At 50.9% G+C, this 56,801-nt stretch carries 60 protein-coding genes (1 of these 60 running past the window's edge); 43 read left to right on the top strand and 17 right to left on the bottom strand.

All coding sequences use genetic code 11. From position 1 onward, the window contains the following. From gltB to AC6CHQ_RS12825, 10 genes are all read left to right on the top strand, one after another. Nucleotides 1–849 carry the end of a glutamate synthase large subunit gene (gltB, locus tag AC6CHQ_RS12870; protein ID WP_498081686.1) on the top strand. The gene continues 3,636 nt to the left of window position 1, outside the view, so 849 of the gene's 4,485 nt are visible here — the last part of the coding sequence; its start codon lies off the left edge, out of view; its stop codon occupies nt 847–849. 17 nt (nt 850–866) lie between these two features. Next, nucleotides 867–2,336 (top strand): glutamate synthase subunit beta, encoded by a 1,470-nt coding sequence (locus AC6CHQ_RS12865; RefSeq protein WP_498081685.1) that lies wholly within the window; start codon nt 867–869, stop codon nt 2,334–2,336. 19 nt (nt 2,337–2,355) lie between these two features. Continuing rightward, on the top strand, nt 2,356–3,597 hold the full coding sequence (locus tag AC6CHQ_RS12860; RefSeq protein WP_498081684.1) for an LL-diaminopimelate aminotransferase: 1,242 nt from the start codon (nt 2,356–2,358) through the stop codon (nt 3,595–3,597). Nucleotides 3,598–3,610: 13 nt separating this feature from the next. Further along, on the top strand, nt 3,611–4,474 hold the full coding sequence (dapF, locus tag AC6CHQ_RS12855; RefSeq protein ID WP_498081683.1) for a diaminopimelate epimerase: 864 nt from the start codon (nt 3,611–3,613) through the stop codon (nt 4,472–4,474). Between the two features lie 33 nt (nt 4,475–4,507). Beyond that, on the top strand, nt 4,508–5,833 hold the full coding sequence (gene glnA / locus AC6CHQ_RS12850; protein WP_498081682.1) for a type I glutamate--ammonia ligase: 1,326 nt from the start codon (nt 4,508–4,510) through the stop codon (nt 5,831–5,833). A 43-nt stretch (nt 5,834–5,876) separates the two neighbouring features. After that, the gene (gene asnB, locus AC6CHQ_RS12845; RefSeq protein ID WP_498081681.1) at nt 5,877–7,724 is read left to right on the top strand and encodes an asparagine synthase (glutamine-hydrolyzing); all 1,848 of its coding nucleotides are present in this window, start codon (nt 5,877–5,879) and stop codon (nt 7,722–7,724) included. Nucleotides 7,725–7,782: 58 nt separating this feature from the next. Further along, nucleotides 7,783–9,084, top strand: a complete 1,302-nt coding sequence (locus tag AC6CHQ_RS12840) for an ammonium transporter (protein ID WP_498081680.1) — start codon at nt 7,783–7,785, stop codon at nt 9,082–9,084. Nucleotides 9,085–9,160: 76 nt separating this feature from the next. After that, entirely contained in the window at nt 9,161–10,237 is a 1,077-nt protein-coding gene (locus AC6CHQ_RS12835; RefSeq protein ID WP_498081679.1) for a carbamoyl phosphate synthase small subunit, read from the top strand. A gap of 318 nt (nt 10,238–10,555) precedes the next feature. Continuing rightward, a complete protein-coding gene (locus tag AC6CHQ_RS12830) occupies nt 10,556–10,990 on the top strand; it encodes a helix-turn-helix domain-containing protein (protein ID WP_092051718.1) in 435 nt (144 codons plus the stop codon). A gap of 1 nt (nt 10,991) precedes the next feature. Next, nucleotides 10,992–12,176 carry a macrolide family glycosyltransferase gene (locus tag AC6CHQ_RS12825; RefSeq protein ID WP_498081678.1) on the top strand — a complete coding sequence of 395 codons (1,185 nt, stop codon included), beginning with the start codon at nt 10,992–10,994 and terminating at the stop codon, nt 12,174–12,176. A 47-nt stretch (nt 12,177–12,223) separates the two neighbouring features. On the opposite strand, the gene AC6CHQ_RS12820 is transcribed toward AC6CHQ_RS12825, so the two are convergent. Continuing rightward, on the bottom strand, nt 12,224–12,646 hold the full coding sequence (locus AC6CHQ_RS12820) for a VOC family protein (protein WP_498081677.1): 423 nt from the start codon (nt 12,644–12,646) through the stop codon (nt 12,224–12,226). A gap of 170 nt (nt 12,647–12,816) precedes the next feature. Between AC6CHQ_RS12820 and AC6CHQ_RS12815 the strand changes: the two genes are divergently transcribed. Both AC6CHQ_RS12815 and AC6CHQ_RS12810 read left to right on the top strand, forming a co-directional pair. Then, the gene (locus AC6CHQ_RS12815) at nt 12,817–13,362 is read left to right on the top strand and encodes an NADPH-dependent FMN reductase (RefSeq protein WP_498081676.1); all 546 of its coding nucleotides are present in this window, start codon (nt 12,817–12,819) and stop codon (nt 13,360–13,362) included. A 114-nt stretch (nt 13,363–13,476) separates the two neighbouring features. After that, on the top strand, nt 13,477–14,373 hold the full coding sequence (locus AC6CHQ_RS12810; RefSeq protein WP_498081675.1) for a PhzF family phenazine biosynthesis protein: 897 nt from the start codon (nt 13,477–13,479) through the stop codon (nt 14,371–14,373). Between the two features lie 69 nt (nt 14,374–14,442). Here AC6CHQ_RS12810 and AC6CHQ_RS12805 read toward each other — a convergent pair whose 3' ends face one another. Continuing rightward, nucleotides 14,443–15,570: a trans-sulfuration enzyme family protein gene (locus AC6CHQ_RS12805; protein ID WP_498081674.1), complete on the bottom strand. Its 1,128-nt coding sequence runs from the start codon at nt 15,568–15,570 to the stop codon at nt 14,443–14,445. Nucleotides 15,571–15,764: 194 nt separating this feature from the next. Between AC6CHQ_RS12805 and AC6CHQ_RS12800 the strand changes: the two genes are divergently transcribed. The 7 genes from AC6CHQ_RS12800 (at nt 15,765) to AC6CHQ_RS12770 (ending at nt 22,832) form a co-directional block, all read left to right on the top strand. Next, nucleotides 15,765–16,493 carry a serine/threonine protein kinase gene (locus tag AC6CHQ_RS12800; RefSeq protein WP_498081673.1) on the top strand — a complete coding sequence of 243 codons (729 nt, stop codon included), beginning with the start codon at nt 15,765–15,767 and terminating at the stop codon, nt 16,491–16,493. 378 nt (nt 16,494–16,871) lie between these two features. Next, nucleotides 16,872–17,825: an alpha/beta hydrolase family protein gene (locus AC6CHQ_RS12795; RefSeq protein WP_498081672.1), complete on the top strand. Its 954-nt coding sequence runs from the start codon at nt 16,872–16,874 to the stop codon at nt 17,823–17,825. Between the two features lie 95 nt (nt 17,826–17,920). Next, nucleotides 17,921–18,880: an ABC transporter ATP-binding protein gene (locus tag AC6CHQ_RS12790; RefSeq protein ID WP_498081701.1), complete on the top strand. Its 960-nt coding sequence runs from the start codon at nt 17,921–17,923 to the stop codon at nt 18,878–18,880. After that, nucleotides 18,873–20,393: an osmoprotectant update ABC transporter permease/substrate-binding subunit OpuFB gene (gene opuFB, locus AC6CHQ_RS12785; RefSeq protein ID WP_498081671.1), complete on the top strand. Its 1,521-nt coding sequence runs from the start codon at nt 18,873–18,875 to the stop codon at nt 20,391–20,393. Before AC6CHQ_RS12790 ends, opuFB begins: the two co-directional genes overlap by 8 nt. A gap of 114 nt (nt 20,394–20,507) precedes the next feature. Next, nucleotides 20,508–20,828, top strand: a complete 321-nt coding sequence (locus tag AC6CHQ_RS12780; protein ID WP_498081670.1) for a hypothetical protein — start codon at nt 20,508–20,510, stop codon at nt 20,826–20,828. A 284-nt stretch (nt 20,829–21,112) separates the two neighbouring features. Further along, nucleotides 21,113–21,763 carry an MOSC domain-containing protein gene (locus tag AC6CHQ_RS12775; RefSeq protein WP_498081669.1) on the top strand — a complete coding sequence of 217 codons (651 nt, stop codon included), beginning with the start codon at nt 21,113–21,115 and terminating at the stop codon, nt 21,761–21,763. Between the two features lie 157 nt (nt 21,764–21,920). Continuing rightward, the gene (locus tag AC6CHQ_RS12770) at nt 21,921–22,832 is read left to right on the top strand and encodes a cation diffusion facilitator family transporter (RefSeq protein WP_498081668.1); all 912 of its coding nucleotides are present in this window, start codon (nt 21,921–21,923) and stop codon (nt 22,830–22,832) included. A gap of 181 nt (nt 22,833–23,013) precedes the next feature. Here the strand turns inward: AC6CHQ_RS12770 and AC6CHQ_RS12765 are convergent, their stop codons facing one another. Next, nucleotides 23,014–23,340 (bottom strand): ArsR/SmtB family transcription factor, encoded by a 327-nt coding sequence (locus tag AC6CHQ_RS12765; protein ID WP_498081667.1) that lies wholly within the window; start codon nt 23,338–23,340, stop codon nt 23,014–23,016. A 72-nt stretch (nt 23,341–23,412) separates the two neighbouring features. Further along, the gene (locus AC6CHQ_RS12760; protein ID WP_092051684.1) at nt 23,413–23,664 is read right to left on the bottom strand and encodes a DUF2188 domain-containing protein; all 252 of its coding nucleotides are present in this window, start codon (nt 23,662–23,664) and stop codon (nt 23,413–23,415) included. A 205-nt stretch (nt 23,665–23,869) separates the two neighbouring features. Between AC6CHQ_RS12760 and AC6CHQ_RS12755 the strand changes: the two genes are divergently transcribed. From AC6CHQ_RS12755 to AC6CHQ_RS12740, 4 genes are all read left to right on the top strand, one after another. Beyond that, nucleotides 23,870–24,955, top strand: a complete 1,086-nt coding sequence (locus AC6CHQ_RS12755) for an SDR family oxidoreductase (protein WP_322787452.1) — start codon at nt 23,870–23,872, stop codon at nt 24,953–24,955. Nucleotides 24,956–25,068: 113 nt separating this feature from the next. After that, nucleotides 25,069–25,977, top strand: coding sequence for a homoserine O-acetyltransferase MetA (metA, locus tag AC6CHQ_RS12750; RefSeq protein WP_092051679.1), 909 nt, complete (start codon nt 25,069–25,071; stop codon nt 25,975–25,977). A 14-nt stretch (nt 25,978–25,991) separates the two neighbouring features. After that, nucleotides 25,992–26,420, top strand: coding sequence for a DUF1801 domain-containing protein (locus AC6CHQ_RS12745; protein ID WP_498081666.1), 429 nt, complete (start codon nt 25,992–25,994; stop codon nt 26,418–26,420). A 77-nt stretch (nt 26,421–26,497) separates the two neighbouring features. Then, nucleotides 26,498–27,253: a hypothetical protein gene (locus AC6CHQ_RS12740; protein ID WP_092051675.1), complete on the top strand. Its 756-nt coding sequence runs from the start codon at nt 26,498–26,500 to the stop codon at nt 27,251–27,253. 154 nt (nt 27,254–27,407) lie between these two features. Here AC6CHQ_RS12740 and AC6CHQ_RS12735 read toward each other — a convergent pair whose 3' ends face one another. Beyond that, nucleotides 27,408–28,151 (bottom strand): glycosyltransferase family 2 protein, encoded by a 744-nt coding sequence (locus AC6CHQ_RS12735; RefSeq protein WP_498081665.1) that lies wholly within the window; start codon nt 28,149–28,151, stop codon nt 27,408–27,410. A 149-nt stretch (nt 28,152–28,300) separates the two neighbouring features. On the opposite strand from AC6CHQ_RS12735, the gene AC6CHQ_RS12730 reads away from it, so the two are divergent. The 6 genes from AC6CHQ_RS12730 (at nt 28,301) to AC6CHQ_RS12705 (ending at nt 34,297) form a co-directional block, all read left to right on the top strand. Next, nucleotides 28,301–28,804, top strand: coding sequence for a DUF1648 domain-containing protein (locus tag AC6CHQ_RS12730; protein WP_092051669.1), 504 nt, complete (start codon nt 28,301–28,303; stop codon nt 28,802–28,804). 18 nt (nt 28,805–28,822) lie between these two features. Beyond that, the gene (locus AC6CHQ_RS12725; protein ID WP_092051666.1) at nt 28,823–29,122 is read left to right on the top strand and encodes a TIGR04104 family putative zinc finger protein; all 300 of its coding nucleotides are present in this window, start codon (nt 28,823–28,825) and stop codon (nt 29,120–29,122) included. Continuing rightward, nucleotides 29,116–30,252 (top strand): hypothetical protein, encoded by a 1,137-nt coding sequence (locus tag AC6CHQ_RS12720; RefSeq protein WP_498081664.1) that lies wholly within the window; start codon nt 29,116–29,118, stop codon nt 30,250–30,252. Before AC6CHQ_RS12725 ends, AC6CHQ_RS12720 begins: the two co-directional genes overlap by 7 nt. Before the next feature lie 146 nt (nt 30,253–30,398). After that, nucleotides 30,399–30,995, top strand: a complete 597-nt coding sequence (locus tag AC6CHQ_RS12715) for an anthranilate synthase component II (RefSeq protein WP_498081663.1) — start codon at nt 30,399–30,401, stop codon at nt 30,993–30,995. Then, complete coding sequence (gene pabB / locus AC6CHQ_RS12710) at nt 30,985–32,736, top strand: aminodeoxychorismate synthase component I (RefSeq protein ID WP_498081662.1); 1,752 nt, start codon at nt 30,985–30,987, stop codon at nt 32,734–32,736. Before AC6CHQ_RS12715 ends, pabB begins: the two co-directional genes overlap by 11 nt. 139 nt (nt 32,737–32,875) lie before the next feature. Further along, nucleotides 32,876–34,297 carry a sodium:solute symporter family protein gene (locus AC6CHQ_RS12705; protein WP_092051657.1) on the top strand — a complete coding sequence of 474 codons (1,422 nt, stop codon included), beginning with the start codon at nt 32,876–32,878 and terminating at the stop codon, nt 34,295–34,297. 50 nt (nt 34,298–34,347) lie between these two features. Here AC6CHQ_RS12705 and AC6CHQ_RS12700 read toward each other — a convergent pair whose 3' ends face one another. Further along, nucleotides 34,348–34,824: an S-ribosylhomocysteine lyase gene (locus tag AC6CHQ_RS12700; RefSeq protein WP_092051654.1), complete on the bottom strand. Its 477-nt coding sequence runs from the start codon at nt 34,822–34,824 to the stop codon at nt 34,348–34,350. 173 nt (nt 34,825–34,997) lie between these two features. Between AC6CHQ_RS12700 and AC6CHQ_RS12695 the strand changes: the two genes are divergently transcribed. Then, complete coding sequence (locus AC6CHQ_RS12695) at nt 34,998–36,380, top strand: MATE family efflux transporter (protein ID WP_251238484.1); 1,383 nt, start codon at nt 34,998–35,000, stop codon at nt 36,378–36,380. Between the two features lie 88 nt (nt 36,381–36,468). Here the strand turns inward: AC6CHQ_RS12695 and AC6CHQ_RS12690 are convergent, their stop codons facing one another. The 5 genes from AC6CHQ_RS12690 to proB form a co-directional block, all read right to left on the bottom strand. After that, a complete protein-coding gene (locus tag AC6CHQ_RS12690; protein ID WP_498081661.1) occupies nt 36,469–37,401 on the bottom strand; it encodes an aldo/keto reductase in 933 nt (310 codons plus the stop codon). A 55-nt stretch (nt 37,402–37,456) separates the two neighbouring features. After that, a complete protein-coding gene (locus AC6CHQ_RS12685) occupies nt 37,457–38,212 on the bottom strand; it encodes a cytochrome c oxidase assembly protein (protein WP_251238601.1) in 756 nt (251 codons plus the stop codon). Nucleotides 38,213–38,240: 28 nt separating this feature from the next. Next, complete coding sequence (locus AC6CHQ_RS12680; RefSeq protein ID WP_251238486.1) at nt 38,241–38,726, bottom strand: DUF2243 domain-containing protein; 486 nt, start codon at nt 38,724–38,726, stop codon at nt 38,241–38,243. A gap of 166 nt (nt 38,727–38,892) precedes the next feature. Next, nucleotides 38,893–40,155 carry a glutamate-5-semialdehyde dehydrogenase gene (locus tag AC6CHQ_RS12675; protein WP_498081660.1) on the bottom strand — a complete coding sequence of 421 codons (1,263 nt, stop codon included), beginning with the start codon at nt 40,153–40,155 and terminating at the stop codon, nt 38,893–38,895. Next, nucleotides 40,152–41,276 carry a glutamate 5-kinase gene (proB, locus tag AC6CHQ_RS12670; protein WP_251238488.1) on the bottom strand — a complete coding sequence of 375 codons (1,125 nt, stop codon included), beginning with the start codon at nt 41,274–41,276 and terminating at the stop codon, nt 40,152–40,154. The genes AC6CHQ_RS12675 and proB overlap by 4 nt, the downstream gene beginning before the upstream one ends. Nucleotides 41,277–41,432: 156 nt before the next feature. Here proB and AC6CHQ_RS12665 point away from each other — a divergent pair, with 156 nt between their 5' ends. The 5 genes from AC6CHQ_RS12665 to AC6CHQ_RS12645 all read left to right on the top strand — a co-directional run bounded on the left by AC6CHQ_RS12665 (nt 41,433) and on the right by AC6CHQ_RS12645 (nt 44,570). Continuing rightward, on the top strand, nt 41,433–41,705 hold the full coding sequence (locus AC6CHQ_RS12665) for a hypothetical protein (RefSeq protein ID WP_245744320.1): 273 nt from the start codon (nt 41,433–41,435) through the stop codon (nt 41,703–41,705). A gap of 105 nt (nt 41,706–41,810) precedes the next feature. Beyond that, the gene (locus AC6CHQ_RS12660) at nt 41,811–42,230 is read left to right on the top strand and encodes a MarR family winged helix-turn-helix transcriptional regulator (RefSeq protein ID WP_251238489.1); all 420 of its coding nucleotides are present in this window, start codon (nt 41,811–41,813) and stop codon (nt 42,228–42,230) included. 68 nt (nt 42,231–42,298) lie between these two features. Next, complete coding sequence (locus AC6CHQ_RS12655) at nt 42,299–43,486, top strand: MFS transporter (protein WP_498081659.1); 1,188 nt, start codon at nt 42,299–42,301, stop codon at nt 43,484–43,486. A 274-nt stretch (nt 43,487–43,760) separates the two neighbouring features. Next, complete coding sequence (locus AC6CHQ_RS12650) at nt 43,761–44,171, top strand: carbonic anhydrase (protein ID WP_092051631.1); 411 nt, start codon at nt 43,761–43,763, stop codon at nt 44,169–44,171. Between the two features lie 27 nt (nt 44,172–44,198). Further along, a complete protein-coding gene (locus AC6CHQ_RS12645; protein ID WP_092051629.1) occupies nt 44,199–44,570 on the top strand; it encodes a nuclear transport factor 2 family protein in 372 nt (123 codons plus the stop codon). A gap of 310 nt (nt 44,571–44,880) precedes the next feature. Here the strand turns inward: AC6CHQ_RS12645 and AC6CHQ_RS12640 are convergent, their stop codons facing one another. The 5 genes from AC6CHQ_RS12640 to selD all read right to left on the bottom strand — a co-directional run bounded on the left by AC6CHQ_RS12640 (nt 44,881) and on the right by selD (nt 49,452). After that, nucleotides 44,881–45,297 carry a universal stress protein gene (locus tag AC6CHQ_RS12640; protein ID WP_251238490.1) on the bottom strand — a complete coding sequence of 139 codons (417 nt, stop codon included), beginning with the start codon at nt 45,295–45,297 and terminating at the stop codon, nt 44,881–44,883. A gap of 196 nt (nt 45,298–45,493) precedes the next feature. Continuing rightward, nucleotides 45,494–46,252, bottom strand: coding sequence for an ABC transporter permease (locus AC6CHQ_RS12635; RefSeq protein WP_092051624.1), 759 nt, complete (start codon nt 46,250–46,252; stop codon nt 45,494–45,496). Continuing rightward, nucleotides 46,249–46,947 (bottom strand): ABC transporter ATP-binding protein, encoded by a 699-nt coding sequence (locus AC6CHQ_RS12630; protein ID WP_498081700.1) that lies wholly within the window; start codon nt 46,945–46,947, stop codon nt 46,249–46,251. Before AC6CHQ_RS12630 ends, AC6CHQ_RS12635 begins: the two co-directional genes overlap by 4 nt. A gap of 356 nt (nt 46,948–47,303) precedes the next feature. Further along, nucleotides 47,304–48,386 (bottom strand): tRNA 2-selenouridine(34) synthase MnmH, encoded by a 1,083-nt coding sequence (gene mnmH / locus AC6CHQ_RS12625; protein WP_251238492.1) that lies wholly within the window; start codon nt 48,384–48,386, stop codon nt 47,304–47,306. A 25-nt stretch (nt 48,387–48,411) separates the two neighbouring features. Next, nucleotides 48,412–49,452, bottom strand: coding sequence for a selenide, water dikinase SelD (selD, locus tag AC6CHQ_RS12620; RefSeq protein WP_251238493.1), 1,041 nt, complete (start codon nt 49,450–49,452; stop codon nt 48,412–48,414). A gap of 154 nt (nt 49,453–49,606) precedes the next feature. Between selD and AC6CHQ_RS12615 the strand changes: the two genes are divergently transcribed. The 8 genes from AC6CHQ_RS12615 to AC6CHQ_RS12580 all read left to right on the top strand — a co-directional run bounded on the left by AC6CHQ_RS12615 (nt 49,607) and on the right by AC6CHQ_RS12580 (nt 56,374). After that, nucleotides 49,607–50,329 carry a YebC/PmpR family DNA-binding transcriptional regulator gene (locus AC6CHQ_RS12615; protein WP_251238494.1) on the top strand — a complete coding sequence of 241 codons (723 nt, stop codon included), beginning with the start codon at nt 49,607–49,609 and terminating at the stop codon, nt 50,327–50,329. A gap of 62 nt (nt 50,330–50,391) precedes the next feature. Next, a complete protein-coding gene (locus tag AC6CHQ_RS12610; RefSeq protein WP_092052185.1) occupies nt 50,392–51,168 on the top strand; it encodes an exodeoxyribonuclease III in 777 nt (258 codons plus the stop codon). Nucleotides 51,169–51,253: 85 nt separating this feature from the next. Beyond that, nucleotides 51,254–51,733 (top strand): SRPBCC domain-containing protein, encoded by a 480-nt coding sequence (locus AC6CHQ_RS12605; protein WP_498081658.1) that lies wholly within the window; start codon nt 51,254–51,256, stop codon nt 51,731–51,733. An 11-nt stretch (nt 51,734–51,744) separates the two neighbouring features. After that, nucleotides 51,745–52,194: an NUDIX hydrolase gene (locus AC6CHQ_RS12600; RefSeq protein WP_251238496.1), complete on the top strand. Its 450-nt coding sequence runs from the start codon at nt 51,745–51,747 to the stop codon at nt 52,192–52,194. Nucleotides 52,195–52,385: 191 nt separating this feature from the next. After that, nucleotides 52,386–54,122 carry a carbon starvation CstA family protein gene (locus tag AC6CHQ_RS12595; protein ID WP_251238497.1) on the top strand — a complete coding sequence of 579 codons (1,737 nt, stop codon included), beginning with the start codon at nt 52,386–52,388 and terminating at the stop codon, nt 54,120–54,122. Between the two features lie 39 nt (nt 54,123–54,161). Beyond that, the gene (locus tag AC6CHQ_RS12590) at nt 54,162–54,440 is read left to right on the top strand and encodes a cory-CC-star protein (RefSeq protein WP_177168312.1); all 279 of its coding nucleotides are present in this window, start codon (nt 54,162–54,164) and stop codon (nt 54,438–54,440) included. A gap of 13 nt (nt 54,441–54,453) precedes the next feature. After that, the gene (locus AC6CHQ_RS12585) at nt 54,454–55,410 is read left to right on the top strand and encodes an ArsA family ATPase (RefSeq protein WP_092051602.1); all 957 of its coding nucleotides are present in this window, start codon (nt 54,454–54,456) and stop codon (nt 55,408–55,410) included. Then, nucleotides 55,391–56,374 (top strand): zinc-binding dehydrogenase, encoded by a 984-nt coding sequence (locus AC6CHQ_RS12580; RefSeq protein ID WP_251238498.1) that lies wholly within the window; start codon nt 55,391–55,393, stop codon nt 56,372–56,374. The genes AC6CHQ_RS12585 and AC6CHQ_RS12580 overlap by 20 nt, the downstream gene beginning before the upstream one ends. Before the next feature lie 28 nt (nt 56,375–56,402). Here AC6CHQ_RS12580 and AC6CHQ_RS12575 read toward each other — a convergent pair whose 3' ends face one another. Continuing rightward, nucleotides 56,403–56,693 carry a DUF421 domain-containing protein gene (locus AC6CHQ_RS12575; RefSeq protein ID WP_498081657.1) on the bottom strand — a complete coding sequence of 97 codons (291 nt, stop codon included), beginning with the start codon at nt 56,691–56,693 and terminating at the stop codon, nt 56,403–56,405. Nucleotides 56,694–56,801: the final 108 nt, after the last annotated feature.

Below are 56,801 nucleotides of genomic sequence, written 5' to 3'. Positions count from 1 at the left end.
GTAAAGCAGGACCATCATATTGATCAGACCATGGACAGCAAAGAGTTGTTTCGTGGCTTCCAACAGTTCCTGGAGGAAGGAAAGCCGATTCGTCAGGAGAGGGAAATCAGAAACATCAACCGCTCGGTTGGCACGCTTCTCGGAAGCGAGGTAACCCGGAAATCCGGAGGAAACGGCCTTGCGGAGGAGACTCTCCAATTCCATTTCAAAGGTTCCGCCGGCCAAAGTTTCGGTGCATTTGTGCCGAAGGGAATGACCCTTACCCTGGAAGGCGAATCCAATGATTACGTCGGAAAAGGGCTTTCGGGAGGCAAGGTCGCAATTTATCCTCCAACCGCTTCAAAATTTCAGGCTGAACAGAACGTGATCATTGGGAATGCCGCTTTTTATGGCGCCACTTCCGGCGAAGCCTATATCCGTGGAATTGCAGGCGAGAGGTTCTGTGTCAGGAACAGCGGGGCTCATGTCGTTGTGGAGGGAGCCGGTAATCATGGCTGTGAATACATGACAGGCGGAACTGCCATCATTCTCGGAGAAGTCGGAGATAATTTTGCAGCCGGCATGTCGGGGGGGATTGCTTATATCCTGACGGAGGACAGCGAGGATTTCGCCAACCGTTGCAACCATGAACTGGTGACGCTCGAACAGCCCCGGGATCATGAGGAGATCAAGTTCCTGAAACGGCAGATCGGAAGGCATGCACGATATACGGATAGTCCGGTTGCCAAGTCGATCCTGGATGATTGGAACCGGTACGTCCGGCAGTTTGTAAGGGTGATTCCGACTGAATATAAACGGATTCTTGAAAGTCCCCGGCTAAGTGAGGAACTGCAATATAGTCTGAACTAACACAGGAGGTGAGGCCGTTGGGAAGCGCAACAGGTTTCATGGATTACCGGAGAATCGCCGGCAACTATCGCGACACCGATGAACGAATCAAAGACTGGAGAGAGATTTCCGTTTTGCCGCCTGATCGGATATTGCGTGAACAGGCATCCAGGTGTATGGATTGCGCGGTGCCGTTTTGCCAGAACGGCAGTGAACTGGCAGGGATGACGACTGGCTGTCCGATTTATAACCTGATTCCCGAATGGAATGACCTGGTTTACCGGGGACGGTGGAAAGAGGCTTACGAGCGGCTCAGCCGCACCAACCCGTTTCCGGAGTTTACAGGCCGCGCCTGTCCGGCACCGTGTGAAGGGGGCTGTGTGGCATCGCTTGCCAATGAGCCGGTCATGATCAAGAACATCGAGAGGGCAATCATCGACAAAGCATTTGAAGAAGGATGGGTTCTCCCGAAAGTACCGCTTAAGCGCACAGGAAACAAAGTGGCGGTGATCGGATCGGGACCTGCGGGCCTGACGTGTGCATCTGTCCTGAATCAGCACGGACACCAAGTGACCGTCTATGAACGGGCGGACCGGATCGGGGGCCTGCTCACATACGGGATACCGAAAACGAAAATCGAACAGGAAGTGGTTGACCGCAGGATCAGGCTGATGGAGGAGGAAGGCATCCGATTTGTTACAAACATCGAGATCGGTAAACAGGTTTCGCTTGAGCAATTAAAGGAAGAGCACGATGCCGTTGTCCTCTGTATCGGTGCGACTAGACCACGAAACCTTGAAATTCCCGGAAGAGAATCGGCCGGAATCCACTACGCAATGGATTATCTGCACCTGAATACAAAAAGCTACCTGGACTCCGGCTTTGAGGATCAGGCATACATCTCCGCGGAAAATCAAGACGTCATTGTAATTGGCGGAGGAGACACCGCGACGGATTGTGTGACAACTGCTGTTCGCCAGAACTGCAGAAGCCTGGTCCAATTTGATATCTATCCGATCCGCCCCAAGGCACGCTCGGCCGATAACCCATGGCCGCAGTTCCCGATCATCCATCAGGTCGATACCGGTCAGCAAGATGCCATTTCCAAGTTTGGGAAGGATCCCAGAGAATTTGCCACGACTGCTCTTGAATTCACTTACGATCAGCACAGGCGGGTTTCCGGGGTGAAAAGTGCGGAAATCAAAACCATCATCGGTAAAGGCGGCGAGAAGATCAGGGAAGTGGTTCCGGGCACCGAAAAAGTCTGGCCTGCCCAGCTGGTGCTGCTTGCAATCGGATTCGAAGGAGCCGAGACGGAAAATCTGGGAATTACAACTGATCGGCGATCTAATATCAAAGTGACGGGCACCACCTATCAGACTCAGAAAGAAGGCGTTTTTGCAGCCGGAGATGCCCGGAAAGGAGCCAGCCTGATCGTCTGGGCGATCCAGGAAGGAAAGGAAGCTGCGGAGGAATGCCACAACTACATCACAAGAAAAACATCATGAACGGGACGGGGGAAAGAGAATGGTGAGTGCGGACTTTATCCAGAACCGGTTTGCCGAACGGATCGGGGGTTCCCGTTTCGGGATGGATAATGAGGTTTACAAGTTCGAGAAGATCAAGCGGGCCAAGCGGGAAGCACTGCAGAAAAGTCCGGACAAAGCATTGATCGACCTGGGTGTCGGAGAGCCGGATGCCATGGCGGATGACCGTGTGCTCAGGGAACTGATGATCGAGAGCAGAAAGCTGGAAAACCGGTTTTACGCCGACAATGGGATACCGGAATTCAAACGGGCAGCAGCTGCTTATATGCAAGAAGTGTTCGGAGTGACCGGCCTCGATCCGGAAACGGAGATTAATCATGTGATCGGGACAAAATCTGCCCTGGCCATACTGCCTCAAGTGCTGATCAATCCCGGCGATGTGTCGATTGTCACGACCCCCGGCTATCCGGTCCTCGGCACCCATACCCGATATCTCGGAGGAGAAGTTGTTGAGCTCCCGCTCCTTGAAGAAAACGGTTTTCTGCCGGATCTTCATTCTTTGTCGGAAGAGATATTGAAAAAAGCAAAGCTGCTGTACCTGAACTATCCGAATAACCCGACCGGGGCGGTGGCCGACAGCGCATTTTTTGAAGAGGTTGTCCGTTTTGCAAAAGAGCATGAACTGATCGTTGTGCATGATGCCGCTTATGCCGCATTGGTTTTTGACGGCAATCAGCCGCTCAGCTTCCTGTCAGTTCCGGGGGCGAAAGATGTCGGGGTAGAACTCCATTCGCTTTCCAAGTCGTTCAATATGACCGGATGGCGGATCGGGTTTATCGCGGGAAATCCCAAACTGATCGCTGCCTTTGCGGCGGTAAAGGACAACTGCGATTCAGGCCAGTTCATCCCGATCCAGAAAGCGGCTGCCTATGCACTGGCCCACCCGGAAATCACGATAGGAACGGCTGAAAAGTACTCGAGGAGGCACGACCAATTGTCATCCATCCTGCAGGACAGCGGATTGGACACCATTAAGCCTAAAGGGTCCTTCTTCCTGTATGTAAAAGCACCCGCCGGCGTGGAGAATGGTCCGACGTTCATGAATGCCGAAACATTCAGCCACTACCTGATCCAGGAGCACTCGATTTCAACCGTGCCATGGGACGATTCGGGACCATACGTGCGCTTTTCGGTGACATTCGAAGCCGACGGGCCGGAAGAAGAGCAAATGATTCTTGATGAAATCAGAAACAGGCTTCGATCTTGCAAGTTCGTCTTTTAAGGAGGTGATGAATTTGAAGTTCACCAAAATGCACGGACTCGGCAATAACTATGTGATTTTCAGTCAGTTGGACGATCCCGGCAATGTTCTGGAGGAGGAACGATATCCCGAACTGTCCAGGAAAGTATCAGAAATCAATTACGGGATCGGTTCTGACGGAATCATCCTGATTGGGAATTCGGAGAAGGCAGATTTTATGATGCGAATCTTCAATGAGGACGGTTCGGAAGCCAAAAACTGCGGAAACGGACTGCGCTGTGTGGCAAAGTATGTGTTTGATCATGGATATGCCAGCCGGCGTAATTTCACGATCGAGACACTGGGCGGGATTGTCAGCGTGGAAGTGGAAAAGGGCCGGACAGGTAAGGATCACCTCAGCTTCGTAACAGTGGATATGGGGAAGCCGGGACTGCAAAAGGGATCGATTCCCATGCAGGGGGATCCGGATGCTCGGACCATCGATGAACTCCACACCTTCGGCGAACAATCACTGCGCATCACCTGTATTTCAATGGGAAATCCGCATGCCCTCATCTTCACTGAAGACGTGAAGGCCGCCGAAGTGGAGCGCCTCGGGCCGATCATCGAGCATTCCCGCCTGTTTCCGGAACGGGTGAATGTTGGATGGGTGGAAGTCAAAGGTCCCCGGGAAATCGAGTACCGGGTCTGGGAAAGAGGATCCGGCATCACAATGGCATGCGGCACAGGCGCCTGTGCGGCCGTAGTCGCGGCGTCGCTCAATGGACTGGTTGATCTTTATCAGCCAATCACCGTTCATTTGCCCGGAGGTGATCTGGAGATCGTCTGGAACGAAGAGGGGCACATCAGAAAAAGAGGGGAAGCCGCCTATATCTGCTCAGGGGAACTCATTGCCTGATTCAAACTAAAAAAGAAAAAGGAGCTGGGGGAAATGGATAAACAGCAAGTGATGGAAATGGTGAAGGAAGAGAATGTGCGGTTTATCCGCCTGCAGTTCACGGACCTGTTCGGGACGATCAAAAATGTGGAAATACCGGTCAGCCAGCTCCCGAAAGCACTGGACAACAAAATGATGTTCGACGGCTCCTCGATTGAAGGATTTGTGCGGATCGAAGAATCCGATATGTACCTTTGCCCGGACCTGGACACGTTTGTCATCTTTCCGTGGACGTCCGAAAAAGGGAAGGTTGCCCGTCTGATCTGTGATATCGCCCATCCCGATGGAACGCCTTTTGAAGGGGATCCGCGCGCCAACCTCAAGCGTGTGCTGAAAGAGATGGAAGAACTGGGCTTCACCCACTTTAATCTTGGGCCTGAACCGGAGTTCTTTCTATTCAAACTGGATGCAAACGGGAATCCGACGCTCGAACTCAATGACAGCGGAGGCTATTTCGATCTGGCGCCGACAGATCTGGGGGAAAACTGCCGCCGCGATATCGTACTGGAACTTGAAGAGATGGGCTTCGAAGTGGAGGCATCCCACCATGAAGTGGCCCCCGGCCAGCATGAGATCGACTTCAAGTATCAGTCCGCACTAAAAGCCTGTGATGATATCCAGACATTTAAACTGGTCGTCAAAACGATTGCCAGAAAACACGGTCTCCTGGCGACCTTCATGCCGAAACCGCTGTTCGGCATCAACGGATCCGGCATGCATTGTAACCTTAGTTTGTTCAAAGGGGAAGAAAATGCGTTCTATGACCCGGAAGGTGCGATGGAAATGAGCGATACAGCCCGACACTTTTTGGCGGGAATCCTCAAACACGCTCCAAGTTTCACGGCCATCACGAATCCGACGGTAAATTCCTATAAGCGGCTTGTCCCGGGCTACGAAGCGCCTTGCTATGTGGCTTGGTCCGGAAGAAATCGGAGCCCGCTCATCCGGATTCCGGCATCGCGGGGACTAAGCACCCGTGTCGAAGTCAGAAGCGTAGATCCGTCCGCAAACCCGTATCTGGCGATGGCTGTCCTTCTGTCCGCCGGGCTGGATGGGGTTAAGAATCAACTGCAGGCCCCTGACCCGATCGATCAGAACATCTACGACATGTCCAGAAAGGAGAGAAGCGAAAACGGAATCATCGATCTGCCTTCCACTTTGGCGCACGCGCTGGAACTGCTGAAGGAGGATGAAGTCATCATCAATGGCCTGGGAAGCCACTTGTTTGAACACTTTGTGGAGTCCAAGGAAATCGAATGGGATATGTTCCGCACCCAGATCCACCCTTGGGAGCGGGAACAGTATCTGACTCAATATTGAGCTGCGGCAGCCTGTGAAAACATCTTAGAAAGAGTGAGCACAAATGTGTGGAATAACCGGTTGGGCAGATTGGCAGCAGGATCTCAGGCAACAGGAGCCGGTGATCAAGTCAATGGCGACAACACTTTCAAGACGCGGGCCGGATGCTTTGAACATATGGTGCTCCAAGCACCTTGCCCTCGGTCACACACGGCTGACCGTCGTGGATCCAGACGGCGGCTCACAGCCGATGAGCAAAGAATCACAAGGCCGCACCTATCGGATTGTTTATAACGGTGAGCTCTACAATACGGAAGAGATCAGAAATGAACTGATCGGCAAGGGATATCCGTTCCATTCCCGGTCCGATACGGAAGTGCTGCTGACTGCTTATATCGAGTGGGGCGAGCAGTGCCTGGAGCGGCTGAACGGAATCTTCGCCTTCGGAATATGGGACGAAACGCTGGATCGGCTATTTCTGGCGAGAGACCGGCTGGGCGTTAAACCGTTATTTTACCGGGCCGGTGCCGATTCCCTGATGTTTGCTTCCGAAATCAAAGCAATTCTGAAGCATCCGGAAATCAAAGCACAAGTGGACCGCGACGGATTAAGGGAAGTGTTCGGATTGGGTCCGTCACGCAGCCCGGGAAATGGAATTTTCCGCGGAATCGATGAACTCCCGCCTGCGCATGCCCTGACCTTTGACAGACATGGTATCCGGAAATGGCGATACTGGAATGTGGAAAGCAGGAACCATGACCATGATCTCGCAGAAACACTGGATAGAGTTTCGTTCCTCGTAAAAGATGCCATCCGGCGTCAGCTCATCGCAGATGTTCCGGTGTGTACATTTCTGTCAGGGGGATTGGATTCCAGTATCATCTCAGCCGTAGCAGCCGAACAGTTCCGTTCAGAGGGAAGAGGCAGGCTGAACTCGTATTCCATTGACTATGAACAGAACCTTCATTATTTCAAATCAAGTGTCTTTCAGCCGGATCAGGATGCGCCGTGGATTGAAAAGGTGTCGGACTTCATCGGTACAGACCATCATTCAAAAGTGATTGATCAACAGACACTAGTCAATTGGCTGGATCGGGCGGTACGGGTCAGGGATCTTCCCGGGATGGCTGATGTGGATGCATCTCTCCTATGGTTTTGTGAACAGATCCGGCAGGACCATGTCGTTGCTCTTTCGGGGGAATGCGCTGATGAGATATTCGGAGGGTATCCGTGGTTTCACAGGTCTGACCTCCTACAGGAAAGTCGGTTCCCATGGATGACATCTCAGGAAGAAAGAGAAGGGTTGTTGCTGGAAGATTGGCGGAAAAAGTTATCACTGAAGGAATATATTCAGGATCGCTATGATCGGACAATCGCTGAGGTGCCCGTATTGGATGGAGAGGATCCGACAGAAGCTAGGCGGAGGGAAATGTTTTACTTGAATATGACCTGGTTCATGCCGACCTTGCTGGAGCGAAAAGACCGGATGAGCATGGGAGCGGGGCTTGAAGTCCGTGTACCATTTGCCGATCACCGGATTGTCGAATATGCCTGGAATATTCCATGGGATATGAAAATGCTCGATGGCCGTGAAAAGGGACTGCTGAGAAGAGCGATGGAAGGGATCCTTCCGACAGACATCCTCTATCGGAAAAAGAGTCCGTATCCGAAAACCCATCATCCTGCATACATGAGGCTTGTAAAAGAAAAGCTGCAAGATATTCTTGGGAAGCCTTCTCCGCTATGGGAAATCATTTCAAGAAGGAAGGTTGAAGAAATCCTCAATTCCGACGGTGCCTCCTTCAAGACTCCCTGGTTTGGCCAGTTGATGACTGCGCCGCAGCTGATTGCCCATCTTTCTCAGATCCACACATGGTTCGATCATTACGGCATTGACATTGTAGACAGCTGAACGATGGGGGGTGACAGCCCCCATCGCAATTTAAAAATTGAATACGGGAGGAATGGATATGGCGGACTTGTTTTATCTGAACAGTGTCTGGATCATGCTGGGTGCCATTTTGGTGATCTTCATGCAGGGAGGGTTCATCCTGCTTGAAGCTGGCTCCACCCGCATGAAAAATGCGGGACACATCGCCGGCAAAACGATCTTTTCATTCGGTATCGCTGCACTCGTTTTCTGGGCAGTAGGATATGGATTCATCTTCGGAGACAACGGAAATTTCTTTATAGGGATGAGTGAGTTTTTCTACCCGGGTGATGAAACCGCCGGAAGTTCCTATTCCACCGTTGCATTCTTTGTCTTTCAGATGGCTTTTGCCGGCATCGCACTGACCATCGCGTTCGGAGGATTTGCGGAACGGGCAAAGCTGTCTGTCTACCTCGTCTTTGCAGTCCTGTTCTCCGTGCTGGTCTATCCGGTCATCGCACACTGGATCTGGGGCGGGGGCTGGCTTGCGGAGCACGGCAAACAGGACTTTGCCGGTTCCACGGTTGTTCACCTGACAGGCGCCATGGCAGCCCTGGCTGCCACCATCCTCCTGAAACCGCGGATCGGCAAATACAACAGCGACGGCACGGTCAATAATCTCAGCGGGCACAATCAGGTGTACACGGCTTTGGGAGTACTCATTCTTTTTATCGGATGGTTCGGATTTAATGCGGGGAGCACCCTTGGGGTAGAAGATGGCTTTTTCGCATTCGTCGCCATGAATACGGCGATGGCTGCGGCAGCCGGTGCGGTCAGTGCATTGCTGATTTCCTGGGTGGCTCTGGGGAAATCTGATATCCCGACCATGCTGAACGGTACACTTGCCGGCCTGGTTGCCATCACGGCATCCTGTGCATTTGTTGAAACATGGGCATCCGTCATCATCGGGGCCGTTGCAGGAATCATGGTTTTCTATAGTGTCCGTTTCTTTGAAAAACGTAGGATTGATGACCCGATTTTCGCTCTTTCCGTGCATGGGATCGCCGGGGTATGGGGAACCTTGTCGACCGGTATATTCGCCACACCCGAGCTTGCTGTTGTCGGCCAGGCAGGCCTTCTGTACGGAGGCGGTCTGGAACAACTGGGAGTGCAGGCAATGGGCATTACGGTATCAGCAGGCTATGCATTCGTAGTATCCTTCCTCTTGCTGCTGGGCATGAAAGCAGTCATGAAGGGCCTCCGGGTCACCGAGGAGCAGGAACTTGCCGGCCTCGATATCAGTGAACATGGCAGTTATGGGTATCCCGAAGCATTCAACCGGGATGATTCGACCTCTGTTCTCCCACGACACCTGCTGAATACCCAGCTTCTGAAAGAATAATGATTTACCAAGCAGACAACAACCCACCGGATACTCCGGTGGGTTACATACTGAGGATGTGTAGAGGGGGAAGAAGATGAAGCAGGGATATTTGATCTTGGAAACCGGTGAGGTATTTGAAGGTCTTCTGGCCGGAGAGTTTTCGGGAGAAACAGAAGGCGAAGTCGTCTTTAATACGAGCATGAGCGGCTACCAGGAAATCATTACAGACCCTTCCTATGCCGGTCAGATCATTGTCTTCGCCTATCCGCTGATCGGGAATTACGGAGTCAGCGGGGAAGATGATGAAAGTGTGTCTCCTCATCTGAGGGGAATTGTGACCGGAGAGATGTCGTCTGACCTGCATCATCACCGGGCGACCGGCTCTCTGCAGGGAATGATGGAGGAAAATCGACTTCCTTGCCTGACGGATATAGATACCAGAAGTTTGGTCAGGACCATTCGGAAAAAAGGAACGGTCCGGGGAGTCATTTCCGAACGGAAAGATGCAGTGGTTCAAGCCGGTGAGGATGGCGCAATGTTTGATCGGGTGACAACGAATAAGGTGAAGACCTACGGGAATAGAGGGCCGCATGTGGTACTTCTGGATTATGGCTATAAAAAGTCCATACTGGATTACCTTCTTGAACAACGGTGCAAAGTGACCGTTGTACCTTACCATCACTCCATACAAGGCATCCGAGGTCTGAATCCCGATGGGGTCGTCATCAGCAACGGACCCGGAAATCCGGAACATGCCGCCGATCAATTGAAAAAGATCCGGAAGCTCACAGATTCATATCCGACACTCGGCATTTGTCTTGGCCATCAGCTGATCGCGATGGCTTATGGTGCCAAAACAGCAAAGCTCCTTTTCGGCCATCGCGGGGGAAACCATCCCGTACAGGATCTGAAGACAGGAAAATCCTACATCACCTCCCAGAACCACGGGTATGTCGTGCAGGAAGAGACGGTCGACAAAGACTTGTTTGAAGTGTCGTTCCGAAATCTGAATGACGGCAGCGTGGAGGGCCTGCTGCATAAGAAGAAACCGGTTCTGGCCGTCCAGTTTCATCCGGAAGGGCATCCCGGTCCTTTGGATACGGTGTTTATATTTGAACAATTTGTCGGCCGGCTCAAGGAAAGCCGGCTATCTGGAACATCAATAAGATGACAAAGATCAGGCATTCTGCGTTCACGCAGGGATGCCTGATCTTTCATTTTGAATAGGGAACGGCGTGACAGCATTTTTCTGATTGGTGATTTCGCGTTGCTCAGGGATGGTCAACTGTATGATGATGCCTCTGTTGAATTTGCAGACGAACCTAAGCAGGTTAATCGCAGGAATTCTTTAGTTATCTAAATTAACCAGAGCAGCGGGACACGCATTTTGCTGTTTTAATTGCCACGAATATTAATGATAACTGTATTAGTTGGTTGATAGTCATTAACATTTCTTTAGGGTAAAGTGGAACCAAAGGAGTTGAGCGGGATGATCGGCACCAATATTCGTGTGTTAAGGAAGCGGAACAAGCAGAGCCAGGAATTTTTGGCGGAGCGGCTGGGGGTATCCAGGCAGACAATCGCTAAATGGGAGTCGGGGGAGTCGCTTCCGGACCTGTACAGATGCCGGGTGCTTGCGGATCATTTTCAGGTTTCACTTGACCAACTGTCGGGAGATCTGACCGAAGCGGAAGCGAACCGGATGGCGCCTCGAGGGAAGCACTTTTTTGGTGTGGCCAAGGTTGGTCAAGACGGACAGGTGAATGTTCCTAAAAAGGCGCTGGAGAGGTTCGGAATCCGTGAAGGGGACCAGTTGGTGGTTCTGGGTGACGACAGCTCCATGGGGATTGCTCTGATGAAGCGTGATACATTGCTCGACTTTGCGGAAATGATCCGGAATGCCGAGCCGGAAGGAGGGGAATGAGATGAGCAGAATCGTTTTCTTCTCATTGCCGGCACACGGCCATACGAATCCGACCCTGCCGGTCGTAAGGGAGCTTACGGAGAGGGGACATGAGGTCTGGTATTACTCGTTCAGGGAGTTCCGGGAGAAAATCATAGCAGCCGGTGCCAAGTTTATCGGGTGTGATCAATTTCTTCCTCAGGCGACGGATAAGGAAATCAGCAAAAAAGCCGGCAAGGACTTTGCTGCGCTCATTGAAATGACCGTGGACACGACACTTGCGATGCAGGAGAAAGTGCTTAAGGAACTCTCATCCGCCAGGCCGGACTGTATCGTGTCGGATTCGATGAGTGTATGGGGGAAGCTGTATGCCCAAAAGCTGGAGATTCCCTATATCTGCTCGACGACCACTTTCGCATTTAATCAGCATACGGCTAAGCTGATGAAGCCGGGATTTAAGGAAACGCTAAAAATGATCATCGGAATGGGACGGATACGCGGGAAAATCAAAGAACTGCAACAAGCCGGTTACGAAGTGGACAGCTTTACATCTCTGATCGGGAATGACAATGATACGGAGACGATCGTGTTCACCACAAGGGAATTCCAGCCGCTTGCCGAGACATTTTCCGATCGGTTCGCGTTTGTCGGCCCTTCTATATCGGGCAAAGGCCAAAATACCGTGGAGAAAGAGAAGTCCGGCACCTTGGTGTATGTCTCGCTAGGAACAGTTCTGAACAACGCCCATTTCCATAAAAATTGCATCAGCGCTTTGGCCGGCAGTAATGGCGAGGTGGTCATGTCGGTCGGAGAAAAAACCGACATCGGACAATTTGGAACGGTCCCTGACAACATACGTATCAAGAATACAGTCGATCAGATAGCGGTTCTCGGACAGGCAGACGTCTTCATAACCCACAGCGGGATGAACAGTGTCAGTGAAAGTCTGTATCAGGGAGTCCCGATGGTCCTGTACCCGACACACAGTGAACAGAAATTGGCTGCACAGCGCGTCGCTGAACTGGGAGCAGGGATCATCCTTAAAAACGACAGGCCACAGACAATCAGAGAAGCTGTCAATCAGGTCTTAGAGGATTCCCAATTTCTAAGGAATGCTGCAAAGATCTCAGAGCAGTTCAGGAATGCCGGCGGCGCCTCAGCGGCAGCTGACGTAATTTTGGCGAGGATCAATCGGGAGGAGCCATGAAAATTCGGCTTTGTCAGAAGACAAAGCCGATACTCCATGATGCAGGTTTATCCTTGGTATCCTTCTGTATAAAACTGAAAAGTTACTCCGAATTTATCTTTGATGACACCGAAGGCAGGGCTAAAACCTGTATCCGATATTGGCATCTCAACCTGTCCGCCATCCTGCAGCGCTTCAAATACCTGATGGGCTCTGTCAGCATCGTCAAACGTAATACAAATGATCACCATATTTCCCTCTTCGGCCGGCTGGCCCGGGAATGTATCTGACAACATGATCATTGACTCACCGACCTTGATCGCGCCATGTGCAACCAGATCTTTTGCGTTTTCAGGGAAAGGAGACTCCGGAGAAACAGGCATATCGCCAAACGTCAAGACGCCCAAGTTCTCTGCATCAAATACCTTTTCATAAAACCCGATAGCTTCTTTGGCGTTCCCATTCAGCTGTAAATAAGGGATGAAATTCATTTTGTTCATCTCCTCTCGTTTGATAGCATGGATTCCATTATACCTTGAAAAGCGGTTTATAGAGTTAATATTCCGATAAATAAACATCCTAATCCCAAACCGGACAATCTTCTCTTAAATCCAGTAAAGTGAAATCTAAACAGCTTAGTATGGAAGGAGAAAATTTATCTATGAAACTAGTCGGTGTTTCCGGAGCGCTTGCGGGAGATAAAACATCAGTTGCTGTAGGCAGTGTTCTGGCTGCAGCTCGTCACATAGATCCTCGCATAGAAATTGAATTAATAGACTTGAGGGATTATGAAATAGAGTTCGCGGCAGGGCTTCCCCTGGCAGCTTATAATGAAGACACCTGGAATGTCGTTAAGAAAATCCAATCTGCCGACTTTCTTGTTTTCGGAACCCCCATCTATCAGGCATCGCTCACGGGAGCCTTGAAGAACCTGTTCGATCACTTGCCGGAACATGCATTCAGGAATAAGGTGACAGGCATGGTTGCAACAGGATTGACGGAAAAACATTTTCTGGTACTGGAATATCATCTCGGTTCTATCCTGTCGTATTTCAAAGGCCTCATCCCCACAGACAATGTCTTTATATTGAATGACAACTTCGATCCCGAGACAGATGAAATTATGGATAAGCGAATAATGGAGAGAATCGGTAAACTGGCCGAGGAAATGATTGAATTGCAGCGTGGCATTATGAACAGAGACTAACACTACTATGCGACAGTTCTGAGACAGTATTTCGGAATTAATCTGGACCGGAACATTTCAGTTTAATAAATGATTAAACGGAGCGTTTTATAAGTATGAGGCAGGGGATAGAAAATGAAAACAGTCACGGTTTACCAATATGATGCTTTCAGCACGGAGCCAGATATGGGAAACCCCGCTGGAGTTGTTTTGAATAGTGAAGGTCTGTCCGACTTCGATATGCAGCAAATCACTGCTAAAGCAGGATACAATGAGACGGCTTTTTTATTGGATTCGGATCTGGCTGACTGGAAGGTCCGTTTTTTCACACCCGGTTATGAAACGGATCTTTGCGGCCACGCCACCATGGCGACGATTTTCGCTCTGGCCAGCACAGGTGAACTGGGTAAAAAAGAGAAACTGATGATTGAGACGAAGGCAGGCATTCTGCCTATAAAAGTTACAAAAAACCAAAACGGTGAATGGTCCATCACGATGAAACAGGCATCGCCGAAGTTCATCGAATACAAAGGCTCAAAAGAAGAACTGATGCATTCAATAGGATTGGTGGAATCCGATCTCCATCCGACTTTGCCGATCCTATATGGAAGCACAGGAAGCTGGACTCTTCTCGTTCCGGTAAAACATCTTTCAAAATTCCAGGAAATGCAGCCGGATAATCAGCGGTTTCCTGAAGTCCTGCAGGAAGTGCCGCGTGCCTCCATCCATCCGTTTTGCCTAGAAACCCACGAACCGGCCGCAGACATGCACGGCCGGCATTTCAGCTCCCCTGATGCCGGAACGGTGGAAGATGCAGTTACAGGCACCGCTTCAGCAGTCATGGGTGCTTACTATGCCAAGTTCATCCAACCGGGATTCACCGGTCAACTGGATCTCGCTATAGAGCAGGGCCAGGAAATCGGTAAAGATGGTAGAGTTGGCGTTCATGTCTTAAAAAACCAGGAAGCATTAGAAGTTCAAATCACAGGAAAAGCTGTGTATGTGAAAGAGGTAGAAATTACTTCACCCTGAAGATTTTTAATTCCAAAAAAGATGATCTTTGGAAGAAGAATTCCCGAGATCATCTTTTTTGTCTGCATTTTATTCCAGCGCCTGCAACAAATCTTCTTTAAGGTCTTCCACGTGCTCTATTCCGACCGAAACACGCAGCAGATTATCAGGAGCAACCGCATGGACGCCTTCAAGCGAAGCCCTGTGCTCGATCAGGCTATGTGTTCCACCAAGGCTTGTGGCCCGTATAAACAGTTTCGCTTTTGCAGTGACTGCCATGGCCGCTTCCTGTCCGCCTTTTACCTGGAAGGACAGCATACCGCCAAAGGAGCTCATTTGCTTTGCCGCAACCTGGTGCCCCGGATGTTCAGGGAGTCCGGGATAATGGACGGCTTCGACATTCGGGTGCTGTTTCAGGAAAGCCGCAATTGCCGAAGCGTTTGAACAGTGGGTCGCCATGCGCAGGGGAAGTGTTTGGACGCCTCGCAGGGCAAGCCAGCAGTCGAAGGGGGAAGGAACTGCCCCTTTTGCCTGTTGGGCAGCCTTTAATCTGGCAAGCATCGGGCTATCTGTTTTTGCAATGACTGCCCCGAGCAGCAGATCGCTGTGCCCGCCGATATACTTGGTCACTGAGTGAAGTGAAAAATCCGCACCGAGGTTGAGAGGTTTCTGTAGAACCGGGGTTGCCCATGTATTATCGACAACAGAATATGCACCGGCATCGCGGGCCAGTTTTGCCACTGCCTGGATATCAGTCACTTTCAATTGTGGATTGGAAGGGGACTCCATCCAGACGAGCCCGGTCGGTGCCTCATTGATGACTTCCTCGACTTGGTTGAGATCGGTCATGTCTACAAACACAGCTTCAAAGTTAGTCCCGATATCCGTGTCTGTAAGGAGGGAACGGATGCCATGATACATATCATCGGGCATCACCACGCGTCGGGGTTTATCGGCAGGCAGAGATTCGATCAATGAAGAAATCGCCGCCATGCCGGATCCGAACGTGACTGTATCGGACCCTTCTTCGAGCGATGTGAGACAGTCTTCCAGAGCCCTGCGATTTGGGTTATCAATCCGGCTGTAGATATATTCATTCGGATAAGATCCGTCACCTGCCCGTTCGTATGTTGATGAGAGGTGGATCGGCATGGTGACCGCACTTGTCGATGGATCAATCGAACGCCCGGCGTGGATGGCTTTAGTTTCAAAACGCATATGAATGCCCCGCTTTCCATGGTTATGTATGAAGGTTTTTGTGTTGACCCAATGACCTTCCCAGTCCCATTTTACACGAATTTCATGCAAGTCTGACTTAAAAAGAGCACCATGTTGGTCTTGTGAAGCCGGCAATGATACATTCGCCTATATAAAGAATTTCAGTGAGCAGTTTTGATGAAGGGATTTAAACCATGAGTAAGGACATTCTGCGTGTTGCGCGAAAAATCCGCCAGTTTTTTGTAGACTGGCCAATTCGGGAAGGCACCGTTTTGAATAGGCGATATAAAGTCTGTGACGTAATTGGAACAGGCAGTTACGGCATCATTTATGATTGCACCGACCTGCATACCGAACAGAAGGTAGCTGTAAAACAACTCCGGCCGAGCAGACGCAGTAGCAGGAAAGAGGTCGCCATGTTTCAAAATGAGATGGAAATTATGAAACAGCTCTTACATCCGAATATGCCGGCCATCATCGAAAACTTCTCAGATGACGATCAACACCTGTACTATGTCATGACGTTCATCGGGGGAGAAAATATGGAAGAGCAAATCTTTACCCGGCAACAATCGTTTAGCGAAGAAGAATCATTACGAGTATTGGAGCAGTTGCTGCAAATGGTTCAATACCTTCACGCAAAAGGAATTTATCATCAGGATCTGCGTATCCCCAACATCCTGATTAACGATGGAGAACTTTATTTAATCGATTTCGGGCTTTCGGTTTGTGAGAGTGAAGTTTCGCAGGCAACCAGTCAAAGCGATTTGTGCAAAAGGATCGAGCAGCTGAGGCTTCAGGATTACTACGATCTGGGGGAGATTCTGCTTTATTTGCTCTACACTACCTACACGCCAACAAATAAAAAAAGGTCGTGTCAACGGACGGATAGTAAGGAGGGGGGCTTGAAGATTCCACGGTAAGCAACCACAGATCCAATGCCTTTGCCAGCGACTCCGATTCCTCTGAGGTTTCTGCCACAACCGCAAAAACGGAAATCATAACTCTTGGGCGGCTGAGCAGGGAATTGGGGCGAAAGTGATCCAATGGCAAGTTCCGCTGTTTGTAAAAGTGCTTTACGGGCGTCTGATCCTTCATCAATCGGGGAATAGTCAAGGATATTATAGGTGACCATCCGTCATATCTCCTTTTTGACTCTCGTATGTTCTACTCCACTCTACCACAGCGGGTGGGCACCCGGCCGGCTGTCAGTTTCAAATGAACCGGTGCGAGAAAAGGAGTAACAAGATCATTCAGCGAAATAAATGTGTTAAACCGGAATGAGCAGGGGGGAACAGAAGGTGTACAATGAGGCGCTGGTGACGATTGAATCGGAATTTCCGCTGAGCGGGACATTAACGATACCGGAAGAAAAACAGGATCACTATCCTGCAGTACTCATCATCTCAGGATCCGGCAAGGGGGATCGTGATGGGAACCTTAAGAATCTGAAGATGAATCTGTATAAAGATCTTGCAGAATATCTGACATCCAAGGGGTATATGACACTCCGTTATGACAAGCGCGGAATCGATAAAAGCGGAGGGAACTTCAATGAAGCCGGGCTTTCCGATCTGATTGATGATGCGGTAGAAGGAGTCCGCTTCCTGAAACGCCACCCCAACGCTGATCCGGATCGGATACTGATTCTCGGTCATAGCGAAGGAGCGCTGATCGGGCCAGCCGTCCACGACCGGGAGTCGGTGGACGGTCTGATCCTCCTGGCCGGGGCGGCCGAGCCATCTGCAGACCTTATCCCGAGGCAAAGTGAAATGGCCTACTCGGAGATGAATGAAGCGGCAGGACTGAAAGGATGGATATTCAGGACGTTCAAGGTGGCGGACCGGGCAAGGAAGCAGAACACACAGATCTTTGGAAAAGTGTCCGACTCTGAAAAACCGGTTATGAGAGTCAAAGGCATCAAGGTAAATGCTAAATGGGTCAGGGAGACACTGGGCTACAACGTCATCGATTACCTGAAGCGGGTGGAATGTCCCGTTCTTGCGATCACCGGCGATAAAGATGTACAGGTACCGCCGGACCATGCACGCCTGACCGCGGAAACCGTTCCGGGAAAATCCGAGTGGCACATCATCCCGGACATGAATCATATGCTGAAAGATTATGAGGGCGAGCACACCATGCTTGGGATCATGAAAGAGTACAAATCCGTTGCCGACAGACCTCTGTCCCCTCGATTAACCGAAGTCATCGGCGAATGGCTAATTGCGCAGGAATTGATGCACTCCAAATGAAAACGGCGGTCCGGGAGGAATTCCGGACCGCCGTTCTTTGATCAAAATGGTAAAATGGGTGCAACTACGGAAGGGGCTGAGAAACGATCGCATCCATCATCGAATTCCAAAACGTGACAAAACAATACGGGGACGGCACAAAAGCCGTTGATTCCCTCGACATGGCAATCAAACGCGGAGAGTTCATCGTCCTGGTCGGCCCGAGCGGATGCGGGAAGACAACCACCCTCAAAATGATCAACCGGCTGATCGAACCGACCAACGGCTCCATTCTGATCAACGGAAAGGAAGCCGAAAAATACGATATCCACCGGCTGCGCTGGGATATCGGCTACGTCCTGCAGCAGATTGCCCTTTTTCCGCATATGACGGTTGAAGATAACATTTTGGTTGTCCCCGAAATGAAACAAAGTGATAAAGAAACAATGAAACGGCGCGCACATGAGCTCATGGAACAAGTGGGTCTTGATCCTGCTGTTTTCGCTCAGAGGAAACCCTCCGAGTTATCCGGCGGCCAGCAACAGCGGGTCGGTGTGATCCGGGCGATGGCTGCGGACCCGGAGATCCTCCTTATGGACGAGCCGTTCAGTGCGCTCGATCCGGTGGCCAGGGAAAAACTTCAGGAAGACCTTCTGCGTCTGAAGAAGACATTCGGCAAGACTACAGTGTTTGTCACTCATGACATGAACGAAGCTCTGAAATTGGCTGACCGGATCTGTGTAATGCGGGAGGGAAGAATCGTTCAGACCGGAACACCAGATGAATTGAGGCGAAATCCTGCCGGAGCATTTGTGCGCGAGTTTATCGGAAGAGGGGAAGGCGGCCTGCATGAAGTACTGGATCTGAGGCGATGGGTAACCGCATTTCCTGCCGAACCCGTGCACCCGCAGATCGTTCTTTCGGCAGATATTCACACAGACCGGCTTGTTAGCGTCATGGCCGACCATGAAGCAGCCGGAGTGGAAGACGGAGGGGAACTGATCGGCATAATCAACCGTGAATCAGCTTTCCGCTTGCTTGCTTCTGAGGGAAGGGGGAAGGTTCATCATGAGTGATTTGTGGACCATCTTCGAAGAACGGAAAAGTGACTTGTGGACCGCCCTTCTGGAGCACATCGAGATTTCCTTTATTGCTTTGCTTTTTGCAGTCCTGATTGCGGTGCCGACCGGCATCTGGCTGACCCGGCAGAAGAAACTGGCCGACGCTATCATCGGAGTGGCGTCGGTTATCCAGACCATCCCGTCACTCGCACTGCTCGGACTGCTGATTCCTGTTGTGGGCATAGGCCGGATTCCCGCCATCATCGCGCTGACCGCCTATGCGCTGCTGCCGATCTTGAGAAATACATATACCGGAATCCGGGAAATAGACCCATCCCTGATCGAAGCGGCCCAGGCGATGGGCATGAACACACGCAGACGCCTGAATAAAGTTGAGCTGCCCCTCGCAATGCCGGTAATCATGGCAGGAATACGGACATCCACCGTTCTGATCATCGGGACAGCGACGTTGGCTGCACTGATTGGCGCTGGAGGTCTGGGTGATCTGATTCTTCTCGGAATCGACCGCAACAACACTGGCCTGATTGTGCTCGGAGCGATTCCTGCGGCCCTTCTTGCGATCGCCTTCGACTTTATCCTGAAAAAGCTTGAAGAGATGCCATTCAAAAAAAGCCTGATCTCCTTTACGGTCATTCTTGCAATTGCGGCCATCGTGCTGTTTGCCCCGCTTTTTACGAAGGATGATGAAAAATTGATCCTCGCCGGGAAGCTTGGTTCGGAACCTGAAATCCTGATCAATATGTACAAAATCCTGATTGAAGAAGAGACGGATCTGGAAGTCGAGTTGAAGCCGGGCCTTGGCAAGACAAGTTTCGTCTTTAATGCGCTCCAATCAGGAGAAATCCATATCTATCCCGAATTCACCGGGACCGCCATTTCCGAATTCCTGAAAGATACCGCCGAGAGCACGGACAGCCGAGAAGTCTACGAGCAGGCCCGCGATGGCCTGTCGGAACAGTTCGGCATGGCGCTCCTGGAACCGATGCAATACAACAATACCTATACGCTAGCGGTGCCGGAAGCATTTGCCGAAGCACAAGGTCTGGATACGATTTCTGACCTGCAAAAAATCCAAGACCAGGTCCGTGCCGGCTTCACATTGGAATTTTCAGATCGGGAAGACGGTTATCTGGGCATCCAATCCTTATACGGCATCGAATTTCCCGATGTTGTCACCATGGAGCCGAAGCTGAGGTATACGGCGGTCGAATCAGGGGATATCAATCTGGTAGATGCTTATTCGACAGACAGTGAAATCGAACGGTACGGCCTGAAAGTGCTCGAAGATGACCGGAATCTGTTCCCGCCATACCAGGGAGCCCCGCTCATGCTTGAAGAGACAGCGGAAAAATATCCGGAAATCACCGATGCGCTGAATCTGCTGGCCGGGAAGATCTCCGACGATGAAATGCGTGAAATGAATTATCGGGTCAATGTTGACGGAGTTCCTGCCGAAGATGTTGCCAGGGATTATCTTGAATCAACAAGTCTTATCGAACGCCAGTGAACATGATTCCTGTGCTCCTTGCGGCACAGGATCATGTTTTTTTATTTGAAACCATTTCCCGACCCCTCCGTAAACCTAAGTAGAAAATGAAAATCATTTGAGGAGAGGACATAAATGAACAAAGCGGAGGAAATCGTTCTGAAGTCAGTGGCTGAAGGATCAGCAGTATATGAGACGATCAGAACCGGATTTGCAGAGAGAAAGACCAGGCTGCTGGATATGCTATTTGATGGAACGCTGACACTGAACAAGGCTTTCAGTCAGCTTAAGGGCAAAGAAGCGTACTATCTCGTGTGCAGGGGTAATCATGCAGAACTGGTCACGGTCAGTGGGGATTCCATTTCAGACCGTAAAGATGCATCAGCTGAAGCTGCCGTTAAAAAGACCTTTACACTTGGTGATTATCGTTATAAGCGCTACCGGAAAATCCAGTGAACCAATAGCAGATTCCAGTCTGCCGAAAGGGTATCGGCATTCCTCCCATGCAATTTCTGCCAGAGACTGGGGTATCAGGCAGTGACACCTGGCTGAGATAAAAGGGCATATCATTAAATCCATCGCCGCTTATCCGCTGGCCGGCGAGAAGTTCGATTAGATTTCTTGGATCCGAATACGTACAGATGGAAAAAAGAACTGGACGCACAATGAACCTGATTCCAGGAGCTTGAAATTGCGATATACTGGTCTCTATAACATGTGTTGCTGATGGAGGCTAAAGGATGAATAAACTGGTTCACTTTTCCACGGGGAAACCAAAAACCCTGGAATTGGACGACGGCAAGGAAATGGTGTCAGGAATTGCTAAGGAAAAAACAGAACAGGCCTATTTGTCCCGGGATGGGTTTGCAGGAGACGGAGTGGCGGACACCCGGCACCACGGCGGACAAGATCGGGCAGTTTGTATTTATTCTCATGAACACTATGCGCTATGGGAACGGGAATTTGGTGTGACACTGCCGGCATCTGCCTTCGGTGAAAACCTGACAGTCACCGGTATGACGGAGAGTGAGGTTCACATCGGCGACGTGTACAGGATCGGCGATGCCCTGATCCAGGTCACCCAGAGCCGAGTGCCGTGCAACACCATTTCACGCAGGCTTGGAATTCCGATGATTCTTCCAAGAATCATCGAAACAGGTTTTACTGGCTACCTTTGCCGGGTCATCGAGGAAGGGACGGTCAGACATGACTCGGATATCAGCCGTGTCAGCATTCATCCCGCCGGTATTACGGCACAGGAAGCAAACGACGCTTATTTTAGAAAGTATACCGATCGGAAAGCGGTGGAGCGTGTGCTGTCGGTCGAAGAACTCGCCGGAAAATGGCGGGAGGGCCTGGAAAAACGGGCAGGTTTACTGAAGAAGCACTGAGGAACCCGGGGCAGCCGTTGTGGCTGCTCTTTTTTTGAATTGACAGCGGCGGAAAAGGGTAAAAAGAAATAACGAGCCGGTTGCACAAAGTTGACCGCACTGACATAATGTATATATGAACATATAGTCATATAAGTGGTTTGAGAGGGGAATATTCATGAGCCATCATCATCACGGGCATTCTCATAGTCATGCATCTTCCAACAAAAAAGCGTTATTCTGGGCGTTCATACTGATCACTGCGTTCATGGCTATCGAATTCATCGGCGGTTTCCTGACAAACAGCCTTGCGCTGTTATCGGATGCCGGCCATATGCTGAGTGATTCAGCAGCGCTGGGCCTCAGTTTTGTAGCCATTCTTCTTGGTGCCAGAAAGGCGACAGGAGAGAAATCGTTTGGTTATCGCCGTTTCGAAATTCTCGCGGCGGCAGTTAACGGCATTACCCTTATTGTCATCTCCGTTCTGATCATGTGGGAAGCAGTGCGGCGTTTCATGGCGCCACCGGAAGTACAGAGCACCGGCATGCTGGTGATTGCAACAATCGGACTGCTCGTCAATATTGCGGCAGCATTTATCCTGATGCGTGGCGGGAAGGACGATAATCTGAACGTGCGGAGCGCATTCCTGCATGTAATTGGTGATATGCTTGGTTCGGTGGGAGCGATAGCGGCCGCCTTGCTGATGATTTTCTTTGGCTGGTGGATCGCCGACCCGATTGCCAGCATCATCGTTTCGATCCTCGTGCTGGTGAGCGGCTGGCGGGTAACGAAGGATGCCGCGAATGTCCTGATGGAAGCCGCTCCGGACGGTATTGATCCCGAGGAAGTTCGGAAATCACTTGAACAATTGGATGAAGTCACTGATGTACATGATCTCCATGTATGGTCAATCACCCCGGATGAGCCACTCCTCAGTTGCCATATGACCATTGATGGCCAGGGTGATCCGGACCGGATCCTCCGCAATGCACATCGGATTCTTCACGATCGGTACAGCATCGAACACAGCACCATCCAGCTTGAAACCGGCAGCGGGGGATGCCCGAGCCCTCATGGAACGTGTAATTGAAAAAAGGTGGTCCGCACACTTTGCGGATCACCTTTTCGTTATTTCTTAAATTCTGCAATATAGTCTCCGTATCCGTCCATCCATACCAGCTGCCGCCATTTGCCGGTCGGATTGTTACGCTGGTTCTGCTGTGGATCACCGGGAAAATTAGAAGGTGACCCGCGGAACAGGGGTCACCTTCTTAGTGATGTCTGGCGTGATCGATCGCCTCACGGAGCAAGTCCACTACGTGTTCATCGTCGATGGAATAATGGAGTGAAGTGCCCTCTCTGCGATACTTGACGAGCCGGAGGTTTTTCAGAAAGCGCAGCTGATGGGATACAGTGCTCTGAAGAAGGGAAAGCCGGGAGGCGATCTCATTGACCGGATATTCATGCTCCGAAAGAAGGTTCAGGATTCTAAGCCTTGTCGGATCAGACAGGGCCTTGAATGTCTGGGAGACGATAAACAGGGTCTCTTCATCAAGATCTTTGTCGTCGGAAAACTTCGGGATGTTTTCGTCCTGCATATCGCTGCCTCCTTAATAACATTTTCATCATTATATCAAAGGCGGCCCGGTCTTGCGGGCCGCCTTTGCCTGTTAATATTCAATCTGATCCTCGATTTTTCCGTCATCATCATGGATGATGGCCATGCTTCCGTATTCCTCCGCCAACTTCTTGGCACGGGCTACCACATGGGATTTGTCATCCTCTTGCAGGATCTGCTTTTCTTCGCCTTCTTTTTTCAATGCCCATTTGCCATCGTCCGGTACGACGTGGTAGTTGGCATTGTCTGTCCCGGCACGGTCATCAAAGTACTTATCAGGACCATTGTTGTTTTTTCCTGGCATATAGAACCCTCCCAATCAGTGATAGTTTGTATTTTCCCCGTTTGCCTATTGTGAAACGGCTGTCGAAATAGGTGAGAACACATCTTGTTTTGACTTTCTTTCTGAATGGGAAGGAATAGGGATCATCTGCGTTGAAAAACCGGCATAGTCAATCGTTCCAACGGGTCCGTGAAAGAGATGATACGGGGGAGGTATATAGGAGTTGGTGAAGCGAACATATTTTTTTACGGGATTTCCGGGATTTCTCGCAACCCGGTTGATCAGCAGGCTGGCCGAAGAGGAGCCGGAGTCCGAATTTGAGCTGCTCGTCCATGAATCTGCCATTCCCGAGGCCGAGCGCATTGTTCAGAGGCTCAAGGGAAACAAACGAACCAAACGATTCAGGATCCATGCCGGCGATATAACAAAGACCAATCTGAAACTGGAAAAGGCAGTATCCGAGCGCCTGAAAGAGACGGTGACCCATGTCTTTCATCTTGCGGCAATCTACGATCTTGCCGTACATGACCGCATCGCCCAGTCAGTGAATGTTACGGGGACGAGGAATGTGAACCTCTGGGTTTTGGAATGCAAAGCGATTGAACGCTATGTATATTTTAGCACTGCTTATGTATCCGGAGACCGGAAGGGTACGATTTATGAAAACGAGCTGGCGCTTGGCCAAGAATTTAAAAACCATTATGAAAAGACGAAACATGATGCTGAAGTGCTGGTCCAGTACATGAGGGACCGCATACCGACTACCATCATCCGCCCTGGAATCGTACTAGGGGATTCAAAAACCGGTGAAACCGCAAAGTTTGACGGCCCGTATTTCATGATGCGCTATCTAGATAAATTCTCGCGGATGCCGATACCTTACGTGGGCAAAGGCGAGGCGCTGATCAACCTCGTACCTGTAGATTATGTGGTCGAGGCCACAGTATATCTTTCCCGTCATGCCGATGGAATTGATAAAGTCTACCATCTGACCGATCCGAATCCGTATCAGGCGAGGGAAGCTTTCAGGCTGATTTCCGAGGCGCTGACGGGGAAAGCGCCTTCATTCACGATGCCTCATTCGACGGTCCGGATCATGCTGTCATTCCCTCCGCTCCGCAGATGGGTGAAGGTGGAAAGGGAAACACTTGATTATTTCCGGCTGGAAGCAGTCTATGATTGTACAGAAGCACAAAGGGATCTTAAACCCTCCGGAATCACATGCCCTGATTTTGCCGATTATATCCCTGCTGCAGTGGAATACTATCGGCTGCACCGCAATGATCCGGCGAAATTGATCGAAGTCATCTAAAGTTCCGAAACTTTCTCCTACCATTCGGCCTCTGAATCGTCTATCATTTGGATATTGCGGTTTATCCATATGCTTTCATATAGACAACCTGCCAAGAAGGGGGAAAATCGGACATGCCGATCAACATACCAAAAGACCTTCCTGCTACAAAGAAACTGCAGGAGGAGAAAATCTTTGTCATGGACTCGGACCGGGCGGTTTCTCAGGACATCCGGCCACTGAACATCCTGATCCTGAATCTTATGCCGGAAAAGGAACGGACCGAACTCCAGCTGCTGCGCTTGCTTGGCAATACGCCTCTACAGGTGAATGTCACATTCATGACGATGGCCAGCCATCAGTCGAAAAATACCAGTAAGTCACATCTGGATGCTTTCTATGTCACGTTCGATGAGGTCAGGCACCGGCGGTTTGACGGAATGATCATTACGGGTGCCCCGATCGAGCATCTGGATTTCGAAAAAGTGAATTATTGGAACGAACTAACAGAAATCTTTAAATGGTCAGACCAGAATGTAACGTCAATCCTCAATATCTGCTGGGGCGCACAGGCAGCGCTTTACCATTTCTACGGAATTGGAAAGCGGCCGCTTCCGGAAAAATGTTTCGGAGTATACAGGCATACGATTTCAGACCCGACTGTACGGCTGGCGCGTGGATTCAATGACCTGTTCGTCGCGCCCCATTCACGCTATACCGAGGTGGACTCGGAAGAAATCCGTAATCACCCGGAGCTTCATCTTCTATCAGAATCGGATGAGGCGGGTGCCTTTATCATCCTTTCAAAAGACGAGAGGCATATTATGATCACTGGGCATCTGGAGTATGACGCAGACACTCTCGCGATCGAGTATCGTCGAGACCAAGATAAGGGACTGGGCACCGCCATCCCCGAGCATTACTTTCCGGATGATGATCCGGAGAATATTCCGCTCAATACGTGGAGATCACATACGTTCCTGCTATTCTCGAACTGGCTTAACTACTATGTGTATCAAGAAACGCCATACGTCTGGGAATAAAGGAGTGGATTTTCATGTATGAGCAGAAAACCAAACCATCAGATAGCAGTGTTGTCGAATTCATCGAGCAGATCGAGCATCCCCGGAAAAAAGAGGATGCCTATCGCCTCCTCGATTTATTTACAGAAACCACCGGCAGGGAAGCAATGATGTGGGGACCGAGCATCATCGGATTCGGCAAGTATCACTATCAATATGCCACGGGTCATGAGGGGGACTCGCCGCTTGTCGGGTTTTCCCCGCGAAAGGCAAAAATCAGCCTTTACGTGACAGTGGACAATTCGGAACGGGAAGAACAGCTCTCCAGATTGGGAAAGCACACTTCCGGCAAGTCGTGTGTGTATGTCAATAAACTCGATGACATCGACCAGGATGTCCTGAAAGAGATCATCCTGAGTTCCATTACTTTTCTTGACAAGACATACCCCGATGGCATCGAATAAGAAAAGGGAATCTGCGAACAGCAGGTTCCTTTTTTCTCGTGGGGGTAAAGTAAGAGCGGACAGCAGGAGGGACGCAGATGAAAAAACAATGGATACTGTTGATATTCATCCTCTTCCTTTCAGGGTGTGGAGGAGGAGAAGCTGACGATGAAATCGGCGCAGAGAAATCTGGAAACAAGCTGTTTGGTGAGCTGCTCGGCACGATTTCAGAAGTGGACTCCTATGAAATGGATGTTGAGATCGGAGTGGAAACCCCGGACGGAAAGCAGGAAACAACCATGGGAAAGGTCAAAGTGGCAGACTTTGATATGCCCGAGATGCACGCAATATACGAGAAAATGCCAGAAGTCGTATCCCGGGAGAATACGTCTGTACTGGAATATTACCAGGCAGGTGAACGTCTTGTCGTCAATCTGGGCGATGGATGGACAAACGAAAGCACTGAAGACATCACTGCAAATGATCTGCCCTCGGTCCGCTATATGGACATCGTACAGTTGTTGCGGGAGATCGAAGGGGAACTGGACATAGCCGATGCACGGAACTCGCTGATATACGAGGGAGATAGCCAGAAGGTATTTGAGGCCTTCAGTAAAACGCTGTCCATTTCTTTTAGAGATATCCAGCCGGAATCAGCAATGAGCCGGTTGGAGGTCCGTCTTGATGACAAATCGTCGATGATGAAAAGTTTTTACTATACCGTTACCGGAACGGAAAAAGGGCAGACCGAAACGATCAGCTATCAGCTGAATTACGACCGGATAAACGAGGTAGAGGGCATTGATATTCCTGATGAGGTCCTCGACGAGATGAGCGGTACCACCACTCACTGACGCAACGTTTCCCTGACGGATAATCGGGTAAATATTGAATATAGAATATGTTCCTCTTCAAAAGACGCCCGCGGTCAGCCAAGCTGCGCGGCCTCTTTTGTGTGTTCAATCAATAAAAGCCTGCCCGGATGTTCCGGACAGGCTTGACCAGTTTTTAGGTTTCCTCTGCAACTTTCTTTTCTGCAGGTTTTACATACAGCGACTTTCCGCTGAAATAGCCGGAGAAGATCTTCACGAAGATCCGGATTGAATCGAGTACGGGACGGTAGTGGGAGCTGGCATTGTGGTCCAGGTAGATGGTTTCAATGGTGATTTCCCGGATATCGAGATCCTCCCGGACGGCATGGATCAGCATGTTCATTTCATAATCATACCGATCGCCCCGGATGGTCATGAGCCAATGGAGATCCCTTCGGGGGATGCCCCTGAGGCCGGTCTGTGTATCGTGGAGCCGCCTGCCAAAAAGCATGCGGAACAGCCGGGACGTCATCCGATTTCCAAACAGGCTTCTCGCCGGAATGTCCGGGTGGATAAAGTCCCTCACGCCGAACACGAGTCCACGGATAGACTTTTCGGTCTCCGCCATTACTCTGATGACATCCCCGGCGGCATGCTGGCCATCTGCATCGGCGGTCACGACATGAGTGACGTCTTCGCATTGATCGAGTACATGACGGAACGCCGTTTTAAGTGCCGCCCCCTTGCCCTGATTCCGTTCGTGTTTGAGTACGGTACATCCCTTCATTTTCCGGATCGAATCAAAGACCGTCGAAGACCGAAGGGCGCTTCCGTCGTTCACAACAATGATCCGGTAATTCCCTTGTTGCCTAAGTTGGCTGATATAGTCCGGCAGGCTGTCATCCGGATTGTAAGCGGGAATGATGATTGCAGTATTCATCATCGTGCCTCCTCCCGGTATCTTGGTTACTGTCCTATACCCGTTTCAACAGTTCTATGCAATAGAAATCCGGAATACACGGCTGGTGAGCACGAAAAACTTGAAACCTGCAAAGGGGACAAAGCGTAAATAAAGCAGGGGTGATAAGCGTGAAGACCTATAATCGTCCGAAACTGGACATTCCAAAAACAGCATTGGAACGAATACTCGACTGGGCTGCTATTCTGTTGTTTGTCGCGGGTACCGGCTATCTGATCTTGACGTGGGGAGATCTGCCCGCTGAAGTTCCTGCCCACTTTAATGGGGCAGGAGAAGTGGACCGCTGGGAATCCAAATGGACACTTGTGATGCTGCCCATCATCGCGGCCTTGCTCTGGATCGGAATGACCATTCTTGAGAAATATCCCGAAAAGCACAATTACCTGGCGGAACTGAATGAGCACAATATTGAGTTCCAGTACCGCAATTCCAGAATGATGCTGAACGTTCTGAAGAACATCGTCGTTTTTGTATTCATCTACCTGACCTATCAAACAGTTCAAGTAGCGCATGGCGGCGAAGATTCGATCGGAATAATGTTCCTTCCGGTTTTCCTTGTACTGATGTTTGTTCCGATGATTGTGTTTATGATCCGTTCGATAAAGCACAAATAAAGAAAGGGGGGTACCTTCATGCCCGTCTGTGCAACATGTTGTCATCAGTGGTCATTCAAGGAAACAATGCGAGCGATGTATACCCTTAAGCCGTCGATGACCTGTCCAAACTGCAGGCAGGAACAGCATCTGACTTCCGTTTCCAGAAAGCGCGGAGCTTATATGCCGTTCTTGATTCTGATTCCAATGCTCCTCAATGCGTTTTTTGACCTTAACTGGCTGACCCTGTTTGGGGGAATGGCATTGATTGCAGCCGTCTTTCATCTGATCTACCCGCAACTCATTGAACTTACGGATAAGGAGGAACCGATTTGGTGACGGCACCCAAAGAAAAGAAGAGAGGACACAAAAAGCAGAGTCTCAGACAAACACTGGCCGGCCTTGCCATCGGTGTCCTCTTGTGGCCGATGTTCCTTCCTTATCTGTTTATCCATGATCCTGTCATCGATCTGAAAAGCACAATAGTCATCCTGGTCGCCATTGTGGTCAGTGGAGTGTTTGCCCTGATCATTCATGAACTCGGGCATGCCATCGGAGGAACCATCTCAGGCATGAAGTTCATGAATATGAGCATCGGTCCGGTCGTTGTCATCCGGTCCGGCGGAAAAAACCGGATCATTTTTCAGAAGCCGGCACTCGGTTACATGGGCCGTGCGATGCTGCGGTTTCCTTCTGAGACAACTGAGGAATTGATGGAGTCCGGGCTAAAGCGTTATGTAGCCGGCGGTCCTGCAGCCAATATAATCGCAGCAGCCATTTCATTTGCTCTTGTTTACACTATCCTTCCATCAGGCGTCATTCTGACATTTGCCATCGTCAATCTTCTATTGGGAGCGGCAAATTTGATCCCGACCGATAGCAGGGGAATGATGACGGACGGAAAGCACCTGTCCATGCTATCGGGAAAAACGCCGGGCAAAGAACTGGTGCTCATCAGCTACCGCTTGATGCAGGAAGATGCGGAGGGTACAGATTGGAGCCCGGAAACAGTTGCCGAAGCAGAGAGACTGATCAGGCTGCAGCCTGAACATCCGCTGACGCCTGCCTTGTATGCGTCATTGTCTCCCTATTACATACCTGAAAACCCGTCAGAAGCCGAGGCTCTGGGCAGCGGAATCGCATTCCGCGAACGGTATCTGAAAATCGATCCACTGCAGGACATGGCAGACATCGCTATGGTCCATGTGCTTTATGCTGCCGGCAAGCTCACTTCCGAACCGGAAATCCGTTTGAAGCTTGTTCAGATCGGAGATGCCGAAAAAGTCACCAGATTGTTCCGCGATGCTTATTTGGCATACTTGGATGATCAGCCCGAGAAGCTCCGCAATTGCCTGGAGGACCTTGAACTTGTACTTGGCCAATGGCATTCTCTGTATCTGGAAGGAAGGTATGAGAAAGGCCGGATTTCTGCGTTAAGGCAGTTTCTCAACAATACACAACATCAATAAGATAAAGCCGCCAAGGATAAACCGGCCGGATAGAACCGCCAAGCAGCAGTTGCTTGCTGGCAGCTATCCGGCTTTCTGCTATGTACGTGAAGGGCGTGGAACATTATACTGGGAAGGATACGGAATAACGATAATGGAGAGAAACCATGATACTGGTAATTGATAATTTCGATTCGTTCACTTTTAATCTAGTCCAATACCTGCGCCGCATCGGGTTGGACGTTTCAGTACTCCGAAATAACGAAGTGACTGCGGAGGAAGTCCGCAAGATGGCACCCGAGGCGATCCTGATCTCTCCCGGACCGGGGAATCCGGATACTTCAGGCAACTGCCTGGAGATTGTCCGCCGGTTCCATCATGAGATCCCCATCCTCGGCGTCTGTCTCGGACAGCAGGTAATCGCCCGGGCATTCGGCGGTACTGTCGGAAAAGGCATCTGTCCGGTTCACGGCAAAACGTCCCCGATCACACATGATGGCTGCGGAGTGTTCAAGGGACTCCCTTCACCGCTGAGGGTCGCCAGGTATCATTCCCTGGTGGTTGAGGAGACGACACTTCCGGACTGTCTTGAAGTGTCCGCCAGAACAGCAGACGGGGAGATCATGGCGATCCGCCACAAAGCCTTTCCGGTTGAAGGCGTCCAGTTCCACCCGGAAGCCATCCTTACTGAGAAGGGTCTGGATATGCTGAGGAATTTCTTTTTGAAGTCGAGCAGGCCGGAGGTGATCCGCCATGCAGAATGACAGACAACAGGTTTTGTCATTTGAGTATGCCTCTGCTGACGGAACAGTGGTCCCTCGTACATTCCGTAACCCCATGAAAGTGATTCGTGCGGAACAAGTTGAAGATGTGATTCCCGCGCTCCGGAGTGTCCAGGAAGCTGTGGATGCCGGCTGGTATGCCGCAGGTTTTCTCTCTTACGAAGCAGCGCCGGCCTTTGATCCGGCGTATCGGGTAAAGGAGGGGCATACGATGCCGCTCCTATGGTTCGGAATTTTTGAGGAACCTGAAAACAGTGCTCTACGCCCGTCCGGCCCATTCGAAGTTTCTGATTGGAAGCCGGATACCGATGAGCAGGCGTACAGGGAGGCCATCGGGACCATCAAACAGGCGATCGAGTCCGGAGAGACCTATCAGACGAATTATACAATCCGGTTGCTCAGCAAGTTCCGGGGAGATGAAGTTGCGCTGTTTGAGCGAATGAAACGGGCACAGGCCTGCAACTACAGTGCGTACATCAACACGGGCGAACATGCCGTGCTGTCCGCTTCTCCCGAGCTGTTCTTCCGGATAAAAGGCGGACGCATTACGGCCAGGCCGATGAAGGGAACAGCCAAGAGAGGAAAAACATCAGAAGAAGACTTTTCCCTGGCACAGTGGTTGGCCCATTCCGAGAAGAATCGTGCGGAAAATGTGATGATCGTCGACCTTCTGAGAAACGATCTTGGCAGAATTGCCAAGACGGGAAGTGTGGAGGTGCCAAAGCTTTTCGAAATCGAACGCTATCCGACTGTGCATCAGATGACTTCGACAGTGGAAGCGGACCTGGAGGCAGGAACAGATCTGATTGATGTATTTGGCGCGCTGTTCCCGTGCGGATCCATCACAGGTGCGCCCAAAGTCAGCACGATGGATCTGATCTCAACGATTGAGCAGGCTCCGAGAGAAGTTTATTGCGGTGCCATCGGGTTTATCACCCCGGAGAGGGAAGCCGTGTTCAATGTGCCGATCCGCACGGTCATCATTGATCAGGCAACCGGAAATGCCACTTACGGAGTAGGGGGAGGCATTACATGGGATTCGACGAGTGAAGAGGAATACCGAGAAATTCTGGCCAAGTCGAGCTTTCTTGAACTGGACCGGCCGAAGTTCAGCCTGCTGGAAAGCCTCTTGCTTGAGGATAGCCGCTATTTTCTGAAAGAGGCACATCTCAACCGGATGTCCCGCTCCGCACAATACTTCGATTTTCCGTTTGACCGGGAAGCAGTCTCAGGAAAGCTGGAACAGTACGCGGAGAATCTGCCGAAAGGCTCCTACAAGATCCGCTGCCTGCTTGACCGGGACGGCTTTCTGACTGTGGAAGGTCGAGAGATTGCCGCCACAACCCAACTGCCCGAAGTGACTCTCGCCGATCGGCCCGTCGACAGGGAAGATCCGTTCCTTTACCACAAAACAACGCACCGGGCAGCTTATGAGGAGCATGCAGTTCCCGGCTGCTATGATGTGCTCCTTTGGAACCAGGAAGGAAAACTGACCGAATTCATCAATGGCAACCTGGTCCTGGAAATCAAAGGCCAGCGCTGGACTCCTCCGGTAACCAGCGGACTGCTAGCAGGCACTTATCGTGAGGCTCTTCTCGGACATGGCATCATCCGTGAAAGAGAGCTCGACTGGGCCGACCTGGAATCTTCCACAAGGATCTGGATGATCAACAGCGTGAGGAAATGGGTGGAAGTCCGGCTGGTGAATAAACTAACGGATTAGATGGAACAGGGGCTATGCATCCGCATGGCCTTCTTTTTATTGGCGGGATAGACAAAATTCAGCAAAATGCATGATAAAAAAGGAATCTTGCAGAAAGGTCTGGAAGGGAGGGAGAAGACAGCGGGACAGGGGGGATTTAGTGAATATATCAGTTTGGATTTGGGGATTGACCATCGTGTTATGTGCGCTCTTCATTATGATTGCGTTTTTGTTCAGGAAAAAATCAGGGGAAAGTTTTGTCCAGTATGCCATTGCGGGGGGCACGCTTCCTTTTATCCTGATTCTTTTCACTGATATCGCCACCATTATGGGAGTAGGGAATTTCGTCGGACACTCTGCCAAAGGCTATGAGATCGGAGTGGCCAATATCCCGTTTGTTTTTGGGGAGCAGGGTGCCAAGGTCTTATTTGCCCTTGTTTTTGCCGGTTTTGCAGCACGGTTTACATACGTCACCATAGCTGAAATGATGGATGATCTGATTTTGCGTGACCGGGTTGCCCGGGCTCTGATTGCTGTCCTCACTTCGGCGATCATGATTGCATGGACGAGCGGTCAGGCAATCGGGATGGGTGCGCTTTTCTCGACTTTCACCGGAACCGAACCGCTTCCGATGATACTTCTTTTCTCCGGTGTATTTATCGTTTATACAACCATAGGCGGCATGTATTCGGTTGTTTGGACGGACTTTATTCAGGGTTCTCTTCTAATCGCGATCGCCCTATGGTTCTATTACCGTGTATTCAGCGAGGTCGACTTCAGTTATTCGACACTCCAAAACCAGCTTGCCGATGTGGACGGGCTCCATCTGACAGCACTGAACCTATCGGCGATGGAAGTATTGAGCCTGTTCGTGACAGGCGTGTTCGGTATCCTGGCCGCTCAGGTATATTGGCAGCGCTGTTTTGCGGCGGAGAGTCCCAAGGTGGCAAGCCGGGCGATGCTATTCGGTGGCATTATCGCGATCGTATTCACTTCACTTACCACTCTGGCAGGACTTGTCGTCTATACGAAAAACCAGTCGCTTGATCCGAATCAGGCCATCTCCCACTTTATTCTGGAAGAACTGACCCCTGTGGCAGTGCTGGCCTTTTTCTTGCTCGTCTTTCTTGCTGCAATCTCCAGCGCTTCTTCACTGCTTCATGCGGCTTCAGTCGTGATCGTGAATGATCTGATCATCCCCAACATGGGGGAAAGGAAAGAGGCCTTCTATGTGAACATGACCCGCTGGTGCGTTCTGCTGGTCGGTGTGTTTTCTGTAGGGGCTGCCCTCCTGTTCGAATCAATCATCGATCTGTTCTCACTGGCCTATACGATGGCCGGGGGAGGCGTTGTTCCGGTGCTGATCGTCGGGCTGCTGTGGAAAAAGAGAAAGTCAGAACGGTTTGAGATGGGAGAACGGAACAGCCGTGTCACGGTATGGGGAGCAAGGGCCGGAATACTTTCCGGCGCCATTGTGTCGGTGACTGCAGGGATCCTTTGGGGAGTGCTCGCTTCAACCATTTTAACGATAATGGTCTCACTGCTGCTTCCCAACAGGGAAAAGCCTGCACTCAGTTCATGAACTCCATAAAACACAAAAGGAGACTCCTTGACGGGGTCTCCTTTTAAAATTCAGTTTACAGGCTCTGCAAATTTCCGTTCGAATGCATCAATGCTGATTCCCGCATCAAGGACCTGCTTGGAATATTCTTTGGCGGCGAACAGGGAGTGGTCCCTATAGTTGCCGCATTCAAGTGCGGAAACGGCCGGAACTGTTTCCGTTTCGATCACTTTTTCCAGTGTCGCCTTTAGTCCACGCGCGATTTCTGCAGGATCGTGTTCATCCCAGATGATCATGTAGAAGCCGGTCCGGCATCCCATAGGGGAGATATCGACAATGCCTTCGACTTCGTCCCGCATATAGGTGGCGAGCAGGTGCTCAAGTGTATGGACCGCAGAAGTCGGCATTGCATCTTTGTTGGGCTGGAGGAAACGGAGATCATATTTCTGAAGCGATGCACCTTTTGTATGCTGTTCAGTGCCTGCAAGCCTGACATAAGGGGCAATCACTTTGTTGTGGTCGAGAAGGAAGCTTTCGACTTGTGCCATCGGGCATTCATCCTTTCGAGGTTCATTTCCTACTTATCATATCAGACTAAAAACACAAAATAAACCATCTAAACTTTCCAGGTGAAATTCCAAGCTGAAGTGGTTTCCAATGTAAAGTCGGCATGGTATGATATTTCCTGTTTTGATTCTAAAAAAAGGAAGAAGGAATTGCGATGTCTGCGACTGCAGTTGGCGGCCAGGAAAAGAAGCTGAGCCTGTTTCACCTGACGTGGCCGATTTTTCTCGAGTTGTTTTTGTTCATGCTGATGGGATTGACCGATACCTTCATGCTGAGTTCACTGTCGGATGATGCAGTATCCGGTGTGGGGGCTGCCAACCAGTATATTCATATCGCAATCTTGGTGCTTGAAGTCGTCGGGAACGGAGCGGCGATTGTGGTTTCCCAGTACTTGGGTTCCAAACGTTATATAGAGGCGGCGAAAATTTCAGGACTTGCGGTCTCCCTTAACCTTTTGGTCGGTTTGGGCCTCAGTGGCATGTTTATGCTGTTTACGAACCGTCTGATGACTGCGATGAATCTGCAGGGTGAAGTGCTTGCGCATGCGGAAGCGTATTTATCCATTGTCGGGGGTGCGATCTTCCTGCAGGCTATTATCAACTCCCTTGCTGCCGTGATCCGGGTGCACGGCTTCACGAAGCAGACGATGTTCGTCTCGCTCGGGATGAATATCATTCACGTAATCGGTAACTATGCCCTTATTTTCGGTAAGTTCGGTCTTCCCGAACTCGGTGTGCAGGGAGCAGCTATTTCTTCCGTCGGCAGCCGGGTTGTTGCCGTGTTCGTCTTTTTCTGGCTGCTGTACAAAGTGATGGAGTATAAGATTGAATTCAGGTACTACATTACCTGGACGCGTTCATACATTGCCAAAATCCTGAACATCGGGCTTCCGAGCGCATTTGAGCAGATCCTTTATCAGGGATGCCAGCTCGTCTTCCTATACTATGTAACACATCTTGGCACAGAAGCGCTTGCCGCCCGGCAGTATGCGGTGAACATTTCAATGTTCAGCTATTTGTTCGCATTGGCGATCGGCCTTGGGACGTCCATCATCACCGGCCGTCTTGTCGGAGCCGGAAATAAGGGAGAGGCCTACACCGGGCTCTGGAAAAGCTTGAAATGGGCGTTCCTGTTTACGATCATCATGGTCGCTGTTGTCATGACGTTCCGCTATCCGCTGATGCGGCTCTTTACGGACAATGAGGCGATTATCCAACTGGGTGCTTCGGTTCTCCTCCTGGCCTTCCTGCTGGAGACGGGCAGGACGTTCAACATCGTCATCATCAACTCTCTACGTGCGTCGGGCGATGCCAAGTTCCCGGTTCTGATGGCGGCACTTTCGATGGTCATGATGAGCCTCCCGCTCGGTTACTTCCTTGTCTTTGTGATGGACCTTGGTCTCGTCGGTGTCTGGCTCGCAATTGCTGCTGACGAATGGACAAGGGGGATCTTCATGGCTCTACGGTGGAAAAGCCGTGCCTGGGAGCGCCATGCACTCGTCGACGACGACGTTCAGCCAACCCCTGAAATTGCCTGACGGCAAGAGGGTTATTCAAATTTATGATAAAAACAGCAGCCGGTTCCTGCAAAAGAGGAACCGGCTGCTGTTTTTCATATTGAGATTTTCATCTGAAAATCGATTCAATTTCTCGTCGTTCTTCTTCCGAAAGAGACACTTCAAGTGTCTTCAGGTTGTCGAGCACCTGTTCAGAACGCTTTGCACCCGGGATGACCGAATCGATCGGCCCTTTTCCGAGGTAAAAAGCGAGAACAATATGTGCAATTTCCGCATTGTGGGCTTCAGCGATGGGCCGCAGCTTGTTCACGCGCTGTACATTTTGTTTGAACGTCTCTCCTTGGAACCGTGCCTGGCTTTTCCGGAGGTCGTCGAATGTCTCATTGCCGCTGTACTTCCCGGCAAGAAGGCCTGCGGCGAGCGGATAGTAAGGGACGAAAGAAATGCCGTGCCCGGAAGTGTACGGGAAGTAGGCTTCTTCGGCGCCGCGCTCAAGAAGATTATACTCTCCCTGAAACACATCCACATAGCCATCCTGGTCGGCTTCCTTCAGTTGTTCCGGTGAGAAGTTCGAGATGCCGATTGCGCGGATTTTGCCTTCGTCTTTCAGTTCTTTCAGCGCACCGACAGCTTCGGCTTTCGGTGTATCCTCATCAGGATAGTGGATATAGTAAAGATCGATATAGTCTGTCTGGAGGCGCTTCAGGCTCTTTTCCACTTCTTCTCGGAGGAAGGCCGGGGAGTTATCGACGACAATTCCGTCCCCGGTTTGGCGGTGTGCCCCTTTTGTGGCAAGCACCAGCTCCTGCCGTCTTCCGGATTCACGTACGACTTCTCCGACAAGCTCTTCCGAACGGCCCATGCCGTAGATAAATGCAGTATCCAGAAAATCGATGCCATGGCTGATTGCCGTACGGACAAGTTCCCTGCCTGTATCTTCATTCAGGTTTGGGTAGAGATTGTGGCCGCCGACCGCGTTTGTACCAAGACCGATCGGGTTTACGCTTAGACCTGACTTTCCTAGATTAACCTGTTTGCCCATGAACGCCAGCCCCTTTCATTTTGTAGCGAATACATACTACAGTTTAGGGGAGAGGCTAAGACGTTTCAATTTTTTGATAGGAATGCCGGGGAGCGGTTGCCCGATACCAGCTGCTGAACAGCAGGATGATGATGACAAGATCGACAAGGTCGCCTCCGTAATACATGAGCATGGCGCCTTCCCTAACTTCATCTGCCGGAAAGCCGGGGAGGGGGTTTGCATAAATGTACTTGCTCAGTATGCCATGAGCCGCAAGTGCAAAGATAAAAATGACCGTCCGGAACAAGTGGCTGCTTGGATGAGGGGCCGGGTCGATATAAATCATGGATATTGTGAACAGATAGCCCGCAGCAAATACATGGATGTGAATGAGCAGGTAAAGCCACAGGTGATGGTGCATCAGCTGAAACAGGGGTGTGGCGTACAAGAGCCAGAGCCCGCCGATGTTCAGCACGGACGCCGTGATGGGATTCCGGTAAAAGCGTGCGACCGGATGCCGAAGCATCTTCGTAACCTGCCTGGCAGCCGGTACCGGGAGTGCCCGGAGTAGCAGGGTGACGGGTGCGGAAAGGGCCATCAGGAGCGGCGCAAGCATCCCGAGGAGCAGGTGGCCAGCCATATGAAATCGGAAATCCAGATGGGCAGCGTCGGCAAGCGGTCCTGCAAAAACCGCCACCGCCATTGACGATCCTGATAGCCACAAAATAAACCTCCAGGCCGGCCATTGTTTTAGCCGTTGGACTTTATTTGTCCTAAGCATCAGGAGGAGGTATCCAGCAGTTCCTAAAGTTGCGAAAAACACAATGAGCATCTGGAGGGCAGGGGGAAGGAATGCATGCTCATGATGCAAAGGTCTCGCCCCCGCTTATCCGTATGCTATCTTTCCTGGCACTCCGGATTAATAGAAGCCCCGCAATGATCATGATAGCGGCTGTAATGTTCCAAATGAGGTCGTATGGCAGAATGTCCACATTGTAGCGGATCTGATGGATCCTCATCAGCTTATGCTGGATGATGCCATCATACAGTTGAAAGCCTCCTCCGCCGAGCAGTTTCCCTCCCCAGAACATCTTGTGCCAAAATGCATGCCGGCGCATCAGATCTGCAACCAGGTATAGCGCGCCAACTGTGGCGAACCAGCTGAATGCATGAAAAAGTCCGTCTGAAATGAGTCCGACGGCTGTCGTAGAACGATCGTAAAATTTGTGCCAGTGGAGTAATTGGTGAAAGATGGTTTCATCGATAAACGCGACAAACCCTAATCCAAACAAAATACCGGCCCATAAATTCTTCGTCTTATGACTGAATTTGTGATGTGGTGGCATGGTCACTGCTTCCTCCTTTTCGGTCACGCAGGGAAATATATGTAAAGTATTGCCCTGCGTGAAAGGCGGTAAACCGTTGGCATCCTGGCAGGCATAGTGGGATTGAAATTGGCCATAAAAAAGCCGGCTCCCAGGATCGGAGCCGGCTTTCTTAGTCCCATATGAATCACTTGCATTGTCCGCTGCCCGAGATTAATGTCTTCACCGAAGTGAGGGCAGGGAGCCCCATCGGTCCGCGAGCATGCAATTTTTGTGTGCTGATGCCGAGCTCAGCGCCGAATCCGAATTCGAATCCGTCAGTGAAGCGTGTGGATGCGTTGTGGTAAACGGCCGCTGCATCGACACCGATCTGGAATTTTGCCGCTTCGGCCGTGTCATTGGTGACGATGGCTTCCGAGTGCCGGGTGCCGTAAGTATTGATATGGCTGATGGCTTCTTCGGTTGAAGAAACAACTTTAATCGCGACTTCGAGGTCAAGGTATTCCATCGCCCAATCCTCGTCGGAGGCGACAAGTACACCATCCGCACGATCGATGATGCCTTCGTCACCGTGGACGACCACACCTTCCCATTGCAATGCCTGCACCAGCTCCGCCGTATGTGGCCAGTTTTGATGGATCAGAATCTTTTCCGCCGCATTACAGACGGAAGGGCGCTGCGTTTTGGCGTTTACCGCAATCTGGATGGCCATCTCTTTGTCGGCAGACTCAGCGATGTAGACATGGCAATTACCGGCACCGGTCTCGATTACCGGAACTGTCGCCTGGTCTACAACGGTTCGGATCAGATTTGCGCTGCCACGGGGAATGAGGACATCAAGAACATCATTCATCTTAAATAGGCGGGCGGCGGTTTCCCGGCTTGTGTCTTCCACGAGCTGCACTGCATCTGCCGGAAGGCCCGCAGTTTCGATGGCATCCCGGATTACGGCCACAAGTGCCATATTGGAATGGATGGCCGACGAGCTGCCTCTCAGAATGACGGCATTACCGGTCTTGAGGCACAGGGCAGCCGCATCGACAGTGACATTGGGACGTGCTTCATAAATGATTCCGACCACACCAAGCGGAACCCGCACAGTAGACAGTCTCAGGCCATTTGGCCGTTCCCATTCATCTACAATTTGACCGACCGGGTCGTCGATTGCAGTCAGTTCAGTAAGCGCATCCGCCATGGCACCTATGCGGGATTCATCCAGCATGAGCCGGTCCAGAAGGGAGTCGGACAAACCGGCGGCACGGCCTGCTTCCAAATCTTCGCGGTTTGCGTCAAGGATAAGTGCGGCCTTGGACCGGAGTGCCTCCGAGATCGACTTGATGGCATCGTTTTTTAACGCAGTCGGCAACCCTGCCAGGCTGGCCGCGGCTTTCTTCGAGTTGATCCCGATCGTCTGAAGTGCGTCGAAATGGGTGCTCTGAACGTTCGTCATCGTACCGCCTCCTTGATTTTCAGATGAATCCACCGGTTGCAGTGAATGACTTCAGGTGTAGTCCCTCCTGAAATCTTCATGGCATCATCTCCCGGTTTCCCGATAATCTCCCTGACTGTTTCGGCAGGGTAATTCACCATGCCTCTGCCGATCAGCTCGCCTTGCTCGTCGAGGACGTTCACCACTTCACCTTGTTTGAATGTGCCAGTGACCGAGGTGATGCCGACCGGCAGCAGGCTGGTGCCTTTCCCGGCAAGTGCACGGGCTGCGCCGCTGTCCACGGTGATGCTTCCCGCCGGCACGGAACATAAAGCCATCCAGCGTTTTGAATCCTTGCCGGACATAAGTGAGGAAATTCCGATGTAGGTGCCGTTTCCGCGACCTTCCACAATATCGATCAGTTTTTCGGCCCCTTCACCGGTACCGATGAATACATGGACACCGAGACTGCCAGCAGTTCTGGCGGCAAGCACTTTTGAACGCATGCCTCCGGTTCCGACAGCCGATCCTGTCCCTGTGGCCTGTTTCAGCAAACCGTCATGGACCTCCGGGATGAAGGCATATTTTTTAGCTTCCGGATCGGAGTTCGGATTGCCATCGTAAAGTCCGTCAACATCAGTGAGGATCGAGAGAAAGTCAGCGTGGACCAGGCCGGCCACAAGAGCCGAAAGCATGTCATTGTCCCCAAAAGTGATTCCTTCAACAGATACCGAATCATTTTCATTTACAATGGGAAGAGCACCACGGTGAAGCAGTTCCTCCAGCATCCGGCCGGTGTTGTGGAAGCGCTCCTTGCGCATGAGGTCCTGCCTCGTCAGCAGAAGCTGTGCCACCACGATCCCGTGGCTGCGGAACGCTTCAGTATAGGCCTGCACCAGCAGTCCCTGGCCGACTGCAGCCGCCGCCTGTTTGCCTGCCGTAGAGCCGGGACGGGAGGTGTACCCAAGGTTCCTGAAACCGGCTGCAACTGCCCCTGAAGAAACAAGAACTACTTCATGTCCAGCCTGCATCAATGAAGCGATTGCCGCCGCATGTTCACGAACCATGGCATCCGACAGTCCGCCGCACGTATCAGTCAGTGAACTGCTTCCAATCTTGACGACAATCCGCCTTTTCTTCATCCGAAACGCCTCCAATGCGAATGTTAAGAATGATTATGCATCATTATTGATTTTTAATCAATGGTAAATTGGCGCAAAAAATACTTTCATCTGATAATTGAAACTTTTCCGCCACTCTATCCGTATCTTAACAAACTTTAAAAGGAGCTGTTATAAATGTCGGGAGCAATTTTGATCGTAATGATCGTCATGACGATCCCACTAACAGCAATCATCACTGAACATCGGAGAAGAATGTTTGCTTTTCAGAAAGACAGGCTTCAGGATGAAATCGAATTGGAAAAGCTCAAACAGCAGAACTTTATTGCCGAGACAGAAAAGATGAAATTGGAATTGGAAAAACTTAAACTGGATTACTCAGCAGGTATCTCACCGAAGCCAACCCAAGAAGAACCTATCTTGTTAAAAGAAACAGCTGATGGCAAATGATCATCAGCTGTCTTTCTATGATGGGGAGTTTACTTTACAAGGTGAAAAAGAACATGATATCATTAGTTAGCTAAACTAACTAATATTTTATTTCCGGAGGATTCCATGAATCTGAAATCGCATCAATTGTTTTTCAGGAGGTTCACCGATCTATATCGCCCGTTCATTCAAAAAACTTCAGAAGCGCTTTCGGAAGTGGGATTGACACTGCCTCAATGGTCGGCACTCCGTCTGATCGCCGAGCAGGAAGGGATGACACCTGCAGAGCTGGCTGCACGGCAATTTGTTGAAAAACCGAGCGTCTCCAGAACGATTCAGCAGCTGCTGGAAATCGGCCTGATCGAAACCAGGCAGGGGCAGGACCGGAGAGCCAAACAGATTCTGCTGACTGATGATGGACGCAACGTCTATAACGGAGCGTCAGCAATTATTGAAAAGCTGGAGCGGGAAGTGATTGGGGACATCCCGGAACATGAACAGAACGCCATGTCCGAACGCTTCACAGAGATGCAGCGCCGCTTGTAGAGTGTGGCGCTTTTTGGGGTTGGAGAATTTCTATAGGCATTACTCAATAAGTCAGAATGAGGTTGTATATGCAGACTCACAAGCTTTGGACGAAAGATTTTATTTTCGCTTCACTTATTAACTTCTTCCTGATTATCGTCATGTATTTGCTGATGGTGACGATCGGGCCATTTGCGGCTGACAGGTTCCAGGCAAATGCCGGCACTGCAGGACTTGTTTCCGGTTCCTATATCATCGGTGCGCTCATGGCACGTTTTATTGCCGGGCCGCTTGTCGAAAGAATCGGCAATAAAAAGGTCCTTGTGGCCGGAACACTGCTGTATGTTGTATCCGGCGCTACTTACTTCCTGGCCTTTAATCTGCCGCTCCTTCTGCTGATCCGTTTTATCCACGGTATGGGGATGGGGGTCGGATCTACTGCTACGGGATCGATCGTTGCCCGCGTGCTGCCTCCGGACCGCAGGGGGGAGGGGATCGGGTATTATAGCCTTAGCGGCGTACTGGGCGCTGCATTGGGGCCGTTCCTTGGAATCTTGCTTGCAAAGCATCTGCCATTTTCGATGCTCTTCCTTTTCTGTACGATCCTGGCTCTTGCCTCATTTGTACTGGCCATTTCAATCAAGGCGGATGAGGATTTGGATTCTGTCCATTCACAGAAGGAAAAAGAAAGCTTCAGCGTATGGTCCTTCATGGAAAAAAATGCGCTTCCGATCGGTATTGTCACACTCTTTGTGGCAATTGCCTATGGCGGGGTGCTGAGCTTTATCATGTTTTACGCAGAAGAAGTGAATCTGGTGACCGCATCAAGCTTCTTCTTCCTCGTTTATGCGATTACGGTTCTGCTTTCAAGGCCATTTACCGGCAAATTGCTTGATCTGAAGGGCGGCAATATTGTAGTCATGCCGGCACTCTTTCTTTTCGCCGGCGGGCTGGTACTGCTGAGTGAATCATCCACCGGGGCCATGCTTCTTGGGGCGGGTGTACTGATCGGGCTTGGTTTTGGCAACTTCCAATCAAGCGCACAGGCACTGTCGGTTAAGGTCGCAGACCCTCATAAGATGGGTCTTGCAACCTCAACGTTCTTCATCTTTCTCGACTTCGGTGTGGGCTTTGGCCCCTACATCCTAGGTAGCCTTGTGCCGCACGTCGGTTATGACGGGATCTTTAAGCTCTTGGCCGGAGTTGTCCTGTTCGCAGTTCTGTTGTACGTCGCTTTGTATGGAGTTCGGGAACATCGGGAAAGAAACACTGCATAATGCAAAAAAGGATGCCAATGCCGGCATCCTTTTTTTTCTTTAGAGACGCGGCAATGGGAATCATGTATAATCGCTACAACCGAACGGTGATTACCGCGCACGCGGTCTAATCCGGTTCGAATTCCCGTTCCGGAGAACCATGACTTAAGAACGAATTTCGACAAGAATCGAAAAAATTCGCATCTTGTGGCGGGATATTGATATTCTTTAAATAGCTTTTGAAGGTTGATTTGGATCGCGACCCTATGGGCGGTCCGGAAACGGGGGGAATGTCATGGAAAAGAATGAATTTGTAACAGCAATCAACTGTATGGATGGTCGCGTCCAGGAACCGGTTATGAATTGGATGAAACAGCGCTATAATGCGCTTTATGTGGATATGATCACCGAAGCCGGACCCAATAAGCTGCTCCGGAGCGACAATACGGAAATCATCAAGAATATCTACGACCGTGTGCGCGTATCGACGGACAGACACGCTTCTAAGTATATTGCCATTGCCGGCCATTATGACTGTGCCGGATATCCGGTCAGTGCCGAAAAGAAAAAAGGGAAAATACTGGATTCAGTGGAGCTTATCCAGTCCTGGAACCTCGGATTCAAGGAAATTGTAGGCCTATATATCAATGACAAGTGGGAAGTCGAGATTGTCTGCATCAAAACCGATAATCCTGTGGAAGCTTGAAATCAGCATAAAGGCGGGTTATCGGAATTGGAAGCGTTGACAGCACACATTCTAAAGCTTGAAATGGACCTGTTGGACAATCAGGTCAGGAGCGATCCGGACCGTTTTGGCCCGTTGCTCGATGAAACGTTTTTCGAATTCGGCAAATCCGGCGGATCTTTTTCGAAGGACGATTGTATGAGGGCAGGCTCACTCGGGAACGTCAGACTAAGCATCGATCAATTTCGCTTACAGACAATCGGAGATCGTGCCGTATTGGCTGTTTACCGGACAGTGGATGAAGAAACAGGAAATGCAGCCAACCGCAGCTCGATCTGGAAATCTGACGGCAGCCGCTGGAAAATGATATTCCATCAGGGGACGCCTGTGCCAGGCAATGAAGAAGTGGCGGAATCGTGAAAAATCGGCTTTCCTGATGAACTCTGCACTTAAATTTTGCAGAGAGTATCTGTCACAAAACCTGGCTATGGGGTACAATAAAGAATGAGGGTTACGCCCGGATGAAAGTTATTGAGTTGGAGTTAAGGAGGAACTGCCTTGAATTACTTGGGAGATACTTTACTTCCGATTCTGATCATTGTATCGATCGTTGCTTTTATCGGCATCATCGGTCTTGGAATCATGAAAAACTGGCGCTGATCGGTCGCGGCAAAAAGGGAACTGCGGATTCATTTTCGCAGTTCCCTTTTTTATTATGGGGTAATGATACTTACTTAACGATCATGACCGGGCATTCAGTGCGTTTCAATACTTTGTGACTGACGCTGCCCAGCATCATTTCCTGCAAAGGATTCAAGCCACGGCTGCCAATGATGACCAGATCGAATGCATGGGCATTTGCATGGGAAACGATGGCCGGCCCGGGGTCGCCGTGAAGGATATTCACTTCAAAAGGCACCTGCTCACTCTTCAACAATTCTTCTGCAGGCAAAAGTAGCTTTCGTCTTTGAAGTTCCAATTCTGAGCGTCCCCTTGAGTGAAGCACAGCATTCTTTGATTTTGAAAAATCCGCGACATAAGCGATCTCCACCGCTCCATCCATCGCTTTTGCGAGAACGGCGGCCTGTCCAGTGGCCCGAAGCGAATGGTCGGACCCGTCCACGGCCAGAAGTATCCGCTTATACATGAAAATCTCCTCCTCTATCTCTCTGATCCGCTCTTCGTCATTCTCTCAATTCCCGTATTAATGTCCTGTCACACAGCAGAAAACCATTTCCATCATGACAAAGTTTCGTCCGGGATAGAGAAAATCCTCTTTTTCATTCGGAATCCGGAAAGATTAAGAACGCCCGCAGGCACGGGGAAGTGCTGCGGGCGAATGGTCAGTCGTTTTTCTGGCGGATTAGCTGCATCCGTTCATTGAAAAGGGAAGGATAGGACAAGAACCCGAGCAGGATGCTTGAAACGACTGCGGTCGTCAAAAGCAGGAACAAAATCAGCAGTTGGAACTGTACCGCCTGTACCGGGTCGGCGCCTGCGATGATCTGACCGCTCATCATGCCCGGCAGCTGAACCAGACCCATCGTCTTTTGGCTTTCAATGGTCGGAATCGTACTGGCTTTGATGGAATCTGTCAGCTGTGTATGGACTGCCTGTTTGGGCGTCCCGCCCAGGGATAAAATCAGCTCAGTCCGGTTCTGGTTGGCTTCAAGCTCCGCTGTGAAGCGGTTCAGGAAAAGAATGGAGAGCACCATTGAATTTCCGACGACCATCCCGCTGATCGGTATGATGTACTGTGCCGTAGCCGGTACGATTCCGAAGCCAAGCAGGATTGCTTGTGTCAGCAGTTCCACGACGACAATGGTGACGGTAATTTTCCAAAGGATGCCGGGAATGGCCTTGCCTTTCTTCGAAGCATTGTGCACTGCTGCAAAAATCATGAGAGCGATCATCAGCAGAATGTACAGGTAACCGTCAGAGTCGAAGACAAACTTCAGAATATACCCAACCGCAAACAATTGGGTAATCGACCGGACGGTCGCAATAATAGTATCTCTCTCCAGCCCGAGGTTTAAGGTTTTTGACAGAACCAGGGGAATGAGAACGAAGATGAGTGTGAGAAAGAGGGCAAGCGGACTCATTGCAGTTCCCCCTTAACAAACCGCCGGACCCGTTCATCTGCCGGGTCTTCAAGGATGTGGCTGTCACCGGTTTCAATCAGCTCACCGGAAATCAGCACCCAAGTGTAGTCGCCGATGGAGATGGCCTGTTCAAGATTGTGTGTAATCCAGATGATTGTCGTACCGTACTTTTGATTGATGCGTGTGATGAGCGATTCGATTTCGCGCCTGGATGCCTTGTCCAGTGCAGATGTGATTTCATCCATCAGTAAAATGTCAGACCGGTTGATGAGCGTCCTGGCGATGGAGACTTTTTGGCGTTGACCGCCCGAAAGCTCGGAAGCTTGTTTATGGAGATAGTCTCCGGATAGGCCAACATCCTCGAGCCATGATATGGCATCCGGCTCCGGGAGTTCTTTTTTTTGAAGCCGGAGCGGGAGTGCCAGGTTATCATAGACAGTCCCGTTGACCATCGGAGCATCCTGAAGGGCCATACCGACTTTTCTCCGGAGATCAGTCGGCTCAAATGTGGCCGCTGACTGACCATCGATAAGGATCTCTCCGGAATCGGCGGACAGCAGGCCATTGCATAGTTTAAGAATAGTCGTTTTTCCGGCTCCGGAAGGCCCGACCAATGTGGTGATCCGGCCGGAGGGGAATGACCCCGTGATCGGGCCGACAATAGGCTTGTTGTCAATGAAATATCGGACATCCATGAAATGGATGGCGGGTTCGTAAATAGTCACTTGGCATCGCTCCCGGAAACTAAATTAGAATAATTGTAATGTAGCATAAAACCTATGAGAAACAAAACGATACAACCGGAAGGGAAATGGAGCGTCTTTGCGGTTCAGTTTCGTCATTCGAGGTGGAAGTTTCATCATTCATGACGTCAATCTCGTCATTCGTCCGGCAGTCATACGCGAACGATGAGATTATAGAGCTGAATGATAAAATAAAGCGATGAACGAAAAACTGATCAGACCGGCTTGCTGCATACCTGCTATTCCTGTTGGCAAGCAAGATAAAAAGCAGGGGGGAGTCCTTGAGGTTTCCCCGCCTGCTTTTAATTTTATTTATGGTCTTGTCCCGCCGCGGCTTCCCCGGCTGCAAGTTTTCTTCCGATGCGTTGGATCTGCTGCCGGACTTTCCGGTAGGCGTCTTCCATATTGTCGGCATCGATAAAGATTTGGCGTTCATCGTTTTCATCCAGTCCTGCGGAATGCTCGTAGCGCGGGTCGTAATAAAATTCCAGCAGAAGCCGGAACGCTTCCCTGAAACGGTTTTCCTCAAGATGATTCCGGATCTCCTTGGCAATCGGCGTATGGATCCTGCGTTCGATTTTTGAAAATGCTTCAAGAAATTTCTCAGGATAGGCTTCCGTGTCATAATCATTCAGGATATTCTGTACTCTCTCTTCGATCGGAAGGCGGAGGAAAAGGTGGATGCCTTCGTTCTTTTTCTGATCGAAGAATTCAGGGAGTACAGCCTTGCCGATCCTTCTGCTTTCTCCCTCAATAACGACGAAAGGTGCGTCTTCAAAGCTTTTCATGGCGCCGACCAGCAGGGCATCGAATTTTTTCTGATTGCTTGGTTCCAGGCCGATCGCGCCGAAGATGGATCCCCTGTGGCCGGCCATCCCTTCCAGGTCCATGACGGGGAACCCGTCACTTTCCAGGCGATGGAGAATCGCGGTTTTGCCGCCGCCCGTATAACCGTTCAGTACGATAAGCGGGGGACTGAATTCAGCTTTTTCAAGCTCTGAAACTACCCATTGGCGATATGTGCGTATGCCTCCGATCAGTCTGCTTGCGCGCAGGCCCATCAGGTCCGTCATCGTTGCCGCTGTTTTGCTTCTCATGCCTCCACGCCAGCAAAAGACGGTGAACGGCTGGTTCAGGCTCCGGAATTCTTCAACAAACTCAGGCAGTTTTGCGGAGAAGATCTCAAGTCCGCGCTTCATTGCGGCCTGTTGTCCATCCTGCTTATAGATTGTACCCACTTCCGCCCGTTCCTCATTGTCGAAAATCGGGATATTGATGGCGCCGGGCATCGAGCCTTCAGCGTATTCCTTCGGAGATCGTACGTCCACGAGGGCATGATTGCTGTTTTTTCGTTGTTTAAACAGTTCGTCGAGTGTCAGTTCTCGCTTCATGATTCATCTCTTTCCTTTTGTTGGCTTACAGGACTCGGATGGTGCCTGCGTTTTCTTCAGTCACTTCACCGATGATATGGGCATCGACTCCGTTTTTGCGAAGGTCATCAAGCAAGCCTTCAGCTTGGCTGCCCTCTACAGCGGCAAGGAGTCCGCCTGATGTAACGGCATCGCACAGGATCCACTGGGCGGTCTCGTCCATCCCGGCCGGATAGGTGATGCTGTCTGCAACATGGGCGTGGTTGTTCTTGGTACCGCCCGGAACGGCACCCTGCCCGGCAAGTTCCTGGGTACGCGGAAGGACCGGAACGTCTTTGGAACGGATGATCAGCCCCGTGCCGCTGCCCTGGGCCATTTCCGTTGCATGACCGAGGAGTCCAAATCCGGTCACATCGGTTGTTGCGTGGACGTCGTATTCATTCATCGTCTCGGCTGCTGTTTTGTTGAGTGTGGTCATCACGTTCGTCACTTCCCGGATATCTTCTTCCGAAAGAAGATCACGCTTCAGGGCAGTGGTGTAGATGCCGACTCCTATCGGTTTTGTCAGTATGAGCTTATCGCCGGGTTTTGCACCAGCATTGGTGCGGATTTTCGACGGGTGAATTGTCCCGGTTACGGCAAGCCCATATTTTGGCTCCTGATCATCTATTGAGTGGCCGCCGACCAACGTAACGCCGGCTTCCTTCATTTTCTCTGCCGCGCCACGCAGAATATCGGCGAGGATCTTCTTGTCGAGATTGCCGATCGGGAATGCCACGATGTTCAGAGCGGTCACAGGTGTGCCGCCCATGGCATAGATGTCGCTGATGGCATTGGTTGCGGCAATTTGTCCAAAGTCATAAGGATCATCGACGATCGGCGTGAAAAAGTCGGTTGTCTGGACAAGTGCCAGGTCGTCGGTGAGCTGGTATACGCCTGCATCGTCACTTGTATCCAGTCCAACGAGAAGGTTCGGATCCGGTAAGGCAGCCGGCAGTTCACGAAGTACGCCCGCAAGGTCTGCTGGTCCGATTTTACATCCGCATCCGCCTTTTTTAGTGAGGGTAGTCAGTTTGATTGAAGCCATGTCATCCCGGCCTTTCTTTGACGAGTCTTTTCTCCCATGATATCATATTGGCCATTTCCGGTATGGATGTGGCGATTCAGAATTCATATTGCCGGGAGTTTTTGGTATACTGTATTACTGCAGAGAAGTTCAAATCCGAAAGAGAGTGAATCTCATGGGTCGTAAATGGAATAATATCAAAGATAAAAAAGCAGCAAAAGACCAAAGCACCAGCCGGGTTAACGCAAAGTTCGGCCGTGAAATATACGTGGCCGCACGGCGCGGAGAACCTGATCCGGAATCCAACCAGGCACTAAAGATGGTGCTGGAACGTGCAAAAACCTATAACGTCCCCAAGCACATCATTGACCGGGCCATCGATAAGGCAAAAGGCGGCTCGGATGAAAACTTTGATGAATTCCGGTATGAGGGCTTCGGTCCCGGAGGTTCGATGGTGATTGTCGATGCGCTTTCAAACAACGTCAACCGGACGGTTTCGGAAGTGCGTGCGGCATTCGGCAAAAACGGAGGCAATATGGGGGTAGCCGGCTCGGTTTCCTACATGTTCGACTCCACGGCGGTCTTCGGTATTGAAGGCAAAGGGGAAGAAGAAATTCTTGAAATGCTGATGGAAGAAGACATCGAAGTCAGAGATGTTTTCGAGGAAGAGGGCAGTGTCATCGTATATGCCGAGCCTGAAGACTTCCACTCGGTCCAGGAAGCTTTCAAGAAGAATGGCATCACGGAATTCCAGGTGGCGGAGCTCAGCATGCTCCCGCAGACGGAAGTCGCACTTGGAGATGACGACAAAGCCCAGTTCGAGAAGATGATCGACGCACTGGACGACCTTGAAGATGTACAGCAGGTCTACCACAACGTCGACCTCGGCGATGAATGATAATAGAATCGGCATGCCCGCCCTCCAAGGAAGGCGGGTTTTTGCATGAAAGGAGCAACAGGATGAAATTCGTTTCCTGGAATGTAAACGGGCTGAGGGCCTGCGTGAAAAAAGGATTTCTGGATTATTTTAATGAAGTGGATGCTGATGTTTTCTGCGTGCAGGAAACGAAGCTCCAGGAAGGTCAGATCGACCTGCAGCTGGAGGGCTATCATCAGTATTGGAACTATGCCGTCAAAAAAGGTTACTCCGGTACCGCGGTTTTCACAAAGCACGAACCTTTATCGGTCCGTTATGGCCTCGGTGATGAGGATGCCCAGGACGAAGGCAGGATACTCACCCTGGAATTCCCGGCTTTCTATCTGGTCAACGTCTATACGCCCAATTCACAGCGTGACTTGGGCCGCCTCCCGCTGCGGTTGGAATGGGAAGACCGATTTCTGGATCACCTGAAGTATCTTGATAAAGAAAAACCTGTCATCATTTGCGGGGATCTGAATGTCGCCCACAGAGAAATCGACCTGAAAAATGCTAAGACGAATGTCGGTAATTCAGGCTTTACCTTCGAAGAGCGCGGGAAGATGACAAATCTGCTGGAAGCAGGTTTCATCGATACGTTCCGGCATTTTTATCCGGACCGTACCGATGTCTATTCCTGGTGGTCGTATATGAATAAGGTCCGCGAGCGGAACATCGGATGGCGGATCGATTACTTTCTTGCGTCCAAACGGCTGGCACCGCTTTTGACAAACGCGGATATCCATTGTGACATCATGGGGAGCGATCATTGTCCGGTTGTACTGGAAGCCGACATTGAGCCAGGCCGCATATTGTCCTGACCGAATTGTCAATTTTAAGAAGGAATCCCGATCCGTCCTGCCGAAATGATGGCAGGGCGGATTGATTTATCAGAGGGGGAGACCAATGGCTGGAATCGCTGAATTGAAAAGGAACGGGGAAGGATTGACGGCTTATCGGGAAGTCCGGTATTCCTATGAAAGAACGGAAGTTTGGGCCTATCTGACCGACAATGACCGGCTCTCAGGCTGGTTTGACGAGCTTCGGATGGGTGAGGCTGCAGAAGGCGGCCATTATCTGTTTGACATGGGAGAGCACGGAAGAGAGAAATTGGAGATTTTCAGATTTGAATCCGGAGAGACCATCGAATTCGACTGGTTCGGTGATGTGGTCAGGTTCGATCTGGTTTCTGATGGAGGCAGCACAGTGCTCGCATTCAAGGAGACGATCCGAAAGCTGACGGAGCAGACCGTAAAAGATTTGGCTGGCTGGCATGTGTGCCTGGATGTTATAGGCTGTCTTCTGGACGGCGAAAAGCCCGAAGACCGGCACGCAGATTGGGAAGCTTGGCATGATGCTTATGCCCGTGCGATCGGGGAGCTATAGGAGGAAGACCGATGGGTTATATCGAGGATTTAAGGAAACTTACTGGGAGCCGGCCGCTTCTGCTGACCGGCGTCGGGGTAGGCGTGTTGGATGACAAGGGCCGGGTTCTCCTGAAACAGGGCTTTGACGGGCGCTGGGGCATCCCAGGGGGATTCATGGAACTGGGTGAGACTGCGGAGGAGGCGGGACGTCGGGAAGTACTTGAAGAAACAGGAATCGAAATTGACGGACTGACTCTCGTGACAGTCGTTTCCGGTCCACAGACATTTTCCAGATTGGAAAATGGAGATGAGTATTACTCCGTCACGATCGTTTTTGCTGCACATGCAGCAGGAGACCAGGAACCTAAACCGGATGGCACTGAAACTGCAGACGCCAGATTCTTCCTGCCGGATGAGCTGCCGGAAGGGCTGAACCAGATAATCAGAGATCAGATTTTCCGATATTTGAGCCACAAATGAGAGATGACGGGGAGGCCCCGTCTTTTTTACTGAGAAAAAAGAAATATATCCGACAGCTTTGAATAAACGGAAATTTCAATTATAATGTACACATATACATAGAATACAAGACAAAAAATTGGGTTTCCGCCTCTGCGGCAGATTGCCGTCAGCGGGTTCCATATAACGATCAATAAAAGGGGGTAAATCGTTTGAATGCAATTCTGGTTGCTGTGATCGGGATGGTTGTTTTCGCGCTTGGTTATCGCTATTATTCAAAGTTTGTCGCGGAACGCATCTTCCGTCTCGATCCGAATTATGTCACACCGTCCCACAAGTACAAGGACGGCGTTGACTTTGTCCCGACAAACAAATTTGTTCTGTGGGGACACCACTTTACGTCTGTCGCCGGAGCGGCCCCGATACTCGGGCCGGCAATTGCCGTTTATTGGGGATGGCTGCCCGCATTTTTGTGGGTAGTATTGGGGACGGTTTTTGCGGCAGGTGTCCATGATTTCGGGACGCTGGCACTGTCTGTCCGGAACAAGGGGCAGTCCGTCGGAACCATTGCGGACCGGCTGATTGGACAGAGAGCAAAGATGCTCTTTTTGTTCATCATCCTGATCCTCGTCCTGATGGTCAACGCAGTATTTGCCTGGGTCATTTCCAATCTGTTCATCAAGTACCCGGCAAGTGTAATTCCTGTGTTTATCCAGATTCCGCTGGCGGTCTGGATCGGTTATGCCGTATATAAACGGCAGAAGAAGATGCTTATTCCTTCGCTGATCGCGCTTGCGGTCATGTATATAACGGCAATTATCGCGAGCCAGGTAAGCTGGCTGCAGGTGGATTTGGTATCCATGATGGGGGGAGAGGAAGGAGCAGGGCTGTTCGGTCTGGGTGCCGTGTCGTCAGCCTTCTTCATCTGGATCGTCATCCTCATGATCTATGTGTACATCGCCTCGACACTTCCGGTCTGGAAGCTTCTTCAGCCGCGTGACTTCATCAACTCCCACCAGCTTGTGGTCGGACTCGGCATTCTGTATCTCGGCCTGATTTTCACAAATCCGGAGATCACGGCGCCGGCTGTCCACGCAGCAAATGATGTTTCCTGGTTCCCGCTTCTCTTTATCACGATAGCATGCGGGGCCATTTCCGGTTTCCATGGCCTTGTATCGTCCGGAACATCCTCAAAACAGCTGGATAAAGAAACCGATGCCCGCTTTGTCGGCTATCTCGGAGCAGTCGGTGAGGGCATCCTTGCGCTGATCTCCATCCTGGCTGTCGTGACGCTGTTCCCTAGTGCGGCGGCATTTACAGAAGCCTACAGCAGCTTTGGAGCGGCAAATGCCGGCGGCCTCGGCAACTTTGTGGAAGGTGCGTCCAGCCTTGCGGGAGGCATCGGCATCCCCGCAAGTGTGGCGACAACGATTGTCTCCATCATCATTATCAGTTTTGCAGCAACGACGCTGGACTCTTCCGTCCGGCTGATGCGCTACATCATCGCCGAAATTGGCATGGAGTACAAAATGCCGGTACTTTCCAAAACTCACGTGGCAACGTCCGTGGCCGTCCTTTCCAGTGCGGCACTTGTCCTGATCCCCAAAGGGCCGAATGGCTTCGGATCAGGCGGATATCTGCTTTGGCCGCTATTCGGCACCGCAAACCAGCTTCTTGCCGGCATCAGTCTCATGCTGATAGCAGTCTGGCTCAAAAAACTCGGCAGAAACTATATGGTCGCACTGATCCCGATGATCTTCCTCCTGTTCATGACGCTCATTGCCATGTTCCAGCAGGTGTTCTTCGAATGGTCGATGTGGGGCACCAACTCGAATATGCTGCTGTTCGTTTTCGGAGCGATCATTTTCGTGTTTGCAGTCTGGATTATTCTCACTGCCTTTAATGTCCTGACGCGGGGCATCGACCGAAAACTGCCGGTGGAAGACTGATGTGAGGAACGGGGGCCGTCGGAACGGCCCCTTTCTTTAATGGAGGTGGACCAGATCGAACTGTCAGAAAAACTCAAGAAACTGATCCGATATTATGAGGAAGTCATCAGTCTTCCCCATAAGCGGGAAATAGCGGCGGAACTCCGGGATGAGGATGATCTTTTCCTGCTTCTTCTATACTCCGAGATGATCGGCATTCCTAATCCAGTCTATTACTACACACTGGAGCTGTACCCTTACATGATCGAGAAGTTCCATGACTGGCACCTCCGGATGGGAATGGAGAAATCCCCGCTTACCGGAATCCGTTGCTGCTAAAGGAGGGATCTGAATGGACGTGTTAAATAAGGAAGTTATTTTCGTGGGAGGAAAAGGCGGTGTCGGCAAGTCCACCTCGGCTTCGGCCATTGCACTAAAGTCCGCTGCAGAAGGACACAGGACCCTCCTCGTCTCCACCGACCCGGCACATAACACCGGGGATATTTTTGGGAGGAAACTGGACGGGGACATCACCGACGTATCAGAACGCCTGTCCGCGCTGGAAATCAATCCGGACAGGGAGACCGAAAATTATATCCGAACCGTGAAGGATAATCTGAAAGGAATTGTCCATTCGGGCATGGCCGACGAAGTCAATCGGCAGCTGGACACGGCAAAGGCGTCTCCCGGAGCAGATGAAGCAGCGCTGTTTGACAGGCTCGTCACCATCCTCCTCGAGGAGAGGGACGGGTTCGACCGCATCATATTCGATACTGCGCCGACAGGGCATACTATCCGGCTTCTGACATTGCCTGAGCTAATGGGTGTCTGGATTAGGGGATTGCTTGAGAGACGGAGGAAAACGAACGAAAACTATTCGGCGCTGCTGAATGATGGAGATCCTGTTGAAGACCCCATCTACGATGTCCTGCGGGAGCGGCAGGACCGTTTTACCCGAGTAAGGGAAATCCTTCTTAATCCCGACAAGACAGGATTTATCTTTGTGCTGAATCCCGAGCGGTTGCCGATCCTTGAAACCGAGAAGGCAGTAACGCTCCTGGGCAGCCACGACCTTCATGTCCGTACACTCATCATCAATAAGGTTCTGCCGGAAGAAGCGGACGGGGAGTTTCTCCGGGAACGCAGGGAGCATGAACGTGGTTATTTAAATCAGATTTCAGAAACTTTTCGGGATCAGGAGTTAATCTCAGTACCCCTTTTCCCGAGGGATATCGCATCAATGGAAGATTTGGAAGCATTCAGTCAACATTTTAAGGCAGGTGGACCAATTGAAGGCATTCGTTTATGAAATGGGAACGTGGAAACTGAAAGAGATGGAAGATCCGGTCGCAGGACCGGGGGAGGCGGTCGTCTCGCTGAAAGTGTCCGGACTGAACCGGCGGGACCTCTACATTCCTGGACGCCTCGGGCCTGACAAGGAAGCGGTCGTCATCGGGTCGGACGGAGCGGGTGTCGTCAGCCAGGTCGGGGATGGAGTGACTCGGTTTGGCGAAGGGGATGAAGTCATCATCAATCCCGCTCTTCGATGGATGGAGCAGTCAGCAGCGCCTCCCGCGGAGTTCGATATCCTCGGCATGCCGGACAACGGGACGATGGCGGAAAAAATCGTGATTTCTGCAGATCAGCTGGAACCAAAACCCTCTGGGCTGTCATGGGAAGAGGCTGGCGTTCTGTCACTTGCAGCCATGACCGGATACAGGGCGCTTGTGACACGGGGTCAGGTCAAAGCCGGCCAAACGGTGTTCATCCCGGGAGCGGGTAGTGGGGTGGCGACTTATCTTATCCAATTTGCTAAAGCACTCGGCGCCAGGGTACTGGTCTCTTCCAGGAGCGCGGACAAGCGCAGCCGGGCGGTCGAAATCGGTGCAGACCGTGCCATTGACACGAATGCGGACTGGAAAGAAGAGCTGAAGGAGGAAAACATCGATCTCATTATTGATAGCGTAGGGGAAGCGACGTTCAACCGTTCGCTCGAGGTGCTGAAAAAGGGCGGTCGCATCGTCACGTTTGGTGCAACAACTGACGACCATATCCGTTTCGACCTGCGTTCCTTCTTCTACGGACAGTATGATCTGCTCGGTTCTACGATGGGTAACCGGGAAGAACTGCGTGATCTGCTGAAGCTGATGGGGGAAAAGGATATCCATCCGATCGTCGATTCGGTTTATCAGCTGGCAGACATCCGGGACGCCATGGAAAAACTGGAGAACAGCACACAGTTCGGGAAGATAGCCATACGCATAGCGAATTAATTGACGGCATGAAAAAGACGCAGGCCTCTTAGGGGGCCGGCGTCTTTTTCATGCCGTTAACATCTGTGAGCGTATCGGAAACAGCTCCCTGGCTGCTTTTTTGGACCACAGAGATGTCTCCATTCGTTCCCAGAACGACTGCTTCTACTTGTTCAAGTGAGGCAATCCCTTTTTCGCGAACGCTTTGCAGAATTTCAGTTTGATGTACCCGTGTCCTCCTCATGGCTTCTTCACGGAAGGTGCCGTCTGCATAGAGAGCTTCAGGAGATCCCTTGATCAGGTCTCTGGCAGCTTTCCATCTCAGTGTAAGCCATGACACCAGAAACTGGAGAAACAGGAGCAGCCCCAGTGCAGTAATCCCACTTGCGAGGAGGCCACTGAAAAACCAATTGAATTTCGTACGGACTAAAAATAGCCGCCACTATAG

The organism is Bhargavaea sp. GQ12, assembly GCF_059758705.1.
The sequence above is the reverse complement of the archived record's forward strand: the minus strand, read 5'-3'. Positions and strand labels throughout refer to the sequence as shown.

Bases quoted from the DNA above. Each gene is read 5' to 3' on its own strand.
- AC6CHQ_RS12830 (WP_092051718.1), top strand. From the start codon at position 10,556: ATGATCGGCACCAATATTCGTGTGTTAAGGAAGCGGAACAAGCAGAGC.
- AC6CHQ_RS12780 (WP_498081670.1), top strand. From the start codon at position 20,508: ATGAACAAAGCGGAGGAAATCGTTCTGAAGTCAGTGGCTGAAGGATCA.
- AC6CHQ_RS12760 (WP_092051684.1), bottom strand. From the start codon at position 23,664: ATGCCAGGAAAAAACAACAATGGTCCTGATAAGTACTTTGATGACCGT.
- mnmH (WP_251238492.1), bottom strand. From the start codon at position 48,386: ATGAAGCGAGAACTGACACTCGACGAACTGTTTAAACAACGAAAAAAC.
- AC6CHQ_RS12630 (WP_498081700.1), bottom strand. From the start codon at position 46,947: ATGGATGTCCGATATTTCATTGACAACAAGCCTATTGTCGGCCCGATC.
- asnB (WP_498081681.1), top strand. From the start codon at position 5,877: ATGTGTGGAATAACCGGTTGGGCAGATTGGCAGCAGGATCTCAGGCAA.
- AC6CHQ_RS12590 (WP_177168312.1), top strand. From the start codon at position 54,162: ATGGAGGTGGACCAGATCGAACTGTCAGAAAAACTCAAGAAACTGATC.
- AC6CHQ_RS12810 (WP_498081675.1), top strand. From the start codon at position 13,477: ATGAAAACAGTCACGGTTTACCAATATGATGCTTTCAGCACGGAGCCA.
- AC6CHQ_RS12685 (WP_251238601.1), bottom strand. From the start codon at position 38,212: ATGCTCATTGTGTTTTTCGCAACTTTAGGAACTGCTGGATACCTCCTC.
- AC6CHQ_RS12650 (WP_092051631.1), top strand. From the start codon at position 43,761: ATGGAAAAGAATGAATTTGTAACAGCAATCAACTGTATGGATGGTCGC.
- AC6CHQ_RS12735 (WP_498081665.1), bottom strand. From the start codon at position 28,151: ATGAATACTGCAATCATCATTCCCGCTTACAATCCGGATGACAGCCTG.
- AC6CHQ_RS12835 (WP_498081679.1), top strand. From the start codon at position 9,161: ATGAAGCAGGGATATTTGATCTTGGAAACCGGTGAGGTATTTGAAGGT.
- proB (WP_251238488.1), bottom strand. From the start codon at position 41,276: ATGAAGAAAAGGCGGATTGTCGTCAAGATTGGAAGCAGTTCACTGACT.
- AC6CHQ_RS12585 (WP_092051602.1), top strand. From the start codon at position 54,454: ATGGACGTGTTAAATAAGGAAGTTATTTTCGTGGGAGGAAAAGGCGGT.
- AC6CHQ_RS12600 (WP_251238496.1), top strand. From the start codon at position 51,745: ATGGGTTATATCGAGGATTTAAGGAAACTTACTGGGAGCCGGCCGCTT.
- AC6CHQ_RS12635 (WP_092051624.1), bottom strand. From the start codon at position 46,252: ATGAGTCCGCTTGCCCTCTTTCTCACACTCATCTTCGTTCTCATTCCC.
- AC6CHQ_RS12745 (WP_498081666.1), top strand. From the start codon at position 25,992: ATGTATGAGCAGAAAACCAAACCATCAGATAGCAGTGTTGTCGAATTC.
- AC6CHQ_RS12655 (WP_498081659.1), top strand. From the start codon at position 42,299: ATGCAGACTCACAAGCTTTGGACGAAAGATTTTATTTTCGCTTCACTT.
- AC6CHQ_RS12805 (WP_498081674.1), bottom strand. From the start codon at position 15,570: ATGCGTTTTGAAACTAAAGCCATCCACGCCGGGCGTTCGATTGATCCA.
- AC6CHQ_RS12725 (WP_092051666.1), top strand. From the start codon at position 28,823: ATGCCCGTCTGTGCAACATGTTGTCATCAGTGGTCATTCAAGGAAACA.
- AC6CHQ_RS12815 (WP_498081676.1), top strand. From the start codon at position 12,817: ATGAAACTAGTCGGTGTTTCCGGAGCGCTTGCGGGAGATAAAACATCA.
- AC6CHQ_RS12775 (WP_498081669.1), top strand. From the start codon at position 21,113: ATGAATAAACTGGTTCACTTTTCCACGGGGAAACCAAAAACCCTGGAA.
- glnA (WP_498081682.1), top strand. From the start codon at position 4,508: ATGGATAAACAGCAAGTGATGGAAATGGTGAAGGAAGAGAATGTGCGG.
- AC6CHQ_RS12700 (WP_092051654.1), bottom strand. From the start codon at position 34,824: ATGGCACAAGTCGAAAGCTTCCTTCTCGACCACAACAAAGTGATTGCC.
- opuFB (WP_498081671.1), top strand. From the start codon at position 18,873: ATGAGTGATTTGTGGACCATCTTCGAAGAACGGAAAAGTGACTTGTGG.
- AC6CHQ_RS12615 (WP_251238494.1), top strand. From the start codon at position 49,607: ATGGGTCGTAAATGGAATAATATCAAAGATAAAAAAGCAGCAAAAGAC.
- AC6CHQ_RS12825 (WP_498081678.1), top strand. From the start codon at position 10,992: ATGAGCAGAATCGTTTTCTTCTCATTGCCGGCACACGGCCATACGAAT.
- AC6CHQ_RS12680 (WP_251238486.1), bottom strand. From the start codon at position 38,726: ATGCCACCACATCACAAATTCAGTCATAAGACGAAGAATTTATGGGCC.
- AC6CHQ_RS12770 (WP_498081668.1), top strand. From the start codon at position 21,921: ATGAGCCATCATCATCACGGGCATTCTCATAGTCATGCATCTTCCAAC.
- AC6CHQ_RS12610 (WP_092052185.1), top strand. From the start codon at position 50,392: ATGAAATTCGTTTCCTGGAATGTAAACGGGCTGAGGGCCTGCGTGAAA.
- pabB (WP_498081662.1), top strand. From the start codon at position 30,985: ATGCAGAATGACAGACAACAGGTTTTGTCATTTGAGTATGCCTCTGCT.
- selD (WP_251238493.1), bottom strand. From the start codon at position 49,452: ATGGCTTCAATCAAACTGACTACCCTCACTAAAAAAGGCGGATGCGGA.
- AC6CHQ_RS12690 (WP_498081661.1), bottom strand. From the start codon at position 37,401: ATGGGCAAACAGGTTAATCTAGGAAAGTCAGGTCTAAGCGTAAACCCG.
- AC6CHQ_RS12665 (WP_245744320.1), top strand. From the start codon at position 41,433: ATGTCGGGAGCAATTTTGATCGTAATGATCGTCATGACGATCCCACTA.
- AC6CHQ_RS12715 (WP_498081663.1), top strand. From the start codon at position 30,399: ATGATACTGGTAATTGATAATTTCGATTCGTTCACTTTTAATCTAGTC.
- AC6CHQ_RS12675 (WP_498081660.1), bottom strand. From the start codon at position 40,155: ATGACGAACGTTCAGAGCACCCATTTCGACGCACTTCAGACGATCGGG.
- AC6CHQ_RS12765 (WP_498081667.1), bottom strand. From the start codon at position 23,340: ATGCAGGACGAAAACATCCCGAAGTTTTCCGACGACAAAGATCTTGAT.
- AC6CHQ_RS12695 (WP_251238484.1), top strand. From the start codon at position 34,998: ATGTCTGCGACTGCAGTTGGCGGCCAGGAAAAGAAGCTGAGCCTGTTT.
- AC6CHQ_RS12740 (WP_092051675.1), top strand. From the start codon at position 26,498: ATGAAAAAACAATGGATACTGTTGATATTCATCCTCTTCCTTTCAGGG.
- AC6CHQ_RS12605 (WP_498081658.1), top strand. From the start codon at position 51,254: ATGGCTGGAATCGCTGAATTGAAAAGGAACGGGGAAGGATTGACGGCT.
- AC6CHQ_RS12660 (WP_251238489.1), top strand. From the start codon at position 41,811: ATGAATCTGAAATCGCATCAATTGTTTTTCAGGAGGTTCACCGATCTA.
- AC6CHQ_RS12800 (WP_498081673.1), top strand. From the start codon at position 15,765: ATGAGTAAGGACATTCTGCGTGTTGCGCGAAAAATCCGCCAGTTTTTT.
- AC6CHQ_RS12840 (WP_498081680.1), top strand. From the start codon at position 7,783: ATGGCGGACTTGTTTTATCTGAACAGTGTCTGGATCATGCTGGGTGCC.
- AC6CHQ_RS12860 (WP_498081684.1), top strand. From the start codon at position 2,356: ATGGTGAGTGCGGACTTTATCCAGAACCGGTTTGCCGAACGGATCGGG.
- metA (WP_092051679.1), top strand. From the start codon at position 25,069: ATGCCGATCAACATACCAAAAGACCTTCCTGCTACAAAGAAACTGCAG.
- AC6CHQ_RS12820 (WP_498081677.1), bottom strand. From the start codon at position 12,646: ATGAATTTCATCCCTTATTTACAGCTGAATGGGAACGCCAAAGAAGCT.
- AC6CHQ_RS12640 (WP_251238490.1), bottom strand. From the start codon at position 45,297: ATGTATAAGCGGATACTTCTGGCCGTGGACGGGTCCGACCATTCGCTT.